Origin of the sequence: Bradyrhizobium sp. C-145 (assembly GCF_023375135.1) — a bacterium.
GTDB lineage: Bacteria > Pseudomonadota > Alphaproteobacteria > Rhizobiales > Xanthobacteraceae > Bradyrhizobium > Bradyrhizobium zhanjiangense.
The window spans coordinates 935,786-992,329 of record NZ_CP088150.1 but is presented as its reverse complement, the minus strand read 5'-3'; the positions used below and the strand labels follow the sequence as shown (position 1 = coordinate 992,329).

Here is a 56,544-nt window from a genome sequence, read left to right as displayed (position 1 = left end):
CTTCCTCTACGCCTGGAACGATTTCTTCTTCGCCCTGATCCTCACCCGGACCAATGCACGCACCGCGCCGGTCGCCGTCGTCAATTTCATGAACTACGAGGGCTGGGAATGGGGCAAGATCGCCGCCGGCGGCTCGCTGGTGATGGCGCCGGTGCTGATCTTCTCGCTCGCGGTGCGCCGTTATCTCGTCTCCGGGCTGACCGCCGGCGCGGTCAAGGGATGATGCCATGAAGCTTCCGACCGGCGCCTCGCGCGTCGTCTTCATCTTCGCCCATCCCGCCGGCCATGTCGGTGCGCCCAGATACTACACGCCTTATTTCGAGGAGCAGGGCCTCGACTGGCACATGGTGCCGATGGATGTGCACCCGGACGATCTCGCCAGGACAATCCGCACGCTGGCGAAATCGCCGAGCACCGCCGGCTTCAACCTGACCATGCCGCACAAGCCGGCGGCGTTCGAACTCTGCGACCATGTGGGACCTGCCGCGACATTCGAGGGTGTGGTCAACACGATCCGGATCGAAGCGGACGGAAAGCTGGTCGGGGAGTCCTTTGATGGCGGCGGCTTTCTGAACGCCGCACGCGAGGCCAACATTTTCGATCCCGCGCGCCGCACTGTCGTGATCGGCGCGGGCGGCGCCGGCCGCGCGATCTGCCACGCACTCGCCGCAGCGGGCTTGAAGCGCCTGCGCATCCTCAACGAGATGCCCGCTCCGGCCGAGTTGCTCGCAGCAAAGCTGCGCGGGCAATTCCCCGATCTCGATATCAGCCTCGAGGAGCGCTTCGACGACGCCGGCCTCTGCGTCAACGCCACGTCGCTCGGGCTGCGCGCGAGCGACGCGCTGCCGATGGATCCGTCCAATCTGCCGGGGGATTGCGCGGTATTCGACATCATCGCCGCCCGCCGCACCGAATTCATGGAAGCCTGTGCGAGCCGCGGCCTGAAGGTCGTCGACGGCGTCACGATGATCAAGCATCAGCTCCCGCTGCAGACGGCGTTCTGGCGGCTTGGACGGTAAGTCAGCTGCGGATCCCGACGCGACCGAGGCCTGAAGCGGCAAACGCTCTCATGATGATCCGCCCGGATCGCGCCGGTAGCGGAAATCGCAATGAGGTGCGCCTTGCATGATGGTTTGCGTGCGCGTGAGCCTGATGTCGCGGCCGAACCCTTCCGCGGTGGCAAAGTCGGCGGTGCAGACCAGGAGGAAGCCGAGCTCGGGCTCGCCCAGCGCCTTGTAGAACTCGGCATAAGCGCATCGCTTCACGTCGAATGCGAAGACGTCCTTCGACTGCTCGATGACGTCATAGGCGAGCGCGTCGTCGCGGGCATAGGTCTTGAAGGCGGACGCGACCGCCTGGCCGAGGTCTGCCTCGTTCTCGTTCAGGTTCTTGGCTTTCCAGAATTCCTCGCCGAAGCCGCGATAGAGATCGCCGAGCGCCTTGCGCACCAGCGCGTTGGCGCGCGCCTCGCCGAGCTCAGCCTGCAGCGCCTTAACCAGCGGCACCAGCACCTGCGCCTGAATTTTTGCCTGTTCGATGACGGATATGCTCATGGCAAACTCACGTCGCGGATCACGCGGATCAAGGGGAGCGTAGATCCTATGGGTGACGGGCGGCGACCACCAACTCACCCAGAGGATCTACGGACTGCGGCAAGCATAGCCGCAACAGCGACGATTGGCTAACTTTGCGCAGGATAAACCAAGCGGCCGTCAGCCATGACGCGCGCCGCCGGATTCATCTCGGCCTGTTTGATCTGCCCTAATCCCAGAATGTGAAACACGGTCTCGCCGGCGGCGAGCAGATAATCGGTGATGATGCGGCGGTGACATCGCCACCACAATGTTTCCGCGCACATGATGGCGCAGCGCTGCGTCTGCCCGAGATCGCGCAAATGAGCGAGACCTTCGTGAAAGGCCGCGCTCATCGCGTGGTCGGCATAATTGTGGAAGCTGCCATTCTGCCAGAATGCATTGGTCTCGCGCGGCACCTCGCGCTTGCGGCTGCGCAGGCCGCCGAGCGAGGCGATATGCTCGTAGCCGATCGAAACGACCGCGAGCGCCTGCGGCAGCGTATCGCGATTATACTGCGGGTTGGTGCGCGAGCGGGGCACGGTGCGAACGTCGGCCAGATATGTGATCGAGCTGCCCTGCAACAACTCGATGAATTCTTCGATCGAACGCGTGGCATGGCCGATGGTGAAGAAGGGATGAGCCATGGGATGCCTTGCTCACCTCATGTTCAACTCCGCAACAATCGCAACGCCTTTCCCTTATGCAGGGCGACGTGGTCGGTCTTGTCGCTCTTGATCTCGTATTGCGGGTCGTCCGGCGTGGCGTGGTGGACGTAGCCCTTGTAGTCGACGTCCTCGGTGTGCACGCGCAGGATATGGCCGCGCACCCGGCCGGCCTCGGAATTCCAGCTGACGTGGTCGCCGCGCTTGAAGATTTTTGGCATGGCGGAACAATGCCGGAGCCGGCGGGGTGTTCCCGAAGACCGAGCAAGCCGTGCCAGTCCCGTCTACGCTCTGCGAGCTACGCCGGACATGTTTCGCGTTGCTTTAATCGTGGGTTGCCGAGCCGTAGCTCGCGGCGGCAGCCCGCCTGCGCCCGTTGGGCTTCGGCGCGGCATCCTTCTCTCGCTTCGCGAGCGAAGGATGGTGGGCACGACAGGGATCGAACCTGTGACCCCTACCATGTCAAGGAAGGTGTCGCCGGCGTATCTCGTTGATTTCAAAGCGTTTCCGTTTGGCCCTGTGCTACCTCGTTCAGGGCCGTTTTCCGGCGTTTTGGGCCCAACGTGGAAAGTTCGTGGAAGGCGCCCGGCGTCCCTGGAGGTGCTCGCATGAGCAGGGTGCCCTCCCGTCCGACTGGACGCCTGCTTGACCGGCTGCCTCCTGAACCCCGCCAGCGCTTGCTGCAGCTCGGCAGTGAGGGGCGCGGGGTGTTCGGAGTGGCCTGCTTCCAGAGCATTTTCGAGGCCCATTTCAGCCTGTTCGAGTACCTCGCGACAGCCGGAGCCACCGCGGTCATGATCGGGCAGCTGCTGGCGGAGGCCGGCATCACCCGCGAGGACGGCACGCCGCTGCCCGCCGGCACCGTGTCCAGCGCGCTCAGCCGAGCCCGCGAACGCGCCGCCCGTGCGCCCGCCATACGGCAGCCCCCGGCCGGCGGCAGGTTTCACCCCGTAGGCTCCAGGAGCGGGTCGCCTATCTCGTGCGTCGGCGGCAGTTGATCAGAGTCGAAGCAGCGACCTTCGCGCTCGATTTCTACCGTCGTCACCGCCGGCTTCCGCCGGGATACGTGACGGTCCTCCTGTCCATGGCGACCGTCCGACGTATCCGGGTCCAAGGTCCAAGGCGAACTCGAACACCTCCTCGGACTTCCGGCTCTCAACAAGTTTTCCCGGGTCTTGTGGACCCGGGTCATTGACCGTTGCCGGGGCACGAAAGACGTTGGATCGCATGGCGTTGGTCCCTAAGGCAATCAATCGAGCCAGTGCTATACCAATGATCGATCTCGACACCTGCAGCGACTACATGCTGCTCTCGACGCTGGACGTGGCGGAGGCCCTCAAGATCAGCCCCGGCGCTGTCAGAAAGGCAGCCAAGGAGGGGCGGCTCCGCGCGATCGCTGGATTCCGCGTCTTGTATTTCCCCGCGATTGCGGTGCGGGCCTTCGCGCGCGGCAATGCCGACGCGCCCGCGAGCAACAACCTCAAGCAGCCCGACGCCAATGCAGAGGCCTGCGGCGAGGTCGGGACCGAGGCATAGCTCCGCATGGCGTACGTTCAGTTGACCAAAATCGGGGAATTCGGCGTGGTTCAAGACAAGGGCACGCCGAACCTCTACGTGTCCGCGTATGTCCGCGAGAAGGGGATCACAGCAAATGGCGCTCGACCTTCTTTCCGTTCAGATACGGCCGATAGATCGCTACGTACGTTCACCCACTCACCCTAAATCCACCACGCACTCGGCAGCATCGATAACGTACGCCGCGTGACGAAAATCCCTGATGGTGGCGAGCTTGTCGTCGGACCACTTCAGCAGCATGAAATATTTCGGCCGCCCGTTCGGCTCATTCGGATCGAACACCAGGATTGCGGGACGTCCGTCGACCTGCCCCGTCACCAGGTGCCAGTCGCTGATCTTCGAATAGTTGCCGAAATAGTGCGTCACCTCGGCCTTGCCTTTCAGCCTGGTGCGGTTGACGAGCTCAAGCCTGACGTCATCGGCGATCATGGCGCGGATGGCGTCGAAGTCGCGGGCATTGAAATGGCCGACATAGGCGTTGAGCCTCGTGCGATCGGCTTCCGAGAGGCCCGGCTGCGGCACATCGTCCGGCTCCTCGGCGAACTCACGCAGCTGCGTGCGCCCTCGATGCAGCGCGGCCTTCACCGCCGGCAGGCTGAAATCCATGATGTCGCAGACCTCGGCAAGCGAGCAGCCGAGCACGTCCATCAGGATCACGCTGGACCGCTGCGCCACTGGCAGCCGCATGAAGGTACGCAGGCTGGTCGCAGCGATCTGGCGGCTTTCCACATCATCGAGCTGGTCGGCAATCATCTCCACCTCCTCAGCCGAATGCAGCGCCTCCTGCCGGTTGCGGCGGCGCAGGAAATCCAGCGCGGTGTTGTGCGCGATGCGGAACAGCCAGCCCTCCGGATTGACGACTGGCGTGACCGATTGCAGCGCTTCCATCGCCTTGATCAGCGCATCCTGCAGCACATCCTCACCGTCGATGACCGAGCCGACCATGCGCGCGCAGTAGCGATGCAGCTTCGGTCGCATCGCTGCCAGCAGGGCCTCGATATCGATGGTGGCCAGTGGGGCTGGCGCCATTGCTCCTCCGCCTCGCCTGTTCAGGACTCGTCCAGCATACGGTAGTTGCCGACGATGCTCACATCACGAACCAGCGGCGGCTCGGCGCAGCGGTCGCGGATGCCGTCCTGGAACGCCTGAAACGCCTTGAGCTTCGGAATTGGGCTCGAGCCGTCCTCGGCCGCGGTCTCGACGAAATGGATGAAGGTGTCGTCCTCCAGCCGTAGCGTCAGATAGCGTACGCCGTCCGGCCTGGCCGCCTTCAATTCCGCAAACACCGCCGAAACCAGCTCGGCGTTCCTGTCGGCCAGCTCCGGCTTGGCCTTGTACCTGATCAAGGTCCTTCTCATCGCGCGCTCCTTGTTCATGTCGCGACCTAGGCCGCGTTGCAACGCTCCATCTTGCTATTTCCCGAAAGATCGGTGCCCCACTCTTCCGGATCAAGCTTCGAGTAGATGGCCGCGTCAGCCCCTAGGACGTTTGCCGGCCGCCGAAGGATGCGGCCCGCAATAAATTATTTCCGGGGGCGCATCCTTTGTCCCTCCGGCGTCGTCTAGCCCGCAGAACGCGCCGCGACAGAGGCGGCGCGACACACGGAGAGAGGGCGATGCAGACCCCGACCAATCGCGCCGAGCAGAACTGGGTGCTTGGCGTCACTGCGCTGGCATCCTTCATGATGGCGCTGGACGCCATGATCATTACGACGGCATTCGCGGCCATCCGCTCCGAATTCGGCAGCCCGGTCGAGACGCTGCAATGGACCGTCAACGCCTTTAACCTGACGTTCGCTCTGCTGCTCCTGACCGGCGCCGCGCTCGGTGACCGCTTCGGGCGCCGCCGCATGTTCGCAGCCGGGATCGCCCTGTTCGTCGTTGCATCGGCGGCCTGCGCGCTCGCAGGCAACGCCACCGCACTGATCGCCGCCCGCGCGCTGCAGGGCGCCGGCGCCGCGCTGGTGATGCCGCTCGCGATGGCGATCCTGAGCGGCACGTTCGGCCGAGAGGAGCGCGCCCGCGCGCTCGGCATTTTCAGCAGCCTCACCGGATGCGCGCTGATCATAGGCCCCGCCATCGGCGGCTTTATCACCGAACACCTCGGCTGGCGCTGGGTCTTCTGGATCAACCTGCCGATCGGCCTGATCGCGATCGGGCTGGTGCTGGTGCGGTTGCGCGAAAGCTTCGGACCGGCCGCCGCATTGGACATCCCCGGACTGTCGCTCGTCGCCCTCGCGGCGCTGGCGCTGGTCTGGAGCCTGTTGCGCGGCAACGCTGTGGGGTGGGCGAGCGCCGAGGTAACGGGCGCGCTGATGTCGGGCCTGGTGTTCGCAGCCGGCTTCGTATTCTGGGAATTGCGCGCGGCCGCGCCGATGGTGCCGATGCGGCTGTTTGCATCGCGCGCCCTCGCCTCCGGCATGTCCGCAAGCGTCCTGTTTTACGCCGCGATGTATGGCGTATTGTTCCTGCTGCCGCAGTTCCTGCAGATCACGCTGGGCTTCGACGCCTTCGGCGCCGGACTTCGCCTGCTGCCCTGGACCGCGACGCTGTTCGTCACCGCCCCGGTGGCCGGCGCGGTCGTCAACAGATTCGGCGAGCGGCCGCTGGTGGTGACGGGATTGCTGATGCAGGCGATCGGCCTTGGCTGGATCGCTGAGATCGTGAATCCCGCGGTTCCCTACTCTGCTCTGGTCGCGCCGCTGGTGCTGGCCGGCGTTGGCGTCTCGATGGCGATGCCAGCAGCGCAAAACGCCATCCTGAGCTCGGTCGCGGTGGCCGAAATGGGCAAGGCGTCCGGCGTCTTCAACATGGGCCGCTTCCTCGGCGGCATGTTCGGCATCGCCGCGCTGGTGGCGACTTTCTCGGCCAACGGTGCGGTCAATTCGGCCGCGCATTTCGAGAGCGGATTTGCTGCGGCGATGAGCCTCGCCGCAACGCTGTCGTTGGCCGGCGCGATTGCGGGGTTTTTCCTGCCGGCACGGCGACGCATCGCCGGCGCAGCCGCGCCGCAAGATGCGTGACGCTCACAACGATAGAGTTTCGCCATCGCTACACCGCTAGACCCACTATTTCTGAAGCCCTGTTTTCTTACCGGAGAGCAGCCTAACTCGGAACGTCGTATCTCGATAGTCCGCCCAATCCTTCGCCAAAGAATGTTGGAGGGTAGGTTCAAATCGAGGAGGCGCAACCACCGATACCGACATTCAGTTCAGGTCGCGATCTAACCGAGGGCTTTTCGTCCCCTTCGCGTCCGAGGTCGAGCGGCTTCAGCTTCGCGCGCAACGTCTTTGGTGCGAAATCCTTCTCCGGGAGCCCACGTTCTAATGCCCCGCGTTGCCTGGCGACTAGGTGAAACATCACGGAACTGGCTGCAACAGCCGCTGTCGGGCGATTCATTGGTTCATTGCCACAGCGAACAGCCAGACACAGTGGAGAGGCAGTGCGGCGGAGAGAGTGTCAGTCAATCCATATTGAGAGATAAGGAATTTTCGACATCTATAGACCGAAACCCATTGTTGGAGCTACGGTGCGAAATGGGATTTCGCCGCGGCAGAAGCCTGTTCGGCCAATGGTCCGCCCTCGACGGCAATGATATCAAGCGGCTGGCGAAGGTGGAGGGTCGTCGCGCACGGCAAACACCGATTTCATCCATGAGCGCACGCTCACGGCCCATCGATCAGCCGGTCTAACGTACACAGTCGCGTCGGATGAGGTCGGATTTGCCATGGAGCGATGCCAAAATCCGTGATGCGGAATCTGCCCACTACGGGCATCCCGCCCGCTGACGCGAGCCAGTGTCCAAGCAACTTCGCTCAGATTGAGTTTGGCGGGCTGGTAGGAGAGGAACTGAATTCTCCGCAAATTGTTGGCCACACGAATCCGGCGGCAACTCTTGCATCTGCAACCGGCTGCGATTCAAGAGGCGGGAGCAAGCGCTTGAGAGCCAAAAACTGCGGCAATCCGCAGAGCAACGGAGTTTTTTTGATGTGTGACTACAGTCTGCATGCGGTCCGATCGCGTCCCGCACGGGCGGGAGATATGCTAATCACCAGCGAATTTCCGGATACCGCGACGCGCGGGTTCTCAGCGGTCGGTGAGCCGGGAACGGCCGTGTGCCTCTTGCCAGGCACCGAGCTCGCCTTTAGCGAGGATGCTGCCTGCAATCATCCGTTTGCGAAACTATTTCCGGGGATGCGGTTCGGTAGCGTCGGGGCGCGACTGGCGCGTTTTCGAAAGATCAATCGGCAGGTGACGGACACGCACCACGACGCACTCGAGTTTGCGAACGGCAAGGTCGTGCCGCTTACTAAGCTGCGCGTCGGCCAAAAGGCGGTAGTGCTGCAGCTTCCTGCGAAGGACGGCGCCGGTCGAAAGGCGTTAGAGGTGGAGCAGGACCCGGCACTCTGAGGCGCGGCGCGGCGAATTACCTGCGGCGCGGCGCGGCGAATTACTTGCCCGGTGATATCAGCCACCCTGCTACGTCGGATGCAACTTCGTTCCGTCGAGCCTTCCTAAGCAGGCTGTTGCGTTTGTGACCAGGTGGGTAGGACTCGGCTTCATCGCGCAACTGCCGGGCTTCTACGGCAAGCTGAGCCCTCAGCGAGGACTTCCGTTTGAACCGGAGGCGCTTCATGATCAATTTCCATTCGTGACCCTGCCTCACCGATAGAAACTCGCAACGGCGGACAAAGGTTCGAAGGAAAACCCCCCACCGACTGCACGATCGGCTGTCCGCAGCAAAGAAAGCCCAAGCCGGGGCCAGCGTTGCGGCTAGGGACGCGCCCGACGACTAGGCGCGTCCCAAGTCGCCTCAAGCTCACGTATTCGTTTGTCCGATCCTACGATACTGGATCACACTCCCGATTTGAGAGCGCATTCTCTCGATGACAACCATCGAAACGGCGGTTAGGTGGCCTAGCTGAAAGAGTTCCCCGTTCGCCCAACTATCTGCTAACCTATTGATCCGCCGGATCTCACGGGGAAGACCATGCCCTTCACTGCATCGCAGCGAGAAGCCGGGATCGTCCGCGTTCTGCGGCGCTTGCATCACGAGCCAACTGCCGCATACGGCGCCTCGATAATGGCGGTCGGGGTGGCCACATTGGCCCGCGTTGCGCTTGAGGGCCATGTCGTAGCGGGCGTGGCATTCATCACGTTCTATCCAGCGATCATTCTGGCGACCTTCCTGTGTGGGCTTGGCCCCGGTCTTCTGGCAATCGTTCTGTCAGCCGTGGCGGCGTGGTCACTATTCCTGCCGCCTGATCACGCGATCACAGGAACAGCCGCAGTTTCACTGGTGGTCTTCCTTGTCGTCAGCGGGTTCATGGTTGCGCTCATCGTCTTCCTGAACGACGCCCTCGAACGTGTCCTGGCCCGTGAGGAAGAAGTCCGCACCCTGATCGAGGCATCTCCAAATGGCGTCATAGTGGTTGACGATCAAGGAAAGATCAGACTGCTGAATGCGAGTGCCGAGAAGCTGTTTGGGTACCAGCGAAACGAACTCCTTGGGCAAAGCGTGGAGGTACTTGTTCCCGATCGCCTCGCCAGTGCGCACAAGGCACTCCGTAGTGTCTACATGAAGACGCCCGAGGCACGTCCGATGGGTGCCAACCTCGACCTCAACGCCCGGCGCAAGGATGGCACCGAGGTTCCGGTTGAGGTCGGGCTGAGCCCGCTCCGCAGAGACGGAAAGCGGGTCGTGATCGCTTCCCTGGCGGACCTGTCGGAACGGAAGAAGGCCGCTGAGGAGCAGCGCGTTCTCATGAGCGAGATGCGGCACCGAACACAGAACTTGTTCTCCGTCATCTCGGCCATCGTGAGGAACAGCCTCAGTGCGAATCGGCCCACGACTGAAGTGCGGGACCTCCTACTTAGTCGCCTGCAGTCGTTGGCGCGTGCTCATTCGATGCTCGCTGATGCAGCGTGGCAAGGCGCTCCCCTGAATGAGATCGTTCGCCGCGAGCTAAAGCCCTTCACCGACCGTGCCGAGATCAAAGGCTGTGACATCGCAGTTGGATCATCGGCCGCCCAGAACTTCGCACTGATCGTCCACGAGCTCGCCACCAATGCGACAAAGCACGGGGCGCTGAGCGTCCCAGGTGGGCGCGTCGCCATCGAAGGGAAGATTGAGCGATCGGACCTCGAAGAGGATGTGTTTTCGTTTCGATGGCGGGAGAGCGGCGGGCCACCCGTTGCGATGCCGGCGCGCCACGGGTTCGGCAGCACCGTCCTGCTGGAGGTAGCGAAAGGGCTCGGGAAGCCCGCTCTCGACTACAAACCCGAGGGCTTGAGTTACGAGCTGCTCGTTTCCCTCAGCGCCATTCGGGGGACCACCCCAGCCTCACAAGCAGACCCATCCTGTCCTGAAGACAGGATGTGAGATGGTGCGCATGAACGTCCAGCCGTTCCCTAATTAACGGACCCCACGGCTATCGGGTTCAACCGCAATCTGCGCGACCTGAACCAACGGCCTCTGCTGCAAAGTCCACCAGGAGCCTGAGCGGCTCAGCTACAGCGGCTCAACCAGGACCGATTTGATATTGCAGAACTCGCGAATTCCGAAGTCGGAAAGTTCTCGCCCGTAGTCGCTGTCCTTGACCCCGCCGAACGCCAACCGTGGGTCCGAACGGACATTCTCGTTCACAAACGCGGCGCCCGCGTCGAGCTCTTCTGCCGCGATTCGTTCTCCTCGAGCGGTGTCGCCGGTAATCACCGCCGCTCCGAGGCCAAAGTGACTGGCGTTGACGATACGGATCGCGTCCCCCTCGTCCTTGGCCGAAATGACAGCGGCGACCGGCCCGAATACCTCATCATCATGCGCGGGCTGCCCGGGTAGCACATTTGACAGAACCGTGGCCGGATACCATGCCCCCGGTTGCTTCGGCACTTCGCCACCCAGAAGAATTTTGGCGCCCTTCTTCACGCTCTGGCTAACCTGGCGCACGATCTGATCGCGCGAGTGCACGCTTTCCATCGGTCCCAGTCTGGTCTTCGGATCGTTCGGATCTCCCATCACGTACTGTCGCATCTCTTCGATCAGCGCGCGCTCAAACGCTTCCCGTATGCGCTCGACCACGACGAACCGCTTGGCCGCAATGCAGCTCTGGCCGCCATTGACCATCCTTCCCCGCGCACAGATCTTGGCGGCGGCAACGGGATCGGCGTCTTCCAGAACGATGTAGCCGTCCGATCCCCCAAGCTCGAACACGCCCTTCTTCATGACAGCGCCCGCGGTTGCAGCGACAGACTTGCCGGCCGCGACGCTGCCCGTCAACGTGACGGCGGCAATATGCGGATCTTCAATCAACGGCTTGAGGTCCTTGGATGACAGAAGCACTGTTCGAAAGATATTGGTCGGAAATCCCGCCTCTTGGAAGATCTCCTCAACTGCGAGTGCACAGCCCGGCACATTGGAAGCATGCTTGAGAACGCCGGCATTGCCAGCCATCAGATGGGGCGCAGCAAATCGCATCACCTGCCAGAACGGAAAATTCCAGGGCATCACCGCTAGGATGACGCCGAGCGGATTGAATGTCACGAAAGCGCGAGGCGGAGGCTTCGGCCCGGCATGGTTGGCGCTCATTTCCTGAGGGATCGGCCTCAGAAATTCTTCGGCATGTTCCGCAAAGAATTGGCAACACCAGGCGCACTTCTCAAGCTCGGCCAAACCATCGGTAACGGTCTTGCCCATCTCGTCGGTCATCAATCTGGCATAACGTTCGCGATTGTTTCGGATGGATCGCGCCGCGTTCTTCATCAGATCCGAACGAACACTGAAGGGGGTCCGCCGCCAATCACGTTGTTTCCGATGCACGTCCGCCGCGATCGATATGGCTTGATCCACCGTGTGTCCCTGATAGGCACGGCCGTTTTCGCCAGTCGCCGGATTGATGGTCTGAAATGAATGAGCTGCTGCCAGCGTCTTGGTCTTGGCCATGTCACGCTCCTATCTCTTTGCACTACCTCGATTAGCCGGCGTCTACCTCATGCAAATCTCGTTCAAGGCTGCGGATAGCGCGATGCAGATCGGTACGTTGCCGGAGGACCGGCCGCAGCAGGTCACCCTTTGCTTTCAGTCGTCTGAAGATTGTCTTGATCGTAAATCGTTGCGGGCGCAGACCTCTCTTCACTTCGCTCCACTCGAGTGGCGTCGAAACCGTTGCACCCAGCGACGGCCGCAGCGAATAAGGTGCTGCGGCGGTCTGGCCGATCGCGTTGCGCATATAGTCGAGATAGATCTTTCCCCGGCGTTTTCCGATCCGATGCTGCGTCGTAGCCAAAGCGGGCACGTCGGCGGCGACGCGCTCTGCCAAGAGCTTCCCGAAGAGCCGGACTTGGTCAAAAGTGTATTTGCCGCCGAGCGGAACCAGCACATGGATTCCGGTCTTGCCGGAGGTCTTGCAGTAGCTCTTCACGCGCAAGCCATCCAGAACGTGGTGCGTCGCCCGAGCAACATCAACGACACTATCGAAATCGTCGCTTTTGCTCGGATCGAGATCGAGCGTCATGAAATCCGGCTTGTCCGGATGACCAATGCGCGAAGACCAGGGATTGATTTCGATGCAGCCGAGATTGGCGAGATAGAGAAGCGTATCCTTGTTGTTGCACACCACGTAGTCGACGGTCTTTCCTGCACTCCTGGCGCGCAGGGACACATGCTTGACGAATCGAGGCAGTTGCTCGGGATCGACGTCCTTCTGGTAAAAGTGCTTGCCGTTGATCCCGTTGGGGAAGCGGTTGAGGACTTCGGCCCGGTTCTTGAGGTAGGGAAGCAGGTAAGGCGCGATCTTCTCATAGTAGGCGATCACGTCACCCTTGGTGTATCGCTCCTTCGGCCAGAATGTCTTGTCGAGGTGGGTAAGCTTCACGGTCATGCGCGCTCCCGTCTGACTTGCCGCGCGGGCTTGTCGCTGCGCATGCCGAGAAACACCGGATGGCGCATCTCCCCCTCGCGGGTCCATTCGGTGAACTTGACCTGGCACACGAGCCGCGGCCTGATCCACGTGGTCTGGTCCTCGTGCGGAACGTCCGAAAACGGCTTCTTGTCTGCCCTCAACTTCATCATGCGCGCGTGCAGCGTCGCGAGCGTCTCTCGGGAGAATCCCCCACCGCTGTGACCAACATAGACAGGCTTGCCCTTGTCGTACACGCCAAGCACCAGCGAGCCAAAGTGCTGGCGGCTCCCGCGCGGCTCGGTGAAGCCGACGACAACGGCTTCCTGTTCTTGGTCGGCCTTGATCTTGAGCCAATCTTTCGTGCGCCTGCCCGAGTGGTAGAGACTTGCGGCACGCTTCGCGATGATGCCCTCCTCCCCCGCTCGTCGCGCTTTGTTGAACGCCGCCTTGCCATGCCGCTTTCTGTGTCCGCTGTAGTGGACGAGTGGGTGCCGGGTAAGGATGGCGTGCAAACGGCCCTTGCGCTCAAGCAACGGCTTGCCACGCAAGTCGCGGCCATCGAGGAAGAGCAGATCGAACACATAATAGCGGAGACGCGCCTTGCCTTTCAGCGCATTCTGCAGCAGTTGGAATCGGGATCGACCCTCCGCGTCGAGCGCCACTAGCTCGCCGTCAATCACGGCATTGCGCTTGATGATATCGAGCGCTTCGGCGACTGGGGCATAACGCTTGGTCACGTCGTTGCCATTGCGCGAGTAGAGGGAGCCATTTCTGCCTCCGGTTTTTGCGACAAGCCGGAAGCCGTCCCATTTCGTCTCGAAGATCCACTCCTTGTCATCGAATGGCGCGTCGACGAGGGTCGCCAGCATTGGCCTGAGGTCACTTTTTCGCATGCGTCTTGATCAACAGCCATTGCGTCGGGCTCTTCAGGCGCACGAGCGAATATGCCCCGCGAAACTTGCTTCCCTTGAGAACGAAGCTCATGCGTCCTCGCCGCAAGCCTGCTCGCATGGTTCGCTCGCTCTCTGCTGCGCTGGTCGCGCCCTCGGCTTCGTAAGTGCCGCCGTCCCATTTTTCAACGAGCCCTGCGCGTCGAAAACTCGCGTCAGTGCCGTCGGTTCCAAGGCGAATCGGCGGCCGGTCTTGGCGCTGTTGGAAATCAGCGGCGCGACGGCAGTTGATAGAGCCAGGGCATTTGCATTGTCAGGCTTGGCACCGGAACCGATGGCCAAGACACGCGTCGCCAACGCACATCTCGATCACCGTCGTGTCGCGCCTGAAGGCCCGTTCCGACGACCGCGGCTCTACGTGGTTGGCGAGGCACCCGGCGCAGAGGAAGCTGCGCAGGGCAGGCCTTTTGTCGGTCCGGCCGGCAGGGCGTTGCGCGAGATGCTGGATGAAGCTGGGATCGATCCCCAACAGGTGCGTTTGGCAAACGCCATTCCTTTCCGGCCAATCGCGCATTCCAAAGATCGGAAGCCACGTAATCGCAGCCCAACAATCGAGGAAGTCGATCGCTTTGGCGCAGCAGTGCTGATCGACATTCGGCGTTCCAGGCCAGGCGTGATCGTTGCTCTTGGCAGCACAGCGGCTCGCCTGTTCGGCGAGTCGCAATCGATCCGCGTGACGCGCAAGGCAAAGCTCCAATTTGAAGGCCACCCGCTCCGCATCACTTTCCACCCAGCTTACGTCCGCCGCTTCGGCGGACGGAACGGCGACGCTTGGCGTCACGCGGTCGCCGATCTACGCCGGGCCTGGAACGACTCGGCGGTTCATTTGGATCCAAATCGTGGTTGAGGATCTTGACGAGGGTACCGTCGACGAGTCGAGCCCTCGGCCGATCGCGACGTCACCTCAACCTTATCTTCCTCCTCCCTTTGGTTTCCGGAGTCTTGGCTGAAAAAACGGCTCGGTTCAGTTCACGTTCGTGAACACATGCGGCATGCCGGCGATGGAAGCAAAACGCGCGTCGGCCAACTGCTCGTGCGAGCCCACCACCAGAAATCCATTCGGGACAAGCCGCTCGGCGAACGCTGTTAGAACCTTCTGCTGCAGCGACGATGCGAAATACGTGAATGCGAGATACCGACAGAGAATGAGGTCGAATGGGCCGCGCGGCGCTTCCGACCGCAGATCCTGTTTCAGGAAGATCACGCCGTCGCGATGCTGCTTCTGGATGCAGAACCGTGATCCGGCGTGCTCGAATGCACGCGCAATCAGCTCCGGCGGGACCTCACGCAAGCTGGTGCGACCGTAGCAGCCCTTACGAGCACGCGCGAGAAGCGCGTCGTCGATATCGGTTGCAACGATCGACATTTCCGTGTTGGGACCCGCGCGGCTCAATCCGATATCCCAGAGCATCCTGATCGAATATGGCTCCTCGCCAGAGGCGCAGCCAGCCGACCAGCAACGTGCAGGACGCCGTTCCGACTGCGCGCGATCGGCAACGGTCGGCAGTATGCTGGTCCGCAAGCAGTCGAAAACGCCCCGATCCCGGAAAAATCGCGACATCGTAATGTGGCAGAACTGGTCGAGGACTTGCCATTCCTGCGAGTCACGCTCCAGGCGTTCGCGGTATGCGGCGAATCCACTCAGGCCGAGGGCGGTGATGCGGTGTCTCACTCTCTTGCAGACCTGATGCCGAACCTTCCGGAAGCCCGCCCAACGCATGTCGAGCTGCGGCAAGGCCCATTGCAGAAATGCAGTACAATCAGCATCGCCCATGAGCGGGATTGACACTCCCAAACCCTCGTGCTGCGCCCGCGCAACGAACGTTGCGGCCATCCAGAACCAATCGGAGGCCGTCGCGAGCAACACGCGCCTCGACGCCGCGCTCAACCCCCAATCGACGGACGACTTGACCGATCCGCCGTGGATCACCGTTCACGATCCCGCTGCCGCAGTGGGTGAAGAAGGAGATTCCAACCCGCTCGGCCTTGCACCAGTCGAGCTGAATTCGGATTGAGGTGTGCCCGATCGCGGCTTGGCCACGCCGTCGGATGATGGGTCGGTTGATCGCGGCGCCGTCGCCCACGTACAGATTCAGGCCCTCCAGCGCCCGACGCCTGTTGCGGATTGCGACCACGTCGGGAACATAGAACAACCTGCTGCGGCCGACAGAAATGCGATAACCAACGGCTGGGGCGCGCAGGGAGTGCGCAACTGGAAAGGCTTCAAAGGTGATGCCGCCGATCGCGATCGGCTTTCGCAGGGGCATCACGCGTCGGTCGCAAAGCGGCCAGGCTGACAACAATCTCCAGGTCGTTCTCGTAGCATAGATCGGACAGGGCGCGCCGCCAGTGAGCCCGGCAGCGTGGTCGGGATGGGCATGAGTCAAGAGTATCGCAGTGGGTGAAAGACGCATCAGATGGCCCAACCAGTCTGCTCCACAATCGATCATGACCCGGGCGCCACCGCGCTCGATCATCACGGAGCTGTGCCGCAGGTGCTGGCGTGAGCGAGCATCAATCTCGCCGCGCGTGCCCAGGAAGATGATTGCGAGTTGCTGCGTAGCACTCATGTCTCGCCCATCCTGAACGACCTTTCGTGCTGTCAATCCGACAGATTCTGAATTCGACCCCAGGTGCTCTTGGTGCCCCAGATGCCCGCGCGCAGCGCCTCAAGTTGCACGATCTGACTGTGGTCAACGAACAGATTGACCTCGTTTCCATAGTTCTTGACATACCATTCGAAGACCTGCGGGTCGGCGCCTTCGAACATGACCTTTTCGAGCCCGAGCTGATTGATGATGCGGGCGACCACATCGGTGCGCCAAGTGCTGACGTTTTCGGTGATGCCTTCGCTTTCGATCATGATGATGTCGGCCCCGGCATCGAGCGCACGCTCAGCTTGCGCGATGAGCCAGCCGACATCCTTGGTGCCCTCGGCGGCGAGCTCCTCGGTCGACGTGCTGCCGCCGGCTCCGAACTGAATTCCGAGTTCGGGCTTTGCCTTTAGCCCCGCTTTTTTCACCTTCTGCACCAGCCGCAGCAGGCTATCAGTCGGCAAGCTGATGAAGCCCGTGGAAATCTCGATCACATCAAAGCCAAGCGCCTTCGTCTCCTCAATGTAGCGATCGACCGCCTCCGCGCCGAAGCGCACAACGTTTTCGATCCAGCCGCCGGTCGAGACGTAGACATCATGATCGTGCGCCAGCTTGTTGATTGACCTGACCGCCTCGGCCGGCATCAGCGCAAACGAGCCGCCGGCATATTTGATACCGTCGACCCAGGTGCCGACCGTTTCCAGGATATCGGCAAGATGGCGGACGCCATAGGCGCTGTAATAGGGACCTCGGATCTCGGTGATTCCGATCCGGCGCGGCTTGGCGGAACGCGCCGCCCGAGGAATGAAGGAAAACGTGGTTTCTGTCATGGCTTCGTCCTCCTCAGAAATTCGTTCGAACCTCCATCAGCGGGATTGAGATGTCGCCGAGCAGCGACGTGAGGGCGGTAACCGGGCGCTCCTCCAACGTTGCAATCACCTCGGCGAGCGCGTCGCGTTCGGAAGGGCTTGTGAAGGCGGACGTGACGCGATCGAACTTGCGGCGCGCCGTGGCCCAATCGAACGGCCTGGTATGGAAGCCGTGGTAATCGTCGCGCCGCGCGCGAAACACAGTCCCGTCCTTCTGTTCGATTTCGAGATCGGCAGGGAGCCGCTGTGGGAACTGCGCCGACAAGCCGGGATCAGGCGTGACCGTCACCTTCCGCAGCAACATCTGGACATCTTCGGCCGAAATTCGTTCGGGTGCGTATTGCTCCGGCTGCACCTCACCGTCGATCGACGCGACCGCCAGCATATAGGGCAGGCTGTGGTCGGCCTCCTCCTTGGTTCGCACAATTCGCTTGTCACCCTCCTCCCCGCCGCCAATGATCCGATGGGCTACCGCAAACGTCTTGAGCCGTATTGCCGAGACGGCGGCCGCCTCGAAGCCCGGGCGAGCGCGAATGTCCAGCGCCGCGTCGAGTGCCGATTGGGCGTGGATCTCGGCATTGTGCCGCTTCACGATCGTTCGGCGCACGCCTTCTAGATCCTCTTGTCGCCAGTCAATTTCGAAGGGGCCGCTGATTACCTCTTTGAATCCCTTGATGCCCTCGAACACAGCTTCAGGCCCGGTGATGCCGTGGCTCGCGAGCAGCGCGGCGTGGGTCGCCGACATCGCCGTATTTGGAAAGGCGAGTCCCTTCCAGTGAGACAGCGCGCCCGTGCGGGTGACACGCAGCGCATTGTTGGCAGTGCCGCTGATGGCGATCGCATGTGCGATCTGAGCGGACGGCAAAGCAAGCGCCTTGGCGGCACCCGCAGCGGCCGCGTATGCTCCTTGTGTGGTGTGATCAAAACCCCTGTCGCGGACCGGAGCGACATCGCTTAATCGGGTGTGGACCTGATAGGCGACAGCGAGCGCGGTGAGCAGATCGGCCCCGCTCGCCTCCCGCATCTCGGCTGTCGCCAGGACTGCGCCGAGATTGTCGGATGGATGGCACGTCTCACCGGCAGCGATGTAGCTGTCCATGAAATCGAGGTACCGGCTGAGAGCGCCATTGTAGAACGCAGCGCGGTCCGGCGCGGTGCGGCCACCGCCGATGAGCGTGGAGCACGGACGACCGCCAAGTTCGGTAACGAGGCCGCGGATCGCTGCGACAGGCGGCGCATTCAGCGCCGCTATGGCTACGCCGATCGTGTCCAGCACGCGAATTTTCAGCTGGTCCAGCGCCCGCTCGCTCAAGTCTTCCATCCGGGCACGTTCCACAAACTTCGCGAGTTCCTGTACCTCTGTCATGACCGCGGGCTCCTCGTCTCGATCCGCCCCCTGGTCCGCTCCTCGCAATCGTCGGCGGCGCAGGCTGATTCCGGCGCCGGTTAGTCAGCGCGTCGCAAATGGGTATTCGCCACGCGATCGATCGAAATGATGTCTCGGTCGGCGAAGCGCGTGGCTTCAGCTTGCCTGCCTGCGGTGCAGGGTCAACGCAACAGCATTAAGACGGTTGCAACGTGGTAACGGGGACGGCTACTCAGCGCGCTCAATGCAGACGATATCCTGCGGTGCGAAGTCCTCGCAGCAACCAACTCATGGAGCCAGCGTTTCCGAAAGAGCCTTCCTATCCGGACGCCGGCATTGGATGGACTCAAGGCGATGCCTGTCCACAATACCAAGATCGCCAGAATGTTTGATCGCATCGCGGCTTTGCTGATCCAGGGCGATAGTGCGCGCTTATTGGAGGGCCGCGCGGGTGCGATCGTCGTGTTAGCCGTCTAGGCCGCTTGCGTGTGCTGGCCGCCGGGCCGCGAAATTTGCTGCAATGAGGCCGCGGTTGCGTCGCTTTCGTGGCTTCGCGCGATATCCCCCAAGGAAAGGATGCCCACCAGCCGCAGGCGATCCCCAACTGCGGGATGATTGAAACTGCTTGAACGCACGAAGGTGTCGATGAAAGATCAAGACACCCCTGACCAGGGGTGATTGATGAGAGCGCCGATAGGCGCTCTTTTCGTTTCGGGGCGGTTCAATAGCTGCTTTTCTGGCCTATGCCAGCGCCCAACGCGTGCAACGGAGCGCCATCCAGCTCGCTCATTGCCTCTTTGGCAGTGTCAACCAACCTCGCGCTCGTTGATGCTCTCTATCTCTACGCCTCCGGTCCGAACAGAATAACGCGCTGCCGCATCTCTGGCCGCATCGCCCCTATCAATTTCCCGACGTCCTCCTGCCAGATCGAGGCGAAGACGAGGACCAAATCATAAAGGGCTGTACCGGCGAGGATGTTGCGCAAGAACTCCCTTCGCTTCCTCGTGAACGACGCAGCCGTCCCGCCGAGCGATCGATCGTCCATAGCGACGATGCGCCGGTCCTGCGAAAGAAGGATAACCACAACGGGATTCGTCTGGGAATCGAAGTACGGCCAATGCTCCATATCCTGAAACGTGGCAAGCACCGCATGGGACCGCTTGAGAACCCCTCGCGCCTCAAGCACCGCCAACGCCCGCTTCTCCAGCGGTTCTTCTGGATTTGAAATGCGCTGGCGCTTACCAGCAGCCCTGATGCTCTTCTTGAGAAGCTCCCTGAGTTCAACGATGGTAAGCCTGCCCTCGGCAACATCCTTGAGCAGTTGCTGCCGTTTCTCGGGTTGGCGGGCCGCGATGCGAGCGACGCGCTCGACGGCAGCCACAGGCATCCGAGCTTCAGACGGCAGCTCAGTGATGCCCTCGGCCTCCAGGTACTGGGCAGCCGAGATAAAACGCCGCAGCGTGTTGTCGCTCAGCTTCACCCGCTTCGACAGCTTGGCGATGTAGTCGCGGCGATCGCCCCGGCCCAGCGCCTCGTAGGGTCGGACGTGGGGCCGAATGTAAGCGAGCCACTCGCTGGCTATTCTTCCTGGAGAGGGGGACATGCGCTGAGGAGCCGAATCGAGAGGCGAAGGGCCCATCAGTCTAGGCCAGTGCACTGGCTTAAACACGAGAAACGCGCTGTTGACGAAAGAGGCGCTTCGCGTGGCACTGTTCAGGCGCGCTGTCTCCAGTCGATACGATCCAGCGCGCTCGATGCGAGATTGAGAAGTGATGGCTACGGCCGAAGCGATGATCGAGATAGAGCACGCAGCCTTCTGCGTTACCTTCGGAGTAACGTGGGGGAAGCGAGGCTATGCTTCGGCATCCCTCTCCAGGGGTCTGGAAACCGAGCGCCCGCATTTGGGCAGCCGGCCTCATCTGGACGGGACAGCCCGCGCCGAAATGGGCCTTCGTGGAAATTTCGTGGAAACCACCCCTTCAGGCCTCAGGCGCGGGGCGCCTAAGTCATTGAAGAAGATGGTGGGCACGACAGGGATCGAACCTGTGACCCCTACCATGTCAAGGTAGTGCTCTCCCGCTGAGCTACGTGCCCTAGAGGTCGTCTAGATCGGGTGGGGTCCCTATAACGGCTCAGGGGAGCCGGCGCAAGGACGGAAGGGGGCCGATTCAGGCCGCCAGCATCTTGTTCACTTCGCTGACCAATTCGCGCAGATGGACGGGCTTGGACAGCACCTTGGCGTTCTTGGGGGCGTCCGAATCCGAGTTCAGGGCCACCGCGGCGAAGCCGGTGATGAACATGATCTTGATGTCGGGGTCGAGTTCCGAGGCGCGGCGGGCGAGCTCGATACCGTCCATCTCCGGCATCACGATGTCGGTCAGCAGCATCTCGAACGGCTCTTCCCGCAACCGCTGATAGGCGGCCATGCCGTTGTCATGGGACGAGACCTGAAAACCGGCGTTTTCCAGCGCCTTGACCAGGAAGCGGCGCATGTCGTTGTCGTCTTCGGCGAGCAGGATCTTTGGCATGGCAGGAAACGTCGAATCCCCAGAGGATATCAGCAGAGGTCACTAAGCCCGACAGAGGGTAAATTTGGGGTGAAAATCTTAACCCTGAGACGGCTGCTGCTGCCGGCCCTTTGTGAACCTGAATGCAGCTCGAATCAATCGAGCCGCGCGCGGAGATCCCCACCCCGCGGCCCGCAGGGTTAAGACGTGTTCCAGTGCCCATCACATCTTTTCGCTTGGCAGAATGGTTGCGATTCCGGACAATGACGTCACATAAGAGCCGCTCGATCGGCCGAATCAATGCGATCTGGACCATGCCAGATCCCGGCGCGAAGGGACGAAGCCTGAGAAGATGACCCGGTTTGACGGCGAAACGTCGCCAGCCTTCGAGATCGTGGAGCCCGCGCAATGGCGTGCCCCGGTCATCTTCAACTCGCCCCATTCCGGCTCGACCTATCCGGACGAATTCCTCATCGCATCCAGGATCGACCTGCCGACGCTGCGGCGGTCCGAAGATTCGTTCATGGACGAGCTGATCGGCCATTTGAGCGATCGCGGCTTTCCGACTGTGCGGGTCAACTTTCCCCGCTCCTATGTCGACGTCAACCGCGAGCCCTATGAGCTCGATCCCCGCATGTTCACCGGCCGCCTGCCGAGCTTTGCCAATACCCGCTCGATGCGGGTCGCCGGCGGTCTCGGCACCATTCCGCGCGTGGTCGGTGACGGACAGGAAATCTACCGCGACCGCATCCTGGTCGACGACGCGCTGGGACGGATCGAGACGCTGTACAAGCCCTACCACCGCGCGCTGCGTCGGCTGATCAACAAGGTGCACCAGTTGTTCGGCACCGTGGTGCTGGTCGACTGCCACTCGATGCCCTCGGTCGGCGTCAGCAGAGACGAGCCGCGCCGGCCCGATATCGTCATCGGCGATCGCTACGGCACGAGCTGCACGCCGCTGCTTCCCGACCGCGTCGAGGAAACCATGACGGGCCTCGGCTATTCGATCGGCCGCAACAAGCCCTATGCCGGCGGCTTCATCACCGAGCATTACGGCAATCCCGCGAGCGGCCTACACGCTGTGCAGCTCGAGCTCAATCGCGCGATCTATATGGACGAACGGCGGCGCGAGCGCAGTCCGCGCTTTGCGCAAGTCGCAAGCGACTTCGGCATCCTCGCCGACGTGCTGGCGACCACGATCCCGTTCGGCGATCTCGGCTCGTTCCAGGCCGCAGCGGAATAGTCGCCTCTTACTCTCGGACGAGAGTGCCGCGAGCCAACGGCGCGAACGCGTTTTCGCTTCGCAAGTTTGCGCGCTCTGAAATGAAAACAGAGGCCCAAAGAAAAAAGGGCCGCTTCTGATGAAGAAGCGGCCCAAGTCTAGGGAGGAAACGCCCAAGGAGGGCAGCGGTAACGCCAAGCGCTACCGCACCGCAACAATATGCGACCGCGCCGCACAAAGTGCAAGGGCTTTTCAGTCGTTTCCCATGCAATAGGACATGGCTCAGTTGCTTCCATGGAAACCCAGATTCAGTTTCTTTGATAAGGAAATTCAATGGGTTGATAAGTGTTTGCATACAAACGAGGCATGGTCGGAACTAAGTTTTCAACACTGTGATCGATATTTGGCCAGGAGATGACTGAGATGAGGCAGCCAGTTGCGGCATTCAAAATACCAGGGAGCAAATCAAGACAGCGCTGCAAGATTCTGCGGATTTGAGCTAGGCAGAAGCGAGCTTCATCCGACTTTCGCTTTTGAGGACACGCCGTGACGGTGATCGACTTCTCCGCCTTCATCGGTCGGCTCGCCACCGCCTCCGGCGAAACCATCCTGCCATTCTTCCGCACCTCGCTGTCGGTCGACGACAAGAGCAAGACCAAGGATTTCGATCCCGTGACGGAGGCCGACCGCGCCGCGGAGGCCGTGATGCGGCGGCTGATCAAGGCCAGCTTCCCCCAGCACGGCATCGTCGGCGAGGAGTTCGGCAATGAGCGCGACGACGCTGACTATGTCTGGGTGCTTGATCCCATCGACGGCACGAAATCCTTCATCGGCGGGTTTCCGATCTGGGGCACGCTGATCGCGCTGCTGCACAAAGGCGCGCCGGTGTTCGGCATGATGCACCAGCCCTTCATCGGCGAACGCTTCTCCGGCGACAACGGCTCGGCCAATTACAAGGGCCCCTCCGGCGAACGCCGGCTCCAGGTCCGGCGCTGCGCCTCGCTGTCGGAAGCCACGACCTACACCACCAGCCCGCTGTTGATGAACGAGAGCGACCGCGCCATCTTCGGTCGCATCGAGCAGGGCGCGCGGCTGTCGCGCTATGGCGGCGACTGCTACTCCTATTGCATGCTCGCCGCCGGCCATGTCGACCTCGTGGTCGAGACCGAGCTGAAACCCTACGATATCGCGGCGCTGATCCCGATCGTGACCGGCGCTGGCGGCGTCGTCACCACCTGGGAAGGCAAGCCGGCCCAGGGGGGCGGCCGCATCATCGCGGCCGGCGACCCCAGGGTCCACGAAGAAGCACTCAAGCTTTTGAACCAATAACAACGCGAGCGGAGGGCTTGCATGACCGTCTCACGCAGGCTGCTCGTTGAATTGTTCTTGGGATTGTTCCTGCTGCTGCCGTCATTGGCATCGGCGCAGAATTTCCCGGCCAAGCCGATCAAGATGATCGTACCGTTCCCGGCCGGCGGGCCCAACGACATCATCGCGCGGGTGATCGGCCAGCGCATGTCCGAGCTGTCAGGACAGCCGGTGGTGATCGACAATCGCGGCGGCCAGGGCGGCGTGCTCGGCACGGATGCCGTCTCCAAGGCCGCGCCCGACGGCTACACCATCGCGATCTCCTCAGCCGGCGCGCTCGCGATCAGCCCGAGCATGGAGAAGGTAGCCTATGACACACTGACCGACCTCACGCCGGTGACGCTGGTTGCGACCGTGCCGGAAATGCTCGTGGTCGCGACCAATGTCCCCGTCAAGGACATCGGCGAGCTGATTGCGCTCGCCAAGGCGCAGCCGGGAAATCTCAACTTCGCCTCCTCCGGCCCCGGCAGCCTGCCGCATCTCGCCGGCGAATTGTTCAAGCTGACGGCGAAGATCGACATCGTGCACGTGCCCTATCGCGGTGCTGCGCCCGCGGTGAATGATCTGTTGGGCCAGCAGGTCCAGATGACGTTCCTCGATCTGCCGGTGCTGCTGCCGCAGGTCAAGGCCGGCGCGTTGCGGCCGATCGCGGTCGGCTCGGCCGAGCGTGCACCGACCGCGCCGGAGGTGCCGACCACGGCGGAAGCGGGGTTTCCGCAGCTGCGCATCGAGAACTGGTACGGCATGGTCGCGCCGAAGGGCACGCCGAAGGAGATCATCGCCGCGCTGCATGGCCTGGCAACGAAGGCGATAGCAGATCCGGCGGTGAAGGAGAAGCTCGCCGCCCAAGGCGCGACGCTGATCGGCGATGAGCCCGAACATTTTCGCAGCTTCATCGCCGACGAGACCAAGAAGTGGGCGAAGGTGATCAAAGACGCCGGGATCGAGACGGCGAAGTAGCGCCGGTTTCTACCTCTCCCGCTTGCGGGAGAGGTCGGCGCGAAGCGCCGGGTGAGGGCTCTCTCCTCTCGGGGAATCTCCCTGGCGGAGACACCCTCTCCCCACCCCTCTCCCGCAAGCGGGAGAGGGAGCGCACCATCGCTGCGGAGCACCTTAAGTGCCCCTTCACACCGCCGCCGCCCTTAAATGTTCCACGAGCATCTTGGCCGGCCTTGGCAGCGTCTTGAAGCTGCGCGCGCAGATCACGAGCTTCCGGTTGGCGAAAGCATCGCGCAGGCGGACCATGGCGAGCGGCATGGTCTTGGCGCAGCGGCGGGCGGCGGCTTCGGGCACGAGCGCCACGCCGACATCGGCGGCGACCATCTGGCAGATCGCGTCGAAATCGCGCAGGCGCGCGCGGAAATGTGGGCGCATGCCGAGCCGCGCCGCATGTTTCGAGATGTGCATTTGAAGCGCGGTGGCGCTGGTCAGGCCGACGAAGTCGCAGGCCCCCGCCTCCTGGAAGTCGATCTGGCGACGGCCGGCGAACGGGCCGCGGCGCGACGTCACCAGCGTCAACCGATCCTCGCTAAAGCGGAAGCGCTCGATATGCTCGGGCAGCGCGTGCTCGGCGGCAAAGCCGAGATCGGCAGCGCCCGCGGTGATCGCCGCCGCGATGTCGGTGCTCTCGCGCTCCTCAATGTCGATGGCGACGTCGCGATGCTCGCGCAGAAAGCCGGCCAGTGCCTTCGGCAGGTGTTCCGAGAGCCCTGAGGTGTTGGCGAGGAAATGCACGCTGGCGCGCACGCCGCTGGCGAAGCCGGCGAGATCGCCGCGCATGGCGTCGATCTGGTGGATGACGAGGCGCGCGTGATCGAGCAGGCTCTCGCCGGCCGCGGTCAACTCGACGCCGCGGCGGCCGCGCTTGAGCAGTGCGACACCAAGCGCGTCCTCAAGCCCCTTGATGCGCGCGCTGGCCGAGGCCAGCGCTAGGTGCGAGCGCTCCGCGCCGCGGGTGATGCTGCGCTGGTCGGCGACCGCGATGAAGAGCTGGAGGTCGACGAGATCGAAGCGCATGACGGGTTTCTCTCAACCTTATTGTTTGAGCATGATCTTGTCGGAAAACCGCTGCGCACTTTGCGCTAACGCGGCCTCCGGGTCCGGATCGCTCTAGCCTTCGTTCAAAACGAAGGCTGTCTCCGTAACCTCCAGATTGTGCCGGCTCGCGGCTTCGGTCAATGTGCAGATATGATCGACCCGCTCCTCATTGTCATCGCCGTCGTCTTCCTAGTCGCCGGGTTCGTCAAGGGCGTGGTCGGGCTCGGCCTGCCGACCGTGTCCATCGGCCTGCTCGCGGTGAGCATGGCGCCCAGCCGCGCGATCGCCATCGTGATCGTGCCCGCCATCGTCACCAACATCTGGCAGACCTTCGTCGGCCCTCACTTGCGCGACATCCTGAGGCGGCTGTGGCCGCTGATGATCGGCACCGTGATCGGATGCTGGCTCAATGCCGGCGCGCTGACCGGCCCTCATGCGCGCTACGGCACGATCGTGCTCGGCGCACTGCTTGTCATCTACGCCGTGATCGGCCTGAACAAATTCCACTTCCGCGTCGCGCCTGAAAACGAGAAATGGGTCGGCGGCGTGGTCGGTGTCGTCACCGGCGTGATCTCGGCCTCGACAGGCGTGCAGGTGATCCCCTCGATGCCCTTCATGCAGGCGATCGGCATGGAGAAGGACGAGCTGGTGCAGGCGCTCGGCGTGTTCTTCACGACGGCGACGCTGGCGCTCGCCTTCAACCTGACCGCCGGCGGATTGCTGACGCCGGCCAATGCCGTGCCGGGCGCCGTCGGCCTCGCCATGGCCTTTGCCGGCATGTTCATCGGCCAGTCGGTGCGGGCGCGGATGCCGGCAGAAGCGTTTCGCCGCTGGTTCCTGATCGCGATGATTTTGCTCGGTCTTTATCTGGCCGGCAGCGCGCTGCTGAAGGAATTCGCCTGAGAGCGAACGAAATCGATATAGGCTGTGACGCTCGTGCACCTCTCCCGTAGGGAGAGGTGCGCTCACCGCGTCTCCAGCATGGCGACGCGGATGCCGAGATAGATGAAGAGGCCGCCGAGCGCGCGGTTGACCCAGGCGATCACGCCCTCGGAGCGCCGCAAGCGATGGGCGGCCCTGGCCGCGAACGCGGCCAGCACCAGGCACCACAGCGTGCCCGTGCAGATGAAGATCAGGCCGAGCGTCAGGAAGGCGAGCGGCTTGTGGGCTGAATCGGCTGCGACGAATTGCGGCAGGAAGGCCAGGAAGAACAGGGCGACCTTGGGATTGAGCGCATTGGTGAAGACGCCCTGGAGGAAGACCCTCCGCAGCGAGCTCCGCACGGGTTCGTCGATGGCCGAGGCCAGCGCCGGGCGCGACCACAGCATCTGAAGTCCTGTGACGACGAGATAGGCCGCGCCGACCAGCTTCAGGATCGAAAACGCGGTCGATGAGGCCATCAGCAGGGCCGAAAGGCCGATCGCCGCGGCCGTGACGTGGAAAAAGCAGCCGCAACTGATGCCGAGCGCAGCGGCGGCCCCGCCCCGCCAGCCCATCTGCATGCTGCGTCCGATCACATAGACGGTATCAGGGCCCGGCGTGATGTTGAGCAGCACGCCCGACAGGATGAAAAGCCAGATTTCGTGAATGCCCAGCATGTGAGGTCCCCGCGTCGGCCTTGAGGCGGCATATTCGGTTCGCCCTTCCCCGTCCACTGCCGCAAATGCGTGGGATTTACCTCGAATTTGCAATGCGGATCATACTTTCGCGCCGCCTTATCTGCTCTATAAAGGCAGGGTTCTTGAAACGCGGGATTCGAGGCGACGGCCACGCCGTGGCCGGTCGCAGATCCGTTGGAGCTCCTGGGATATGGAAAGACGTCTGGCTGCCATCGTCTGCGCCGATGTCGCCGGCTATTCGCGCATGATGGGCAGCGACGAGGCCGGCACCCATGCCGCCTTCAAGGCCCATCGCAGCGCGATCCACCCCATCATCCTCAATCACGGCGGCCGCGTCGTGAAGAACACCGGCGACGGCTTCCTGCTCGAGTTTGCCTCGATCGTCGGCGCCACCGAAGCCGCGATGGCGATGCAGACGCTGATGGCGGAGCGCAACCGGCATCTGCCGGCGGACCGCGCCATGCAGTTCCGGCTCGGCATCCACATGGGCGACGTCATCGCCGACGAGGACGAAGTGTTCGGTGACGATGTCAACATCGCCGTGCGCCTGGAATCGGTGGCGAGCCCCGGCGGCTTCGCCATCTCGGCGAAGGCCTATCGCGAGGCGAGCAAGCATCTCACCGTGCCGCTCACCGATGCCGGCAACCATCGCTTCAAGAACATCAAGGACGCGGTCGGGGTCTGGACCTGGACGCCCGAGGGCGCGCCGGCGCTTGCGCCCGAGCTGAGAGAGGCGTCCGCCCTCTCGCAGCAGTACCGCACCGCGATCGTCGGCGTGCTGCCCTTCGCCAATCTCAGCGATGCCCAGGACGAATATTTCTCCGACGGCCTCACCGAGGATTTGATCCACGCGCTGTCGCTGCAATCCTTCTATCGCGTGCTGAGCCGCAACTCGACCTTCGCTTTCAAGGGCAGGAACATCAGCACGCGGCTGATCGCGCGCGAGATCGACGCCACCTATCTGATCCAGGGCTCGGTGCGGCGCGCCGGCGCCAAGATCCGCGTCACCGCCGAGCTGATCGCGCCGGAGACCGGCGAGCAGCTCTGGACCGGCCGCTACGACCGCGACATCGGCGACCTGTTCGCGATGCAGGACGAGATCACCACCAACCTGTCCGCCGCCATTGCCACCGAGATCGTACGGGCCGAGGCCTCAGCGCCGGCGCGGCTCTCGACCGACGTGAGCGCCTGGGACCGCTTCCTCAAGGGACTGTCGCACTACTACCGGCAGACCAAGGAGGATTTGGCCACCGCCGTCGACCTGTTCCGCGAGGCCATCCGGCTCGATCCCAAGCTGTCGATCGCGCACGCCTATCTCGCCACGATCCAGATCCAGAGCATTCAGTTCGGCTGGGTCAAGGGCACGCGGGAGATGTGGGCCGAGGCGATGAACCTCGCCGAGACCAGCGTCAGGCTCGACCCGCGTTCCTCCTTCGCGTTCTCGATCCTGTCCTGGGCCCATGCGATGGAAGGGCATTACGAGGCCGCGATGGACGCCGCCAAGCGTGCAGTCGCGCTCAACCCCTATGACAACGGCGCACGCGGCGTGCTCGGCATCTGCCATTTCGTCATCGGCGAGCACCGCGAGGCGATCGAGCTGTTCTCGATGGCGGCGCAGCGCGACAACAGCGACCCGCGTTACCAATGGGCGGCGCTGAACGCCTTCAGTCACTACCTGTTGCGCCAATATGACGCGACCCTGTCATGGGCGCGCGAGCAGCTCTACATCAACCCGAACCACATGCAGGCGCTGGCGATCCGCGCGGCGGCATTGGCCCAAATGGGACGGAGCGGCGAGGCGAGCGAAGCCGCCAGCGTGCTGATGGGAAACTATCCAACTCTGAATGTCGACAGGCACTTGCGCAACTTCCATTGGAAGCGGCCCGAGGACATCGCCCATTACCGCGAGGGTCTGCTGAAGGCCGGCGTGCCGCTCGGCAAGCTGACCCTGGTGCAGAGCGACGTCAAACGCGCCGCCGAGTCCTGACGGGCCTGCCGCGGTCCCGCCCTTCGCGAAAAGCTGCTCGCGCCCGCTGTTGTTGACAGGACAGTGAAATCAGCCACACTTCATCACACGCTGAAGTAGTATGGTCTGCTGTCGGTTTGTTAGGACTTTCCGCGCTTGATCGGCGCGTCTTTTTTTGCGATTCGCTGCTTTCAGGATTTGGGCCATGCATGACCGCGCTTCGAAGCCGCCCTTCGACCCCTCGATTCAGGTCTCGCCGAACAATCCCTGTCCATTCCTGCGCGGCCTCGTCGGCGAAGGCTTCGTCGATGGCGGGACCGTCCCGCTCCGGACGCTGTCACAGACCATCGCGAATGCAAGCGGCGAGACGGGGGTGAAGAAGATTTCGGCCCGCATCCAGGTCCGCGGCGTCGCGCTGATCGCCAACGGCGCCTGTCACATCCTGCAAAGCATCTTTTGGGGCGCGCAGCTCAATATGTTGCGCGGCGGCCCGCTCGACAAGCTCGGTGCCGGCTCGCGCATCCTCGGCGTCGACGGTCGCGTCAACGAGGACGAGATCGCGCGGCTCGCCAGTTTCGGCGGCACCTATACCGATCCCGATGGCGGCGGCACCGAGACCGGGCTCAACGCCTCGCAAATCCACACCTTCATGAAGGACAACCTCAAGCGCGCCGTCAATCAATCGCGCTGGTACTACCCGATCCTGATGAAGTTCGAATGGCCGATCCTGCTCAAGATCATGGGCAAGGGTCAGGGTGACGACCGCTATCTCAGCGTGGCCGAGGTGAGGACATTGTTCAACGAGCGCAAATTCCCTGACAGGATCACCCAGCGAGTTGTCAGCCAGCCCGTCACGCCGCCCTCGCTGATCTTGCGCGCTGCCGGCGGACTCGTCGCCGCGCTTCTCGTCTTTGGCATCGTGGCGCTGCGCTTTCCGGATCAATTCCAGCCCATGCTGCCTGGCATTCTCGGGGACCTGGTGGCGCCGCCATTGCCCGAGCACGTCGAACCGCGGGCCGCGTACTGGCTCGAGCAGAACTGGGCGCTGGAGGACCGGCACTGGTTTCATCACGCCAGCCAGGGCACCGCGACCTTCCCGGTGCCCTACCGCTGGTTCATGGCGCTCGAGCAGCCGCGGCTTCATTTCTTCGCAAAGCCCGGCATGCTGCATGACAGCGACCATCTGCAGCGCTTCGGCTTCATCCCGAGCCCGCAGACGATCAACACCGACGACGCCACGCTGCGCCAATTCGGCTATGCCAATGTCTACGACAAGACGAAGCCCGTGCCGGCGCGGCTCTGGGATCCGCCGGTGAACTGGGGTGCCCAGGCCGAAAACGTCGACGGCCTGCCCGTCGGCTTCGCACGCATGACCGGCGTCCCCGATCCTGCGACCGGGCAGATCGGCGAGGACCGGATCGGCCTGACCTGCGCTGCCTGCCACACCGGCCAGATCCGCTACAAGGGCATCGACATCCGTTTCGACGGCGGCCCCGCGATGACCGACCTGAGAAGGCTCGAGGTCACGACCGGCCTGTCGATCGCCTATACGCTGTTCGTGCCAGGCCGCTTTACGCGCTTCGCCGACCGTGTGCTCGGCGCCTCCGCCAGCGATGCGGACCGCGATGCGCTGAAACAGAAGCTGCGTGCGATCAGCACATTCCTGATCGACTGGGAGAAGACCTACGCGAAGACCATCGACGGCAAGACGAGGTTCAACGAGAAGACGAAGCGGCAAGAGCCACAGCAGGACACCGAGGAAGGATACGGCCGCCTCGACGCGCTCAACCGCATCGGCAATCAGGTGTTCGCCCAGGACATGACGCTCAGCGGCCTCAGCGGCTTCGAGAAGAATCTGCATGCCAAGGATGCGCCGGTCAGCTTCCCGCCGATCTGGACCGTGCCCTGGCTCAAATTCGCGCAATATGATGCGTCCATCGAGCAGCCGCTGATCCGCAACGCCGGCGAAGCGCTGGGCGTGACCGCGCTGCTGAATCTGTCCGACACTACGCCCAAAGACAGGCTGTTCCGCTCGTCGATGGACATCAAGAATCTGAACTGGATCGAGGATCTGCTGAAGGGGTCGGCGCCCTATCCGAAAAAGCAGCTCTCCGGACTGACATCACCGAAATGGCCGTCGGACATCTTCGGCGATGATGCCTGGAGGATCGATGGCGACCGCGTCAAACGTGGCCGCAAGCTCTACGCGGAGATCTGCGTCGAATGCCATCTCGGGCCGGTCAACGATCCCGTGTTCGACACCGAATTTCCGGCCCAGAGCATCTGGTCCTCGTCGCGGTGGGAAACCATCGGCGATGACAAATTCCTGAACGAGGTTCAGAAGAGCGCCAAAGGCATGGGGACCGACACGGCTCAGGCCAGCGTGCTGGCGACGCGCACGGTTCAGGTGCCGGGTTTCCTACAGCTCGACCCCACTCAGAAGCTCAATGCCTGGTGGAGCTGCAATCTGCCGGATATTTCTCCGACCGACATGCCATACTCGCTCGGCCTGATGGTGCTCGTGGACATCGTCGCCCGCAAGGCGATGGATGATGCCAAGATCGAGCCGAAGGTTCAGCAAGCCTGGTGGGGTAAGCGCAAGAACTGCCCCAATCCCGGTCCGCAGCCGCCCGATAAAGAGGAGCGGGGGCCCTGGTATCGCGCGCGCCCGCTCAACGGCGTCTGGGCCACCGCGCCTTACCTGCACAACGGATCGGTGCCCTCGCTCTACTGGATGCTGAGCCCCGCGGCCGAGCGCCCGAAATCGTTCTGCATGGGTGGTGGTCGCGACTACGATCCGAAGCAGGTCGGCTTCGCGGTCGCCGACGGCGAGAGCTGCAAGACCGGGCAGTCGCGCTTCTCGACGCGGGCGTCTGACGGCACCGAGTTGTTCGGCAACAGCAATGCCGGCCACTCGTTCGACGGCACGCCAGGGCCGGGCAAGGACGGCACCATCGGCCGCGTGCTCAAGGAGCAAGAGCGCTACGATTTGATCGAGTATTTGAAGACGCTGTGAGCACCGTCATTGCGAGCGAAGCGAAGCAATCCAGACTGTCTCCGCGCAGGCAGCCTGGATTGCTTCGTCGCATCAGCGCAAAATTGCTACGCAATTTTGTCGCGAGCTCCTCGCAATGACGGAGAATGAAGAACTCTCCGCGAACTCAACTCTCATCATCCTTGCGGAGACTCCCCCTCACCCCAACCCTCCCCCCGCAAGCGGGGCGAGGGGGTGCTTACTTGAACAGCGGCGTGCCCGGCACGAAGGCGTCGAAGGCGGCCCAGAACTGGGAGCGGTAGCGGTCCTGCTCTTGAAGTATCTCATGCTTCGAGCCCGCGATGACGAGATGCGAGCCGGCGCGCAAATGATAGGCGAACTCCTCGATCGCAGCGGTCGAGACCACGGTGTCGCTGGAGGCCGCCAGCATCAGGATCGGCTGGCGGATCTCTGACGGATATTTCAGGCGCTTGAAGGTTTGCATCGCGCTGAAGGCAGCGTCGGCCCAGGCCACCGTCGGTGACGCCAGCCCCAGCGTCGGATCCTCCTCCAGGATCGCGGCGTTGCGCGCATAGCGCACGGGATCGCTGGTGAGGGGATTGTTGATGAAGGGGTCGAGCCCGGTGATGCGGCTGCTGCCGCCGGGGACATAACGGCCGCCCTGCCCGAACAGGCGCATCGTCTTGAGCAGCGCGCGGGCCGGAAACGACGTGGTGCGGCCAGGCAGGTCGATCATCGGCGCCGACAGCACCATGCGGTCGAACCAGCGCTTGCCCGCATGCGCGACTCGCAGCAGCACCGTGCCGCCCATCGAATGGGCGAGCGCGAAGAACGGCGGCGGACAATCCGGCAGCACCACCTGCTGCACGAAGGTCTCGACGTCGATCTCGAAATCGGCGAAGTCGCGCACATAGCCCTTGCGCGGATCGCGCAGGCGACGCGAGGAATGGCCCTGCCCGCGCCAATCGATCATCGCCACCGCAAAGCCGCGGTCGCGCAGGTCGCGCACGGTCTCGAAATATTTCTCGATCTGCTCGCTGCGCCCGGTGAAGACGCAGACCGTACCCTTGCGGCCCGCCGGCGGCGCCCAGCGCGCAAAGCGCAGCTCAGCGCCATCGGGGGTCTTGATGGTGCCGCTGACGACGTTTTCGGGGACGGGATTGGACGGGATCGAGACCAGCGTCATAGGCGGCAAGTACTGCAAATCAAGGGGCTAAAGCGCCGAAAAGGCGCAAATGCCGCCCTCTTGAACGCCGTCTCGTTCCACCCATATCATTTTCGTGCAGGCCGCTACCAGTGTTTCGGAACCGGAACATCAGGCTGCACACAGACGAAAGCCCGGCCCGATTGGCGGGCGGGTTACCCAAACAGTCGCTCAATGGAGGACTTGACCATGCGTAGCTATGATCTCACCCCGTTCTATCGTTCCACCGTCGGCTTCGACCGCCTCTTCAGCCTGCTCGACCAGGCCGGCTCGGACGGCAGCCCCGGTTATCCCCCCTACAACATCGAGCGCACCGGCGAGAATGCCTACCGCATCACCGTTGCGGTCTCCGGCTTCGCCAAGGACGAGCTCTCCATCGTCGCGAAGGAAAACACGCTGACGATCAAGGGCGAGAAAGTCGCCAACGAGAACTCGAAGTCCGAAGTGCTCTATCGCGGCATCGCCGCGCGCGCCTTCGAGCGTGCCTTCCAGCTTGCCGATTTCGTGCAGGTGAAGGACGCTTCGCTCGAGAACGGCCTGCTTCACGTCGACCTCGTACGCGAGATTCCCGAGGCCAAGAAGCCGCGCCAGATCGCGATCAACACCAGCGCCCCGAAGGCGCAGGTGATCGAGAACTCGGCGCAAGCCGCCTAACGCACACACGCCACTTCCGAGTTGCGAAAACGCCCCGGTGCCCCGGGGCGTTTTTTTCGTTTTGCTAAACTCTCCGATGTCGTCCCGGCGCAGGCCGGTATGGGTCCCGGCCTTCGCCGGGACGACACCGGGAGTTGAGGAGCCTAGTCCAAACCCTGCGCCGCCGGCATCTCCTGCGTCGGCAGGATCGTTGCCGCCGGCTTGGCCTGGACGGTTGAAGCAGTAGCTTCGGCGGGCTTGGCCTGGATGGCCGCGGTTTGCTGCGCGGGCTGCGGCTGTGCCTGCGGCGCCTGAGCCTGCTGCGGCGCGGGTTCGGCCGGCTTCGCCGCTGCCATCGGCACAGCCCCGCGCGGCGGGGCGGCCTTGGGCAGCGGCACGGTGCGGCTTGCCACATGCGGGATCGAAGCCGGCGGGCGCGGCGGACCGCTGCGAATCACGGTCGGCGGCGGCAGCGCGCTTTGCGGGCCGTAAGGCGCGACCGCGCGCTCGTCATAGGCGGGATAGGCGGGCGCCATGCCGTAGGCGTCAGCGGCGGGCATGAAGCGGATGATCCGCCCGTCGCGGGCGTCGATCACCAGCCGGCCATCGTCGCCACGATGGTCGATCACCGCGATGGTGTAGACGGTGCCGCGCAGGCGCGGGATGCCGAGCGGCGAGAAGCCGTTTTCGCGCAGCACCGCGTAGACCTCGGTCGACGGCAGCAGCCCCGGGGCCGCACCGCGCTCCTCGTAGCCATAGCCGTAACGCGGCGGCGGGAGCGGCGCGGCCTCCGGCGGCGCGTAGGGCCCGTCGAAATCCGACACTGCGATAACGGCCCCTCTCGCGATACCGTTCGCGGGAACCTGCGCGTGCGCCGCGCTTGCGGCCAGCGCCAGCGCGGCGGCGGCCACACATCCTGTGAAAAACTTCATGGTCGAGACGCTCCTGTCAGGCCCCCCGATGGCCGCCCTCTTTCGCTTCTCGCGGCGTGGCGCGCCTTCCGAAGGGTTGATCCGAAGCTTCATTGGGGATTTCGGCGCCCGCGGGGCCGGATCAGGGCGCGTTTGCTTCAAAACCGGGGCTGCGCAACTTTTGGAAAGCGATTGATTGACAGATCGGGAATCGGGACTTCCGCGCGCTTGTGTGCTAGACAAAAATTTGGCAAGGTGATGGTTAGGACAGGAAGACTGTCTCAATTTTGCTTGCGGTTCCGGCACAGGGATTGCAGCGAGAACTGGTGCTCTCGAGCGCCGGGAAGGTACCAGGCAAAGCCGTTCTCGGGGACGAAGAACGCCTAGGCCTGAATTTAAGAAAATGCGGCTCGCAGCGGACGAGCGGTGACCCAGAGGCGGGTGCCGCGGAACGCCCAAGGTGCGCCGAAGATGGCGGTGAGGCACCTTGCCGCATGGAGAGGACAGGACAATGAACGGGTCGCAATTCGAGCGCGCAAACATCGTGGCAGAACAGCTGTCGGCGACGGTCGCCTCGAAAACGACCGATCCGATTCAGGAGCACAATTCGCGCCCCAAAGCCGAAGGCCTTTACGATCCCGCCCTCGAGAAGGATTCCTGCGGCGTCGGCTTCATCGCCAACATCAAAGGCAAGAAGTCGCGCGAGATCGTCTCGGACGCGCTCAGCATCCTCTGCAATCTCGAGCATCGCGGTGCGGTCGGCGCCGACCCGCGCGCTGGTGACGGTGCCGGCATCTTGGTGCAGATCCCGCACGCCTTCTTCAGCCGCAAGGCCGGCGAGCTCGGCTTCAAGCTGCCGGCGCCCGGCGAATACGCCGTCGGCGCGCTGTTCATGCCGCGCGACACCGCCTGGCGCAACGTCATCAAGAGCATCATCGCCGACCAGATCAAGGAAGAGGGCCTGACCCTGCTGGGCTGGCGCGACGTGCCGACCGACAACTCCTCTCTCGGCGTCACCGTGAAGCCGACCGAGCCCGCCTGCATGCAGGTGTTCATCGGCCGCAACGGCACCGCCAAGACCGAGGACGAGTTCGAGCGCCGGCTCTACATCCTGCGCAAGTCAATCTCGCAGGCGATCTACCTGCGCCGCGACCGCGGCCTTGCGGGCTACTATCCGTGCTCGATGTCCTGCCGCACCGTGATCTACAAGGGCATGTTCCTGGCCGACCAGCTCGGCAAGTACTATCCGGACCTGCACGAAAAGGACTTTGAGAGCGCGCTCGCACTCGTTCACCAGCGCTTCTCGACCAACACCTTCCCGGCCTGGTCGCTGGCGCATCCCTATCGCATGATCGCGCATAACGGCGAGATCAACACGCTGCGCGGTAACACCAACTGGATGGCGGCGCGCCAGGCTTCGGTGAGCTCCGAGCTCTACGGCAAGGACATCAACCGGCTCTGGCCGATCTCCTACGAGGGACAGTCGGACACCGCCTGCTTCGACAACGCGCTCGAATTTCTGGTGCAGGGCGGCTACTCGCTGCCGCACGCCGTCATGATGATGATTCCGGAGGCGTGGGCCGGCAATCCCTTGATGGACGAGAAGCGCCGCGCCTTCTACGAGTATCATGCCGCGCTGATGGAGCCGTGGGACGGTCCCGCCGCGATCGCCTTTACCGACGGCCGTCAGATTGGCGCCACGCTCGACCGCAATGGCCTGCGGCCCGCGCGCTATCTCGTCACCAAGGACGACCGCATCGTGATGGCGTCCGAGATGGGCGTGCTGACGATCCCTGAGGACCAGATCATCACCAAGTGGCGCTTGCAGCCCGGCAAGATGCTGCTGGTCGATCTCGAGCAGGGCCGCCTGATCCCGGACGACGAGATCAAGGCCGAGCTCGCCAAGAGCCATCCCTACAAGGAATGGCTGGAGCGGACCCAGATCGTGCTGGAAGAGCTGCCGAAGGTGCCGACCACCGGCGTGCGCTCCAACCTGTCCCTGCTCGATCGCCAGCAGGCGTTCGGCTACAGCCAGGAAGACATCACCATCCTGATGACGCCGATGGCGGCCACGGGCGAGGAAGCCGCGGGCTCGATGGGCAACGACACGCCGATCTCGGCGCTGTCGCACAAGGCCAAGCCGCTGTTCACCTACTTCAAGCAGAACTTCGCGCAGGTCACCAACCCGCCGATCGATCCGATCCGCGAGGAGCTGGTGATGAGCCTGGTCTCGATCATCGGGCCGCGACCGAACCTGTTCGATCTGCAAGGAATGGCCACGACCAAGCGCCTCGAAGTGCGCCAGCCGATCCTGACGGACGCGGATCTGGAAAAGATCCGCTCGATCTCGGAGGTGGCCGACACGCACTTTAAATCGCGCACGCTCGACACCACCTTCCACGCCGGTCTCGGCGCGGCCGGCATGGACCAGGTGCTCGACGAACTCTGCGCGCGCGCCGAAAGCGCAGTGCGCGAGGGCGTCAACATCATCATCCTGTCTGACCGCATGGTCGGCACCGACCGGGTGCCGATCCCGTCGCTGCTGGCCTGCGCCGCCGTGCATCATCACCTGATCCGCACCGGCCTGCGCACCTCGGTCGGCCTCGTCGTCGAATCCGGCGAGCCGCGCGAAGTGCATCACTTCGCCTGCCTTGCCGGCTACGGTGCTGAAGCGATCAATCCCTACCTCGCGTTCGAGACCATCATCGCGATGAAGGACCGGCTGCCCGGCTCGCTCGACGATTACGAGATCGTCAAGCGCTACATCAAGTCGATCGGCAAGGGCCTGCTCAAGGTGATGTCCAAGATGGGCATCTCGACCTACCAATCCTATTGCGGCGCGCAGATCTTTGACGCGGTCGGCCTCAAAGCGGATTTCGTCGCAAAGTTCTTCGCCGGCACGCACACCCGCGTCGAGGGCGTCGGTCTTGCCGAGATCGCGGAAGAGGCGGTACGCCGTCATGCCGACGCATTCGGCGAGGCTCAGGTCTACAAGAGCGCGCTCGACGTCGGCGGCGAATATGCCTATCGCAGCCGCGGCGAGGACCATGCCTGGACCGCCGAGTCGGTGTCGCTGCTCCAGCACGCCGCGCGCGGCAATTCGCAGGAGCGCTACCGCGCCTTCGCAAAAATCCTCAACGAGCAGTCGGAGCGCCTGCTGACGCTGCGCGGCCTGTTCCGGATCAAGAACGCGGAGGAGGAGAAGCGCAAGCCGATCCCGCTCGACCAGGTCGAGCCGGCCAAGGAGATCGTCAAGCGCTTCGCCACAGGTGCGATGAGCTTCGGCTCGATCTCGCGCGAGGCGCACACCACGCTCGCGATCGCCATGAACCGGATCGGCGGCAAGTCGAATACCGGCGAAGGCGGCGAGGAAGCCGACCGCTTCAAGCCGATGCCGAGCGGCGATTCCATGCGCTCGGCGATCAAGCAGGTCGCCTCGGGCCGCTTCGGCGTCACCACGGAGTATCTCGTCAACTCCGACATGATGCAGATCAAGATGGCGCAGGGCGCCAAGCCCGGCGAAGGCGGCCAGCTGCCCGGCCACAAGGTCGACGCGACCATCGCAAAGGTCCGGCACTCGACGCCGGGCGTCGGCCTGATCTCGCCGCCGCCGCACCACGACATCTACTCGATCGAGGATCTGGCGCAGCTCATCTACGACCTCAAGAACGTCAACCCGACGGGCGACGTCTCGGTCAAGCTCGTCTCCGAGATCGGCGTCGGCACCGTGGCTGCGGGCGTCGCCAAGGCGCGCGCCGACCATGTCACCATCGCGGGCTTCGAGGGCGGCACCGGCGCTTCGCCGCTGACCTCGATCAAGCATGCCGGTTCACCCTGGGAGATCGGCCTCGCCGAGACTCACCAGACCTTGGTGCGCGAGCGGCTGCGCAGCCGCATCGTGGTCCAGGTCGACGGCGGCTTCCGCACCGGCCGTGACGTCGTGATCGGCGCGCTGCTGGGTGCCGACGAGTTCGGCTTCGCCACCGCGCCCTTGATCGCGGCCGGCTGCATCATGATGCGCAAGTGCCATCTCAACACCTGCCCGGTCGGCGTCGCGACGCAGGATCCGGTGCTGCGCAAGCGCTTCACCGGCCAGCCCGAGCACGTGATCAACTACTTCTTCTTCGTCGCGGAGGAAGTCCGCGAGATCATGGCTTCGCTCGGCTTCCGCACCTTCAACGACATGGTCGGCCAGGTGCAGCTGCTCGACCAAACCAGGCTGGTCGCGCATTGGAAGGCCAAGGGCCTCGACTTCTCAAAGCTGTTCGTCAAGCAGAAGGAAGAGAAGGGCCAGAAGATCTATCACTCCGAGCGTCAGAACCATCATCTGGAGGCGGTACTCGACCGCACGCTGATCGAGAAGGCGACGCCTGCGCTCGACCGCGGCGCGCCGGTCAAAATCGAAGCTGCGATCAACAGCACCAACCGTTCCGCCGGCGCCATGCTGTCGGGTGCGGTCGCCAAGATCTACGGCCATGCCGGTCTGCCGCACGACACCATCCATGTCAGCCTCAAGGGCACCGCCGGCCAGGCGTTCGGCGCCTGGCTCGCCCACGGCGTCACCTTCGAGCTCGAGGGTGAAGGCAACGACTATGTCGGCAAGGGCCTCTCGGGTGGCAAGATCATCGTCAAGCCGCCGAAGAACTCTGCGATCGTGCCGGAGGAAAGCATCATCGTCGGCAACACCGTGATGTACGGTGCGATCGAGGGCGAGTGCTACTTCCGCGGCATCGCCGGCGAGCGCTTCGCCGTGCGTAACTCGGGAGCCGTGGCGGTGGTCGAGGGCGCGGGTGATCATTGCTGCGAATACATGACCGGCGGCATCGTGGTCGTGCTCGGCAAGACCGGGCGCAACTTCGCGGCCGGCATGTCCGGCGGCATCGCCTATGTGCTGGACGAGGCCGGCGATTTCGACCGGCTGTGCAACCTGTCGATGGTCGAGCTCGAGCCGGTGTTGTCGGAAGAGATGATCGCCCAGAGCGCCTACAACCAGTTCGGTGACCTCGAGGCGCACGGCCGGGTCGACGTGTTCAAGAACCTGCTCGCCTCCGACGTCGAGCGGCTGCACGTGCTGATCTCGCGCCATGCCAAGGCGACCGGCTCCAAGCGCGCCGCCGACATCCTGGCCAATTGGAAGGACTGGCTGCCCAAATTCCGCAAGGTGATGCCGGTCGAGTACCGGCGCGCGCTGCGCGAAATGGCCGCCAACGCGGACGCCGAGCCGAAGATCGCGATCGGGGCGTAAGGCATCACACCCCGTCATTGCGAGCGAAGCGAAGCAATCCAGACTTTCTTCCTTGATGCAGACTGGATTGCTTCGTCGCTTCGCTCCTCGCAATGACGGTTGAGGAAACAACAGACGAATTAGCCGGCAGGGACTACGGGTTTAATGGGCAAGATCACGGGTTTTCTCGAAATCGAACGGCATGACCGCAAGTACACCCCGGTCGCCGAGCGCGTGAAGCATTACAAGGAGTTCGTCGTTCCCCTTTCCGAGAGGGAGGTGCGCGACCAGGCCGCGCGCTGCATGAACTGCGGCATTCCCTATTGCCACGGTACCGGCTCGGTCGCGCCCGGCACGCCCGGCTGCCCGGTCAACAACCAGATCCCGGACTGGAACGATCTCGTCTATCAGGACAACTGGCAAGAAGCCTCGCGCAACCTGCACTCGACCAACAATTTCCCGGAGTTCACGGGACGCATCTGCCCGGCGCCGTGCGAAGCGTCCTGCACGCTCAACATCGACGACAACCCCGTCACCATCAAGACCATCGAATGCGCGATCGTCGACCGCGCCTGGGACAATGGCTGGCTGAAGCCGGAAGTGCCGACTGAAAAGACCGGCAAGAAGGTCGCCGTGATCGGCTCGGGTCCGGCCGGCATGGCCTGCGCGCAGCAGCTCGCGCGCGCCGGCCACGACGTGCATTTGTTCGAGAAGTACGCCAAGGCCGGTGGCCTGCTGCGCTACGGCATCCCCGACTTCAAGATGGAGAAGGGCATCATCGATCGCCGCGTCAAGCAGATGGAAGCCGAGGGCGTCACCTTCCACTACAACAGCCATGTCGGCGCTGACGGCAATGTCGATCCGCGCGAGATGCTGAACGAGTACGACGCCGTCGCCCTGACCGGCGGCGCGGAAGCTCCGCGCGACCTGCCGATCCCCGGCCGCGACCTCCAAGGCATTCACTACGCCATGGATTTCCTGCCGCAGCAGAACCGCCGCGTCTCCGAGGAGCCGCTCGGCGGCGTGCAGGAGATCTTGGCCGGCGGCAAGCATGTCGTCGTCATCGGCGGCGGCGACACCGGATCTGACTGCATCGGCACCTCGCTGCGCCAGGGCGCGCTGTCGGTGACCCAGCTCGAGATCATGCCCGCCCCGCCCGAGCGCGAGAACAAGGGCCTGACCTGGCCGAACTGGCCGCTCAAGATGCGGACGTCCTCCAGCCAGGCCGAAGGCGCGATCCGCGAATACGCCGTGCTGACGCAGAAATTTTCCGGCGAGAACGGCAAGGTCAAGAAGCTGCACTGCGTGCGCGTCGACGACAAGTTCAAGCCGATTGCCGGCACCGAGTTCGAGCTCGGCGCCGAGCTCGTCCTGCTCGCCATGGGCTTCGTCCACCCCGTGCACGAAGGCCTCTTGAAGATGCTCGCGGTCGACCTCGACCCGCGCGGCAACGTCAAGGCCAACACGCTCGATTACCAGACCTCGCGCCCGAACGTGTTCTCCGCCGGCGACATGCGCCGCGGCCAGTCGCTGGTGGTGTGGGCCATCCGCGAGGGGCGGCTGTGCGCGCGGTCGATCGATACGTTCTTGATGGGGAAGACGGATTTGCCGCGGTAGCAGCTGTCGTCCTGGCGAAAGCCAGGACCCATACCGCGGAATCTATCCAGGGCAGACGGTACTCATCCCGAACGACCAGTCGTCGCCAAACCACTCCTTGGGGTAATGGGTCCTGGCTTTCGCCAGGACGACGACTGAGAGCTTGGCAGCGCCGATGACCCACCGGGCCACGCGCAGCTAATTCTGCAACCTCACCCCCAGCATCACCACCGTCCCCGACGAGCTCGCCCCCGCGACGTTCGAATCCAGGATGTCGTGGCGCAGCGTGCCCTTGATCCAGATGTTGCGGTTGAGCTTGTAGATCAGATTGCTCTCGAGCGAGTAGGTCTTGTCGTTGCGATTCTGGTTCTGGTAGTCGAGCGTGCCGTAGGTGAACTTGCCGACGGCGGTGAGCCAGCGGCGGAAGTCGTGGTCGACTTCGGCCGAATAGGTGCGCACCAGAACGCCGGAAGAACCGGGAATCGTGGTCTCGGCGATCTGCGTGTCGGTGAAGAACTTCACCGTGGTGAGGCCGCTCGCATTCCAGATCAGCGAGCCCGTGGTGAGGAAGCCAGAGAGCTGGCTGAGACGCGGGTCGACATAATTGCGCGCGGAATAGCCGACCGAGATTTCGCCGGTGAGGATGCGCGAGAACTCGAAGGACGAGCCGACCTTGGCATAGCCGCCGTTTGAATCGCGGAAGTAGCCGTTGCGGTCGGCGGCCTGGTCGTGCACGCGGGTGTCGCCCTGGATTTCCACGAACGGCTTGAGGCCCGGCTTCAGGTCGTAGGAGAACCGCCCCACGCCGCCATACTGATTGAAGTCGCGATCGGTATTGGCAGAGGTCGAGCCGTCGGTGAGCTTTGAATCGGTGTAGGCGGTGCGATCGACGGTGGCGCCGGCCGCGACCTGGAAGCGATTGAAAGTCTGGTCGAAGCCGACGGTGGCGCCGTAGGCGGCGTAGACAGGGTATTTCTGCAGGCCGGCCTGCACGTTCGGGCTGCCGGGATTGTCGGTGGCGAGCCGCAGGCGGAGTTGCGAGGTCAGCTTGAAATCGCGGGTGACGTCAACGCGGCCGTCGACATGGCCGGTGAAATCGGGGCGGTCGACCTCGACCGGCGACGGCGAAGGGAAGCCGTTGATCGTCGCCGGCATGTTATTGGTGTAGCCCGAGAACGAGCCGCGCAGATCAGCAACCAGCGCGTGGCGCTCCCAGTCGGACACCACGAGGAGATCAGGCGCGACCACATAGGCCGGCGACCCGACCGGCTTGTTCAGGCGTGCTGGATTGGTGTCGTAGCCGGTCGAGAGCTCGAGTCCGCCCTTGATCAGGAAGCTGCCGGCATAGTCGCCGACCGCGCCGAACGGATCCTCATCCAGCTTGAGGCGGCGGCGCAGTGGCTGGCCGGGCACGTTGCCCGCCATCGCGGGCGGCACCGGCGTCCTGTGCGCGGTCTCGGACGGCGGCGGCGCGATGCGCGGGGGGGCGAGCGTCCGCTCCGGCGTTGCCGGCGCTACCTTTGAGCCGGGGCCGACCGGGCGCTTCGGCTTCGGCTGTCCGGGATAGAGCTTCGGCTGCTGCCGTTTGCGGTTGAGCGAGTCGTAGCCGGAGCCGCTCGCGCCGTTGGCGGCGGGCAGGCCGTAGGTCGGGACCGGATTGGTCGAGCCTTGGCCGGCGCGCGGAGCTGCCGGCGGCTGCTGGCGCCTGCGCGGATCGTTGGGATCGGGCAGCGTCGGCAGCGCATCCGACGGCGCCTGCGGCACGCCGGCGGTGCGGCGCGTCGGCAGCGTCTCGGGCGAGGCGAAGCCGCCGCGGTTGGGATTGAACAGGTCAGGCGTGAGGCTCTGGGCGCCCACCGGCGCGCTCTCGAAGGCCGTCAGCATGAGGCACGGCAAAGCGGCGCGCAGGAAATGCGCGCGTTTGCTCCGGCCGATGCCTGGAGACGACCCCACGATGGAAGAACTCCAACGAAATCAAACACTTTCACGACGGCCTCCCATCGGTTGGCGGGAACCATCGTTAATGGAGTTAAAACAATTATGGTTAATGACCCGTTGAGGGGGTTCGGGGGCCGCGTCGCCTCCACGGCCGCGGCGTGCTAAGCAGGCGCCAACGGGCGAACGCCCCTCCTCCCTGGATCTGAACATGCCGAGTTCGAAACCGCTGATGACCACATCATCCGGCACCATCCCTGATAGCGTCGAATCCGCGCTCCGCACGCTGGAGACGGAGAGCGGCGGCATCAACGCGCTTGCCGCCGCCCTGCGCGGCCCGCTGGGTGCGGCATTTGCTAGAGCGGTCGACCTGATCCGCAACGCCAAGGGCCGCGTCATCGTCACCGGGCTCGGCAAGTCAGGCCATATGGGCCGCAAGATCGCGGCGACGCTGGCCTCGACCGGCACGCCCGCCTTCTTCGTGCACACGGCCGAAGCCGGCCATGGCGATCTCGGCATGATCACGCCCGACGATGTCATCATGGCGCTGTCCTGGTCCGGCGAGCAGCCGGAGATGAAGAACCTCGTGAATTATTCGGCGCGGTTCGCGATTCCCATGATCGCGGTGACCTCGAACGCGGCGTCCTCGCTGGGACAAGCCGCCGATCTCGTGATCGAGCTGCCGAAGGCGCGCGAAGCCTGCCCGCACAATCTGGCGCCCACCACCTCGACGCTGATGCAGGCCGCGATCGGCGACGCCATCGCGATCGCGCTGCTCGAAGGCCGCGGCTTCACTGCGCTGGAGTTCGCGCATTTCCATCCCGGCGGCAAGCTCGGGGCGATGCTGAAATTCGTCCGCGACTACATGCGCACGGGCGCGGAAATTCCGGTCAAGCCGCTCGGCACCAAGATGTCGGACGCCGTGGTCGAGATGTCGGCCAAGGGGCTGGGCTGCGTCTGCATCATCGACGACGCCGGCGCCATCGCAGGCATCATCACCGACGGCGACCTGCGCCGCCACATGCGCCCCGACCTGCTGACCGCGACGGTCGACGAGATCATGACGAGGGAGCCGAAGACGGTGCCGCCCTCGATGCTCGCGACCGAGATGATCGAGGTGCTGAACACCCGCAAGATCACCACGCTGGTCGTCACCGAGGCCGACAAGGTGGTCGGCATCGTGCATCTGCACGATCTGTTGCGGGCGGGCGTGGCGTAGGGCCGCTGCCTCCACATCGTCATTCCGGGGCGCGCCCGCTTGGGCGCGAGCCCGGAATCCATTCCACTCCGAGTCGCTGCCCAATGGATTCCGGGCTCGCGACTACGTCGCGCCCCGGAATGACAGTGAGAGTGTCGTGCTCCTCTCTCTCCTCCGTCATTGCGAGCGCAGCGAAGCAATCCAGACTGCCACTGCGGAAAGACTCTGGATTGCTTCGCTGCGCTCGCAATGACGGCGGTTAGAGCGGTGCCGGAAACCGCGCCGCGCTCTCCTCCAACGGCAGCCTCAAGCCGTTCGCCAGATACGACACCGTGCGGTAGAAGCCGCACAACAGCATGATCTCCAGGATCTGCGCCTCATCGTAATGCGCGGACAGCGCGGCAAACTCGGCGTCACTCAACATCGCACGGTGATGCAGCGCGTCGACGGCCGCGATCAGCGCCTGCTCGGCCACCGACCAGCACGGCGACGTCGCATCGCCGAACACGGTCGCGCGTAATTCATCCTCGGTGAGCTTTGCCGGCCCCGCAAAGATCGCAACATGCACGCCCCATTCGTACTCGCATTGGTTCAGCGCGCAGGTGCGGTCGATGACGATCTCGCGTTGGCGCAGCGAGAGCGGGCCGGGATCGAGCAGGCCGCCGGCGCGAAACTTGTCCCAGGCGCGAGCGCAGCCCGCCATCACCCGGAACAGCAGCAGCGGGGGCGCGCCGCGCATGATGCGATCGAACTGCGCCTGGATCTCCGGGGGATAAGGCGGATCGAGCGGCGCGATACGCGGCATCGGCTGGGACATGGGCCGTCTCCTTTGCTACAATTATTGTAGCGATAAGCTACATTATCTGTAGCATGACGCAAGAGGCGACGATGTCGAAGCAGGCCACTACCAGATCGCGCAGCGTGCGCGGCTCGCGCACCGGGCGGCCGATCATGGCGCTGCTCGACCTCCTGGGGCGGCGCTGGAGCCTGCGGATCCTGTGGGAGTTGCGCGGCGAGCCCCTCACCTCCCGCGGCTTGCGCTCCGCCTGCGACGAAGCTTCGCCGACGGTGCTGCAGGCGCGGCTAACGGAGCTGCGCGAGGCAGGATTCGTGGAGCTGGGCGAGGCCGGAGGCTACGGGCTGACGCCGCTAGGGCGAGAATTGTGCGAGACGTTCATGCCGCTGCACCGGTTTGCGGAGAGGTGGAAAGGCTCTTCTCCCTCTCCCCGCTTGCGGGGAGAGGGTCGGGGTGAGGGGGAGCCTCCGCGCGGACGGAAGCAGTGAAGACTCGCGGAGGCTCCCCCTCACCCGGATTGCATCTGCGATGCAATCCGGCCTCTCCCCGCAAGCGGGGAGAGGCGAAGAATCTCACGCCGCTGCCACCGTCAAATTCGCGCCGTCCACCTGCACCACCTTCACCCTTGTCCCCGCCGGTGTATCCGGGCCGGCAACACGCCACACCGTGTCACCGATACGCACGGTGCCGCTGCCGTCGATGATCGGCTTCTCCAGCGTGAACTCGCGCCCTAACAGCGCCTCGGTGCGCTTGTTCAGGAACGGGCTCGTGCTTGCGTCCGGCTTCGGCCGGGCGAGGCGGCGCCACAACGGTACGGCGGCGACAGCGAAGACCGCGAACATCACGAGCTGGATCTGCCAGGACACGGCGACAGCGAATGAGATCAGGCCGACCAGCAGCGCGGCGAGGCCAAGCCAAAACAGAAACACGCCGGGCGCCAGCACCTCCAGTGCCATCAGGATGAAGCCGAAGATCAGCCAATTCCAGGTGCCGAGCGATGCGAACATGTTGGTCATGACACGACCTCTTTATTTTGGCGCATGCCCTTGTCGGAAAACCGGTGTCCACTTTTCCGAGGCATGCGCTTTACCCCTGCCGCGGGGGCACCGCCGGCGGCGTGCCGCCGGTCGGCGGCACTGAGCCGGGACGGCGAGCGGCGGCGGCGGACGCGGCACTCTCGCCGAACGTCGCCTTGGCGATCTCGCCGATGCCGGCGAGCGAGCCCAGCATGCTGGTGGCTTCCACCGGCAGCATGATGATCTTCTGGTTCGGCGCCTCCGCGAACTGGCCGAACGCCTTGATATATTTGTCGGCGATGAAATAGTTCAACGCGGCAACGTCGCCCTTGGAGATGGCTTCCGACACCGCCTGCGTCGCCTTGGCCTCGGCTTCGGCCAGACGCTCGCGCGCCTCGGCATCGCGGAAGGCGGCCTCGCGCCGGCCTTCGGCCTGCAGGATCTGGCCCTGCTTGGCACCCTCGGCGCGCAGGATTTCCGATTGGCGCTGGCCTTCGGCGGCGAGGATGTCAGCGCGCTTGACGCGCTCGGCCTTCATCTGCCGGCCCATGGCTTCGACGAGATCGGCCGGCGGCACGATGTCCTTGATCTCGATGCGGTTGACCTTGACGCCCCAGGGCGAGACCGCGGCGTCGACGACGCGGAGCAGGCGCTCGTTGATCTCGTCGCGATGCGATAGCACCTGGTCGAGATCCATCGAGCCCATCACCGAGCGGATGTTGGTCATGGTCAGGACCGTGATCGCCTGGTTGAGGTTGGCGACTTCGTAGCTCGCCTTGGCGGCATCGAACACCTGGTAGAAGGCGACGCCGTCCACCGTCACGGTGGCGTTGTCCTTGGTGATCACCTCCTGCTCGGGAATGTCGATCACCTGCTCCATCATGTTGATCTTGCGCCCGACGCGGTCGAAATAGGGCACGATCAGATTGAGCCCGGGGCTCAAGGTCTGGGTGTATTTGCCGAACCGCTCGATGGTCCAGTCATAGCCCTGCGGCACCGTCTTCACGCCGGCCACCAGCGTGACGATGACGAGCAAAACCAGAACAATCGCGAAAATGTCGAAACCGCTCATATGTCCTCCAAGGCAGGAAAAAGTCCTTTCCCGCGCTGTCATTGGTCGGGATCAAGACCCTAGCGGTTCAGCGGTCGCAAGTAACGTCGGCATCAGCGCGATTCTGCACAAGACACGCGGAGAGGGAATGCTCACGATATGTATTTGCGGAAGGCTCTTGAAAGCGAGCGGCGCAGACCTACCGACAAATATTAACACATCCGGCCATGCCATCCGCCGCGGACGGCTTCACTCGATGACGTCGTCCGCGATTGCGAGCAGGCCGGCCGGAAGCGTGACGCCAAGCGCTTTGGCAGTCTTCAGATTGATCGTCAGCTCGAACTTGGTGGGATTCTGGACCGGCAGATCGGCCGCCGGCGCTCCCTTGAGGATACGATCGATATAGGAAGCCGCGCGGCGCAGCTGCTCGGCGCTGTCGGTGCTGTAGGACATCAGCCCGCCCTCCTCGACGAAGGTGCGGCTCCAGAACACCGCGGGCACGCGCGCCTCCGCGATCGCCGCAAGCAGATCTGCGCGGTTGGCCATGGTGAAGAAGTCCGGCAGGACCAAGAGGCCGCCGTCCTTCCGCGAGGCCAGTGCGGCGATCGAGCCGGCGTCGTTCACCGGCGCGGGCTCGATGGTCACGTGAAGCGTCCGCGCCGCCTCTTCGATGGTGCGCAGCATCAGGGGCGCGAACGGCGCGGTGGCGGGATTGTAGACGACGAAGACGCGGCGGACGGGCGGCGTGACCTGCGTCAGCATCTCCAGCCATTTGCCGGCGAGCGGGCCGTCATAATCGGTGAAGCCGGTGACGTTGCCGCCGGGATGCGCGAGGTTTTTGACAAAACCCTGACTGACGGGATCGGTGACGACGGCGAACACGATCGGGATCGTCGCGGTGCGCTGGCGCAGCTCCTCCACCGAGGGCGTGCCGACCGCGAGCAGGATGTCGGGCTTGAGTGCGACCAGTTCGTCCGCAAGGCGCGCAATCCGCGCCCGGTCGCCGCCGCCGCTGCGCCAGTCGATCCGCAGATTATCGCGCTCCTTCCAGCCATGGCCGGCGAGTGCCTCGACCAGGATGGTGCTGCGCGCCTGCCCGATCGCATCCTCGGCGGCGGTGACCGAGAGCACGCCGAGCCGGCGCGTCGCATCCGGCTGCTGCGCCTGCACTGAGGCCGGCAGTGCCGCGATCATCCCAAGAAGCGCCAGACATTCGCGGCGATTCATGGGGCACACCATCAAATCCAGCCCTGAAGCTCGCGCAGCACGAGAGCGCGGATCACGTCCATGCCAGGCTCGCTATCGTTGAGGCAGGGGATCGCGGAAAACTGCTCACCGCCATTGTGCTTGAAGATCTCGGCGTTCTCCTGCGCGATCTCCTCCAGCGTCTCCAGGCAGTCGGCGGAAAAGCCCGGCGTCACCACCGCGATGCGGCGCACGCCGTCTTTCGCCAGACGCTCCATCGTCTTATCGGTATACGGCTGGAGCCACTCGTCATTGCCGAAACGCGACTGGAAGGTCAGCAGCAGCTTTGTCTCGTCCATGCCGAGCCGGCGGCGCAGCGCCTCCGTCGTGGCGATACAGTGCTGCTGATAGGGATCGCCCTTGTCGACATAGGATTTCGGCATGCCGTGGAAGGAGGCGACGATCAACTCCGGCTTGAACGGCAGGCTCGCCAGATGCGTCTCGATCGAGGTCGCGAGCGCCTCGATATAGGTCGCATCCTCGTAATAAGGCGGCGTCACCCGCAAAGTCGGCTGGTTGCGTAGGCGGGCGAGCACGCGGAACACCTCGTCGCAGACGGTCGCCGAGGTCGAGGCGGAATATTGCGGATAGAGCGGCACGGCGAGGATGCGCTCGCAGCCCTTCGCGATCAGCGCATCGATGCCCGCTTTGATCGAGGGATTGCCGTAGCGCATCGCCCAGTCCACGACCACATGACCGCGATCCGACAGCGCGACCGCGAGCTTGTCGGCTTGCGAGCGCGTGATGGTCTTCAGCGGCGACTCGTTGCGCTCATTGTTCCAGATCTTGCGGTAGTCCAGCGCCTTGGTGCGGGGACGGCTGCGCAGGATGATCCCGTTCAGCACCAGCTTCCAGACCAGGCCCTGGTCCTCGATGACGCGGGCATCCGAGAGGAACTCCTTCAGATAGACCCGCACGCCGGGCGCATCGGCCGTGTCGGGCGTGCCGAGATTGATCAGGAGTACGCCGACGCGCGGCAGGGCGGATTGGGCGGCCGGTTTCGCGCTTTCGACGGGGACGACGCTGGTCATGGCTCTGTGCCTCGCGCGTTGGTCTGAACTTGTCAAGATGAGGCCGGTTTCGCTAGGGTCGCTACCCACGGGAGGGAAGATGACACTCGCGGAATGGTGCGTCCTGGGAGCGCTGCTGCTTTATCTCTCGACGATCGCCTCGATCAAATTGATCAGGTTTCGCACGTTCGACAATTCCCGGCCGCGCGACCCCGCCTTCTATGCGGATGCCATCGCGCAGCGTGCGCTCGGTGCGCACCAGAACGGCATCGAGACCTTTCCGTTCTTCGCCTTCGCGGTGCTGCTCGCCGAATACAGGGACTCGCCGCAGCGGCTGATCGATGAGCTCGCGGCGCTGTTCCTGATCGTGCGGATCGCCTATGTGCTGACCTATCTCGGCAACCGGCCGACGCTGCGCTCGATCCTCTGGAGCATCGGCTTTGCGATCAATCTCGGGATCTTCTTCATGCCGGTCTTGAAGCGGTTTCTGCCGATGTGACTTTCTTCCTTCTCCCCTTGCGGGAGAAGGTGGCGCGAAGCGCCGGATGAGGGGTTCTATCCCATTCGCAAGACTGCTCGTGAGGAGACAGCCCCCTCACCCGTCTCGCCGCTACGCGGCGAGCCACCCTCTCCCGCAAGGGGAGAGGGGGAAAAAGCTCAAAAGCACGTCGTCCGTTCGGCGGCGATGTAGCCGAACAGCAGGCCGACACCGAACAGCAATACCAGGCCGGCGGCGCCGAATTCGATGCCGCGCATGAACAGCGCGCCACTGCCGTCGCGCGCTCCGCTCAGGCGGGCGGCGATGTCCTTGGCGGAGACGGCAACGATTGCGATCGCGGCGACCGTGATCGCGGTGCCCAATCCCATCAGGAAGGTCGCGGCGATGCCGGCCCAGAACAGGCCCTGCGCCAGCGCGAACACCAGCACCAGGATCGCTCCCGAGCAGGGGCGGATGCCGACGGTCAGGATCGCGGCGAACCCGCGCCGCCAGCCGCCGGGGCCGGCGAGCTCGCTCGGGGTGGGACCATGGGAATGGCCGCAATGCTCGTCATGGACGTGGTCGTGCCCATGGTGATGGGCGTGACCGTGATCGTGGTGGTGATGAGCGTGGCCATGATGGTCGTGGGCATCATGATGATGGTGATGATCGTGATCATGGTGGTCGTGCGGCATGCCGGCGATCGCTGGCACCGGGTGGGCGGCCTGGAGCGCGCGGATGAACGCACCGCCCTTGACCCAGACCAGCCTCAGCCCGAACAGTCCAATCAGGCCATAGCTCGCGATCTCGATCGCGCCTTCCGCCTTGCACATGGTCTTGGCCGTCGCATTCAGCAGCCAGGCCGACACGCCGACGATCAGGATCGCCACCAGCGACTGCATCAGCGCCGAAGCGAACGACAGCACAATGCCGCGCCGCGCGGTTTCGCGGTTGGCAACGAGATAGGAGGCGATCACCGCCTTGCCATGGCCGGGGCCAGCGGCGTGGAAGATGCCATAGGCAAAGGAGATGAACAGCAGCGTCCACACCGCCGATCCGTCCGACTTGGCGGCGCGGATGGTCGCCGACATCTGGCGATAGAATTCCGACTGTTTACTCAGCAGCCAGCCGATGAGGCCGCTGGCCTCCGGTTCGGCGGCCTGCGCCGGCCGCGGCGCGCCGAACGGGTTTTGCGCGAGAAGATCGTGGAGCGCGGCGTCGGCCACGGACACGACCAGCAGAGCGGCAACGCAGGTGAGAAGCCCGCGCGCGAACCGGGAGAGTTGCGGTTTCAAGGGCAATCCACCGTGATCTTGTTGGCGAACATCATGCCGAAATTCGAATTTTCGCCATTCAGGAAGGTCTGCTCATTGAGCTTCTGCGCGCTCGCGGTGCCGTCGTTCGGCCGCTCGAGCTTCATCTGGCAGCCCGCGGGAGCGCCGACCAGCTTCACCGGATTGTCCTTGGCCATCTGGAAGTCGATGAAGAAGGAGCGGTCGAACACTTCGAGCACCAGCTGCTTGGGCTTGACCGGGGCCTTCAGCGGCAGCGTGAAGTGGAGGGTCAGCACCGTATCCTTGTAATCAAGGAAGTAGTCGACCGGCTCCTGGAAACGCTCCTTCTTGCCGTCGGCCCGCGCAAAGGTGAAGTAGGCGTATTCCCTAAGCGACTCGACATTGGTCTGCGCTAGCGACCCGAGCTCCTCGCGCGTATAGGCGCCCTTGGTCTTGCTCTCGAGCCCCTGCACCGCATAGGCCGAGAACATGTCGTCGAACGTCCAGGCGTGGCGCACGCCGGTGATGCTGCCGTCGGCGGCATAGAGCAGCTCGCTGGTCGCGGTGATCCAGACATGCGGATGCGCGCTCGCCGCGCCCGCCACGAGCGTCATCGCGGCGGCGAGCAGGAAGCCGAACAGCCCGCGCATGCTCATCAGGCCGCCTTGGCGTCGTCGAGCAGGCCGCGGCGGCGCAGCAGCGCGTCGGGCTCCGGCGGGCGGCCGCGGAAGGCCTCATAGGCGGCCTCCGGATCGACCGATCCGCCCGAGGCGTAGATGTCGTCGTGCAGGCGCTTGGCGACCGCAGGATCGAAGATGTCGCCGGCCTCCTCGAACGCGCCGAAGGCGTCGGCGTCCATCACCTCCGACCACATGTAGCTGTAGTAGCCGGCAGCATAATGATCGCCGGTGAAGATGTGGCCGAATTGCGTGGGACGGTGACGTAGCGAGATTTCCTCGGGCATGCCGATCTTCTCCAGCTCTTGTCTCTCGAAGGCGCGCACGTCCTGCGCGGCGGAAGCCGGCTGGGTGTGGAATTCGAGATCGACCAGCGCCGAGGAGACGAACTCGACCGTGGCAAAACCCTGGTTGAATTTTCGCGCGGCAAGGAAGCGCTGCAGGAGGTCGTCCGGCAGCGGCTCGCCGGTCTGGTAGTGGCGGGCGAACTTTTGCAGCACCTCGGGCCGCTCCTGCCAGTGCTCGTAGAGCTGGGACGGCAGCTCGACGAAGTCGGTGAACACGGACGTGCCCGACAGCGAGGGATAGGTGACGTCGGAGAGCATGCCGTGCAGGCCGTGGCCGAACTCGTGGAACAGGGTGCGGGCGTCGTCGGGCGACAGCAGCGAAGGCTCGCCCCCGGCTCCCTTGGCAAAATTGCAGATATTGAGAACCAGCGGCGCGACGTCGCCGTCGAGCTTCTGCTGGTCGCGCAGCGAGGTCATCCAGGCGCCGGAGCGCTTCGAGGGCCGGGCGAAGTAGTCGCCATAGAACAGCGCCTTGTGCTTGCCGTCCCCGCCCTTCACCTCCCAGACCCGGACGTCCGGGTGCCAGACCGGAACGTCCTTGCGCTCCTCGAAAGTGATGCCGAACAGGCGCGTGGCGCAGTCGAAGGCGGCGGCGATCATGTGGTCGAGCGAAAGATACGGCTTGATCGCCGCGTCGTCGAAATTGGCGCGCTGAAGGCGCAGCTTCTCGGCGTAGAAGCGCCAATCCCATGGGGCGAGCTTGAAATTGCCGCCCTCTTCCGCGATCAGCGCCTGCATGTCGTCGCGGTCGGCGAGCGCGCGCGCCCTCGCCGGCTTCCAGACCCGTTCCAGAAGGCCACGCACCGCTTCCGGCGTCTTGGCCATGGAATCTTCGAGCCGGTAGGCGGCGAAGGTCGGGTAGCCCAGGAGCTTGGCGCTTTCCTCCCGCAGCTTCAAGATCTCGACGATGGTTGCGTTGTTGTCATTGGCGTTGCCGTTGTCGCCCCGCGCGGTGAAGGCCTTGTAGACCTTCTCGCGCAGGTCGCGCCGCGCCGAGCTCTTCAGGAACTGTTCGACCGAGGAGCGCGACAGCGTGACGATGGCCTTACCTTCCATGCCGCGCTCTTCTGCCGCAGCCTTGGCACCGGCGACGAAGCTCTCCGGCAGGCCCTGGCGGTCGGCCTCCCCGAGCTCCAGGACCCAGTCCTGCTCGTCGCCGAGCAGGTGATGGCTGAAGCTGGTGCCGAGTTGGGCGAGCCTCTCGTTGATCTCTGCCATCCGCGTCTTGGCCTCGTCGGAGAGGCCGGCACCGGAACGGTGGAAGCGGGTGTAGGTGCGCTCCAACAGGCGCAGCTGCTCGGGCGTGAGACCGAGATTGGCGCGGTTCTCGTGCAGCTGGGCGATGCGGCCAAACAGCAGGGCGTTCATCATGATCGGATTCCAGTGCCGTGCCATCCGCAAGGAGACCTCCTTGTCGATCTCCAGGATGGCCGGGTTGGAATGCGCCGAGACGAGGTCGTAGAAGACCGCCGCGACCTTGCTCAAGAGCTTGCCCGAGCGCTCCAGCGCCGTGATGGTGTTGGCGAAGTCGGGCGCGGCCGGATCGTTGGTGATCGCCGCGATCTCGGCGGAGTGATCGGCGAAGGCCTGCTCGTAGGCCGGGAGGAAGTGCTCCGGCTTGATCTCGTCGAAAGGCGGGGTCGCGAACGGCGTCACCCAGGCCCTCAGCAGCGGGTTGGTCTCGGCGTCCGTAGTTTGGCGCAGTTCTGACATCACAAGTCCCGATTTTTGAGCCGATTTGTTGCAGCCAGCTATAGCACGCGATGGGGCTTTTTTGGGCCGTTTGCCCTTGCTCCCGGCCGCCTTTTCGGGGAGATTGCGGCCCTCGAAGACACGGGATCCCTGAGCTCATGAACGCGCCTGCCTCCTCTTCCCGCCAGATCGCCTGGCCGAGCGTCATCACCGTCATCAGCGCCGCCATCCTGATTGGCGCCGAGGTGTTCGGCGCGGCGTTTGCCGGCGGCTGGGCGCTCGCGATCCTGTTCGGGCTCGGCGATCAGGGCGCGCACATCCTTCAGGCCGTGCTGTTCACACTCGGCGTGCTGGTGATGACCGCGTTCATCCGCGGAGCTCAGCGCGTCGAGCCGTTCACGAAGCGCCGCTGACGCGTCGTCGCGCGCGAGACACGCGCGCTGCGCAGAAAACTTAACGCGCGTTCATCTTCCGCGTCGCTCGCGCAACACTGCGCAAGCAGGTGTTAGGCAATTCTGTTCTCAGCCTAAAAAAATTCTTGCGAAGCAGAGTCAAAACGCTTATGTGCGGATTTGCCCAATTTCGCACGTGCCTGTGGTCGTGTGTCAGTCGGTAGGTATCCGGACAAGAGGCCGGACAGCCGCCAAGGGGTGAAGAAGCCGAGGGGCTCTTCGGAAGAGCGGAAGTCAAAGGACCGAAGGTCGCAAGACCTGAGGGTCCGAAGATGAAGCAAACCCGGAGCGTCCAGCATCTCTCTCAAGAGATGCCATGTCGAAGGTGACTTCACTTTTTGCAACCGTGACTGGCAGCCGGAGGCGAACCGGCGCACCCCGCTCTCAACGGGGGACGCGACTTAAAGCAACGACGGATCGGGCTTTTTTGGTCTCTACCGGCAGTCCAACGCCGGCGCGGGCTACTGAAAAGGCTTGTCCTTCATTGCCAGGTGATCGGGCGGGAATCTCTCCCAACCAATCCACGGCAGCACAGTCTGGTTTGAGTCGTTTGGCCTCAACGCGCCTCCATCGCGCGATGTGGCCGAAGCACTCTCATCAGACGTCACGTTGATACGGCTCCCGTCGCTGGGACCGTTGGAGAGTGCTATGACCGAACGTATCCAGGAATTCCTGCGCAATCGCCGCAAGGATGGCCTCGACACCGAGCCGTGCCTCGTCGTCGACCTCGAGGTCGTGCGCGACAATTACCAGAGCTTTGCCAAGGCACTGCCCGACAGCCGCGTGTTCTACGCCGTCAAGGCGAACCCGGCGCCGGAAGTGCTGGCCCTGCTCGCCTCCATGGGCTCCTGCTTCGACACCGCGACCGTCGCCGAGATCGAGATGGCGCTGGCCGCGGGTGCGACGCCGGATCGCATCTCCTTCGGCAACACGATCAAGAAGGAGCGCGACATCGCGCGCGCCTTCGCGCTCGGCATTCGGCTGTTCGCGGTTGATTGCGCCGCCGAGGTCGAGAAGGTCGCCCGTGCCGCCCCCGGCGCAAAGGTGTTTTGCCGCATCCTCTATGACTGCGCCGGCGCCGAATGGCCGCTGTCGCGCAAGTTCGGCTGCGATCCGGAGATGGCGGTCGAGGTGCTCGACCTCGCCAAGCGCCTTCGCTTGGAGCCGTACGGCATCTCCTTCCATGTCGGCTCGCAGCAGCGCAAGGTGAAGGCGTGGGACCGTGCGCTGGCGATGGCCTCGCAGGTGTTCCGCGACTGCGCTGAGCGCGGCATCAACCTGTCCATGGTCAACATGGGCGGCGGCTTCCCGACCAAGTACCTGAAGGACGTGCCGCCGGTCGTCACCTACGGCCGGTCGATCTTCCGCGCGCTGCGCAAGCACTTCGGCAACCAGATCCCGGAGACCATCATCGAGCCGGGCCGCGGCATGGTGGGCAACGCCGGCATCATCGAATCCGAGGTCGTGCTCATCTCGAAGAAGAGCGACGAGGACGAAGTGCGCTGGGTATACCTGGACATCGGCAAGTTCGGCGGCCTCGCCGAGACCATGGACGAGTCGATCCGGTACGCCATCCGCACCTGTCACGACGGCGCGGACATGACG

General features: G+C 63.9%; 51 protein-coding genes and 1 tRNA gene (2 of these 52 only partly in view). 23 read left to right on the top strand and 29 right to left on the bottom strand.

The genetic code is table 11. The annotated features are described in order from the left end of the window. A protein-coding gene (locus LRP30_RS04655; RefSeq protein WP_249759496.1) for a carbohydrate ABC transporter permease crosses the window boundary here: on the top strand, positions 1–223 show its final stretch. It extends 605 nt beyond the left edge of the window; 223 of the gene's 828 nt are visible here — the last part of the coding sequence; its start codon lies beyond the left edge, outside the window; it ends in the stop codon at positions 221–223. A gap of 4 nt (positions 224–227) precedes the next feature. Continuing rightward, positions 228–1,019 (top strand): shikimate dehydrogenase, encoded by a 792-nt coding sequence (locus LRP30_RS04650; RefSeq protein WP_249759495.1) that lies wholly within the window; start codon positions 228–230, stop codon positions 1,017–1,019. A 48-nt stretch (positions 1,020–1,067) separates the two neighbouring features. Here LRP30_RS04650 and LRP30_RS04645 read toward each other — a convergent pair whose 3' ends face one another. From LRP30_RS04645 to LRP30_RS04635, 3 genes are all read right to left on the bottom strand, one after another. Then, positions 1,068–1,553, bottom strand: a complete 486-nt coding sequence (locus tag LRP30_RS04645; protein ID WP_128947622.1) for an L-2-amino-thiazoline-4-carboxylic acid hydrolase — start codon at positions 1,551–1,553, stop codon at positions 1,068–1,070. 128 nt (positions 1,554–1,681) lie between these two features. Next, on the bottom strand, positions 1,682–2,218 hold the full coding sequence (locus LRP30_RS04640) for a DUF488 domain-containing protein (protein ID WP_249759494.1): 537 nt from the start codon (positions 2,216–2,218) through the stop codon (positions 1,682–1,684). A gap of 23 nt (positions 2,219–2,241) precedes the next feature. Next, a complete protein-coding gene (locus LRP30_RS04635) occupies positions 2,242–2,457 on the bottom strand; it encodes a DUF2945 domain-containing protein (protein ID WP_128931306.1) in 216 nt (71 codons plus the stop codon). A 387-nt stretch (positions 2,458–2,844) separates the two neighbouring features. Between LRP30_RS04635 and LRP30_RS04630 the strand changes: the two genes are divergently transcribed. Then, positions 2,845–3,234, top strand: a complete 390-nt coding sequence (locus LRP30_RS04630) for a hypothetical protein (protein ID WP_249759493.1) — start codon at positions 2,845–2,847, stop codon at positions 3,232–3,234. Between the two features lie 274 nt (positions 3,235–3,508). Further along, entirely contained in the window at positions 3,509–3,772 is a 264-nt protein-coding gene (locus tag LRP30_RS04625; RefSeq protein ID WP_249759492.1) for a helix-turn-helix domain-containing protein, read from the top strand. Between the two features lie 177 nt (positions 3,773–3,949). Here LRP30_RS04625 and LRP30_RS04620 read toward each other — a convergent pair whose 3' ends face one another. Next, positions 3,950–4,840: a sigma-70 family RNA polymerase sigma factor gene (locus LRP30_RS04620; protein ID WP_249759491.1), complete on the bottom strand. Its 891-nt coding sequence runs from the start codon at positions 4,838–4,840 to the stop codon at positions 3,950–3,952. 20 nt (positions 4,841–4,860) lie between these two features. Beyond that, positions 4,861–5,169: a hypothetical protein gene (locus LRP30_RS04615; protein ID WP_249759490.1), complete on the bottom strand. Its 309-nt coding sequence runs from the start codon at positions 5,167–5,169 to the stop codon at positions 4,861–4,863. A gap of 257 nt (positions 5,170–5,426) precedes the next feature. Here LRP30_RS04615 and LRP30_RS04610 point away from each other — a divergent pair, with 257 nt between their 5' ends. From LRP30_RS04610 to LRP30_RS04600, 3 genes are all read left to right on the top strand, one after another. Then, on the top strand, positions 5,427–6,833 hold the full coding sequence (locus LRP30_RS04610; RefSeq protein ID WP_249759489.1) for a DHA2 family efflux MFS transporter permease subunit: 1,407 nt from the start codon (positions 5,427–5,429) through the stop codon (positions 6,831–6,833). Positions 6,834–7,749: 916 nt separating this feature from the next. Beyond that, a complete protein-coding gene (locus LRP30_RS04605) occupies positions 7,750–8,220 on the top strand; it encodes a hypothetical protein (RefSeq protein ID WP_249759488.1) in 471 nt (156 codons plus the stop codon). Between the two features lie 580 nt (positions 8,221–8,800). Then, positions 8,801–10,192 (top strand): PAS domain S-box protein, encoded by a 1,392-nt coding sequence (locus LRP30_RS04600; protein ID WP_128939906.1) that lies wholly within the window; start codon positions 8,801–8,803, stop codon positions 10,190–10,192. Positions 10,193–10,321: 129 nt separating this feature from the next. Here the strand turns inward: LRP30_RS04600 and LRP30_RS04595 are convergent, their stop codons facing one another. The 3 genes from LRP30_RS04595 to ligD (LRP30_RS04585) form a co-directional block, all read right to left on the bottom strand. Then, a complete protein-coding gene (locus LRP30_RS04595) occupies positions 10,322–11,749 on the bottom strand; it encodes an NAD-dependent succinate-semialdehyde dehydrogenase (RefSeq protein ID WP_249759487.1) in 1,428 nt (475 codons plus the stop codon). A gap of 31 nt (positions 11,750–11,780) precedes the next feature. After that, a complete protein-coding gene (gene ligD / locus LRP30_RS04590) occupies positions 11,781–12,620 on the bottom strand; it encodes a non-homologous end-joining DNA ligase (protein WP_249759486.1) in 840 nt (279 codons plus the stop codon). Between the two features lie 62 nt (positions 12,621–12,682). Continuing rightward, the gene (ligD, locus tag LRP30_RS04585; RefSeq protein ID WP_249759485.1) at positions 12,683–13,576 is read right to left on the bottom strand and encodes a non-homologous end-joining DNA ligase; all 894 of its coding nucleotides are present in this window, start codon (positions 13,574–13,576) and stop codon (positions 12,683–12,685) included. 274 nt (positions 13,577–13,850) lie between these two features. On the opposite strand from ligD (LRP30_RS04585), the gene LRP30_RS04580 reads away from it, so the two are divergent. Next, the gene (locus LRP30_RS04580; RefSeq protein WP_249759484.1) at positions 13,851–14,504 is read left to right on the top strand and encodes a uracil-DNA glycosylase; all 654 of its coding nucleotides are present in this window, start codon (positions 13,851–13,853) and stop codon (positions 14,502–14,504) included. Between the two features lie 117 nt (positions 14,505–14,621). Here the strand turns inward: LRP30_RS04580 and LRP30_RS04575 are convergent, their stop codons facing one another. Genes LRP30_RS04575 through LRP30_RS04560 form a run of 4 tightly spaced genes read right to left on the bottom strand, consistent with a single transcriptional unit; the run spans position 14,622 to position 18,441 of the window. Beyond that, positions 14,622–15,431 (bottom strand): CheR family methyltransferase, encoded by an 810-nt coding sequence (locus tag LRP30_RS04575; protein WP_249759483.1) that lies wholly within the window; start codon positions 15,429–15,431, stop codon positions 14,622–14,624. Beyond that, complete coding sequence (locus LRP30_RS04570) at positions 15,418–16,227, bottom strand: MBL fold metallo-hydrolase (RefSeq protein WP_249759482.1); 810 nt, start codon at positions 16,225–16,227, stop codon at positions 15,418–15,420. Before LRP30_RS04570 ends, LRP30_RS04575 begins: the two co-directional genes overlap by 14 nt. Before the next feature lie 32 nt (positions 16,228–16,259). After that, positions 16,260–17,081: a phosphosulfolactate synthase gene (locus LRP30_RS04565; protein WP_249759481.1), complete on the bottom strand. Its 822-nt coding sequence runs from the start codon at positions 17,079–17,081 to the stop codon at positions 16,260–16,262. Positions 17,082–17,094: 13 nt separating this feature from the next. Then, on the bottom strand, positions 17,095–18,441 hold the full coding sequence (locus tag LRP30_RS04560) for an MmgE/PrpD family protein (protein WP_249761694.1): 1,347 nt from the start codon (positions 18,439–18,441) through the stop codon (positions 17,095–17,097). Positions 18,442–18,822: 381 nt separating this feature from the next. On the opposite strand from LRP30_RS04560, the gene LRP30_RS04555 reads away from it, so the two are divergent. Further along, positions 18,823–18,963 (top strand): hypothetical protein, encoded by a 141-nt coding sequence (locus LRP30_RS04555; RefSeq protein ID WP_249759480.1) that lies wholly within the window; start codon positions 18,823–18,825, stop codon positions 18,961–18,963. 364 nt (positions 18,964–19,327) lie between these two features. On the opposite strand, the gene LRP30_RS04545 is transcribed toward LRP30_RS04555, so the two are convergent. The 3 genes from LRP30_RS04545 to LRP30_RS04535 all read right to left on the bottom strand — a co-directional run bounded on the left by LRP30_RS04545 (position 19,328) and on the right by LRP30_RS04535 (position 21,014). Next, positions 19,328–20,089, bottom strand: coding sequence for a hypothetical protein (locus LRP30_RS04545; RefSeq protein WP_249759479.1), 762 nt, complete (start codon positions 20,087–20,089; stop codon positions 19,328–19,330). Between the two features lie 416 nt (positions 20,090–20,505). After that, positions 20,506–20,580: transfer RNA gene (locus LRP30_RS04540), tRNA-Val, on the bottom strand. A gap of 74 nt (positions 20,581–20,654) precedes the next feature. Then, on the bottom strand, positions 20,655–21,014 hold the full coding sequence (locus tag LRP30_RS04535) for a response regulator (protein ID WP_007597092.1): 360 nt from the start codon (positions 21,012–21,014) through the stop codon (positions 20,655–20,657). 331 nt (positions 21,015–21,345) lie between these two features. On the opposite strand from LRP30_RS04535, the gene LRP30_RS04530 reads away from it, so the two are divergent. Beyond that, positions 21,346–22,236 (top strand): N-formylglutamate amidohydrolase, encoded by an 891-nt coding sequence (locus tag LRP30_RS04530; RefSeq protein WP_128931305.1) that lies wholly within the window; start codon positions 21,346–21,348, stop codon positions 22,234–22,236. A gap of 287 nt (positions 22,237–22,523) precedes the next feature. Here the strand turns inward: LRP30_RS04530 and LRP30_RS04525 are convergent, their stop codons facing one another. Continuing rightward, entirely contained in the window at positions 22,524–22,790 is a 267-nt protein-coding gene (locus tag LRP30_RS04525; protein WP_128939917.1) for a hypothetical protein, read from the bottom strand. On the opposite strand from LRP30_RS04525, the gene hisN reads away from it, so the two are divergent. Continuing rightward, complete coding sequence (gene hisN / locus LRP30_RS04520) at positions 22,762–23,544, top strand: histidinol-phosphatase (protein WP_128931303.1); 783 nt, start codon at positions 22,762–22,764, stop codon at positions 23,542–23,544. The genes LRP30_RS04525 and hisN overlap by 29 nt on opposite strands. Positions 23,545–23,565: 21 nt before the next feature. Further along, the gene (locus LRP30_RS04515; protein WP_249759478.1) at positions 23,566–24,543 is read left to right on the top strand and encodes a tripartite tricarboxylate transporter substrate binding protein; all 978 of its coding nucleotides are present in this window, start codon (positions 23,566–23,568) and stop codon (positions 24,541–24,543) included. Positions 24,544–24,708: 165 nt separating this feature from the next. Here the strand turns inward: LRP30_RS04515 and LRP30_RS04510 are convergent, their stop codons facing one another. Next, positions 24,709–25,599, bottom strand: coding sequence for a LysR substrate-binding domain-containing protein (locus LRP30_RS04510; RefSeq protein WP_091892078.1), 891 nt, complete (start codon positions 25,597–25,599; stop codon positions 24,709–24,711). Positions 25,600–25,770: 171 nt separating this feature from the next. Here LRP30_RS04510 and LRP30_RS04505 point away from each other — a divergent pair, with 171 nt between their 5' ends. Further along, complete coding sequence (locus tag LRP30_RS04505) at positions 25,771–26,523, top strand: sulfite exporter TauE/SafE family protein (RefSeq protein WP_128944478.1); 753 nt, start codon at positions 25,771–25,773, stop codon at positions 26,521–26,523. A 62-nt stretch (positions 26,524–26,585) separates the two neighbouring features. Here the strand turns inward: LRP30_RS04505 and LRP30_RS04500 are convergent, their stop codons facing one another. Further along, positions 26,586–27,218 carry a LysE family translocator gene (locus LRP30_RS04500; protein WP_128939922.1) on the bottom strand — a complete coding sequence of 211 codons (633 nt, stop codon included), beginning with the start codon at positions 27,216–27,218 and terminating at the stop codon, positions 26,586–26,588. A gap of 211 nt (positions 27,219–27,429) precedes the next feature. Between LRP30_RS04500 and LRP30_RS04495 the strand changes: the two genes are divergently transcribed. After that, complete coding sequence (locus LRP30_RS04495) at positions 27,430–29,226, top strand: tetratricopeptide repeat protein (RefSeq protein ID WP_164940098.1); 1,797 nt, start codon at positions 27,430–27,432, stop codon at positions 29,224–29,226. A 184-nt stretch (positions 29,227–29,410) separates the two neighbouring features. After that, positions 29,411–32,221: a di-heme-cytochrome C peroxidase gene (locus tag LRP30_RS04490; RefSeq protein ID WP_249759477.1), complete on the top strand. Its 2,811-nt coding sequence runs from the start codon at positions 29,411–29,413 to the stop codon at positions 32,219–32,221. Positions 32,222–32,438: 217 nt separating this feature from the next. On the opposite strand, the gene LRP30_RS04485 is transcribed toward LRP30_RS04490, so the two are convergent. Continuing rightward, a complete protein-coding gene (locus LRP30_RS04485; RefSeq protein WP_128937129.1) occupies positions 32,439–33,386 on the bottom strand; it encodes an alpha/beta hydrolase in 948 nt (315 codons plus the stop codon). 207 nt (positions 33,387–33,593) lie between these two features. On the opposite strand from LRP30_RS04485, the gene LRP30_RS04480 reads away from it, so the two are divergent. Next, the gene (locus LRP30_RS04480; protein ID WP_164934697.1) at positions 33,594–34,058 is read left to right on the top strand and encodes an Hsp20 family protein; all 465 of its coding nucleotides are present in this window, start codon (positions 33,594–33,596) and stop codon (positions 34,056–34,058) included. Positions 34,059–34,201: 143 nt separating this feature from the next. On the opposite strand, the gene LRP30_RS04475 is transcribed toward LRP30_RS04480, so the two are convergent. After that, on the bottom strand, positions 34,202–34,969 hold the full coding sequence (locus tag LRP30_RS04475) for a hypothetical protein (protein ID WP_164934698.1): 768 nt from the start codon (positions 34,967–34,969) through the stop codon (positions 34,202–34,204). A gap of 490 nt (positions 34,970–35,459) precedes the next feature. On the opposite strand from LRP30_RS04475, the gene gltB reads away from it, so the two are divergent. Together gltB and LRP30_RS04465 are read left to right on the top strand one after the other, a co-directional pair. Continuing rightward, positions 35,460–40,193 (top strand): glutamate synthase large subunit, encoded by a 4,734-nt coding sequence (gltB, locus tag LRP30_RS04470; protein ID WP_249759476.1) that lies wholly within the window; start codon positions 35,460–35,462, stop codon positions 40,191–40,193. 144 nt (positions 40,194–40,337) lie between these two features. Further along, the gene (locus LRP30_RS04465) at positions 40,338–41,789 is read left to right on the top strand and encodes a glutamate synthase subunit beta (protein ID WP_128931293.1); all 1,452 of its coding nucleotides are present in this window, start codon (positions 40,338–40,340) and stop codon (positions 41,787–41,789) included. A 177-nt stretch (positions 41,790–41,966) separates the two neighbouring features. Here LRP30_RS04465 and LRP30_RS04460 read toward each other — a convergent pair whose 3' ends face one another. Continuing rightward, positions 41,967–43,721, bottom strand: coding sequence for an outer membrane beta-barrel protein (locus tag LRP30_RS04460; protein WP_249759475.1), 1,755 nt, complete (start codon positions 43,719–43,721; stop codon positions 41,967–41,969). A 193-nt stretch (positions 43,722–43,914) separates the two neighbouring features. Here LRP30_RS04460 and LRP30_RS04455 point away from each other — a divergent pair, with 193 nt between their 5' ends. Continuing rightward, complete coding sequence (locus tag LRP30_RS04455; protein ID WP_249759474.1) at positions 43,915–44,922, top strand: KpsF/GutQ family sugar-phosphate isomerase; 1,008 nt, start codon at positions 43,915–43,917, stop codon at positions 44,920–44,922. Positions 44,923–45,160: 238 nt separating this feature from the next. Here LRP30_RS04455 and LRP30_RS04450 read toward each other — a convergent pair whose 3' ends face one another. After that, the gene (locus LRP30_RS04450; protein ID WP_128939930.1) at positions 45,161–45,718 is read right to left on the bottom strand and encodes a carboxymuconolactone decarboxylase family protein; all 558 of its coding nucleotides are present in this window, start codon (positions 45,716–45,718) and stop codon (positions 45,161–45,163) included. A gap of 71 nt (positions 45,719–45,789) precedes the next feature. Here LRP30_RS04450 and LRP30_RS04445 point away from each other — a divergent pair, with 71 nt between their 5' ends. Further along, positions 45,790–46,185 carry a helix-turn-helix domain-containing protein gene (locus LRP30_RS04445; RefSeq protein WP_128931289.1) on the top strand — a complete coding sequence of 132 codons (396 nt, stop codon included), beginning with the start codon at positions 45,790–45,792 and terminating at the stop codon, positions 46,183–46,185. Between the two features lie 84 nt (positions 46,186–46,269). Here LRP30_RS04445 and LRP30_RS04440 read toward each other — a convergent pair whose 3' ends face one another. The 4 genes from LRP30_RS04440 to hemH all read right to left on the bottom strand — a co-directional run bounded on the left by LRP30_RS04440 (position 46,270) and on the right by hemH (position 50,040). Then, a complete protein-coding gene (locus LRP30_RS04440) occupies positions 46,270–46,713 on the bottom strand; it encodes an NfeD family protein (protein WP_249759473.1) in 444 nt (147 codons plus the stop codon). Positions 46,714–46,783: 70 nt separating this feature from the next. After that, positions 46,784–47,785: an SPFH domain-containing protein gene (locus LRP30_RS04435; RefSeq protein WP_128931287.1), complete on the bottom strand. Its 1,002-nt coding sequence runs from the start codon at positions 47,783–47,785 to the stop codon at positions 46,784–46,786. A gap of 228 nt (positions 47,786–48,013) precedes the next feature. Beyond that, positions 48,014–48,991, bottom strand: a complete 978-nt coding sequence (locus LRP30_RS04430) for an ABC transporter substrate-binding protein (RefSeq protein ID WP_249759472.1) — start codon at positions 48,989–48,991, stop codon at positions 48,014–48,016. 11 nt (positions 48,992–49,002) lie between these two features. Next, a complete protein-coding gene (hemH, locus tag LRP30_RS04425; protein WP_249759471.1) occupies positions 49,003–50,040 on the bottom strand; it encodes a ferrochelatase in 1,038 nt (345 codons plus the stop codon). 79 nt (positions 50,041–50,119) lie between these two features. Here hemH and LRP30_RS04420 point away from each other — a divergent pair, with 79 nt between their 5' ends. Beyond that, a complete protein-coding gene (locus LRP30_RS04420) occupies positions 50,120–50,518 on the top strand; it encodes an MAPEG family protein (RefSeq protein ID WP_249759470.1) in 399 nt (132 codons plus the stop codon). A gap of 158 nt (positions 50,519–50,676) precedes the next feature. Here LRP30_RS04420 and LRP30_RS04415 read toward each other — a convergent pair whose 3' ends face one another. The 3 genes from LRP30_RS04415 to LRP30_RS04405 are packed head-to-tail and all read right to left on the bottom strand — an operon-like array spanning position 50,677 to position 54,508. Beyond that, positions 50,677–51,792, bottom strand: a complete 1,116-nt coding sequence (locus LRP30_RS04415) for a nickel/cobalt transporter (RefSeq protein WP_249759469.1) — start codon at positions 51,790–51,792, stop codon at positions 50,677–50,679. Then, positions 51,789–52,427, bottom strand: a complete 639-nt coding sequence (locus LRP30_RS04410) for a DUF1007 family protein (protein WP_249759468.1) — start codon at positions 52,425–52,427, stop codon at positions 51,789–51,791. Before LRP30_RS04410 ends, LRP30_RS04415 begins: the two co-directional genes overlap by 4 nt. Further along, positions 52,427–54,508: a M3 family metallopeptidase gene (locus tag LRP30_RS04405; RefSeq protein WP_249759467.1), complete on the bottom strand. Its 2,082-nt coding sequence runs from the start codon at positions 54,506–54,508 to the stop codon at positions 52,427–52,429. Before LRP30_RS04405 ends, LRP30_RS04410 begins: the two co-directional genes overlap by 1 nt. Positions 54,509–54,645: 137 nt before the next feature. Between LRP30_RS04405 and LRP30_RS04400 the strand changes: the two genes are divergently transcribed. Both LRP30_RS04400 and LRP30_RS04395 read left to right on the top strand, forming a co-directional pair. After that, a complete protein-coding gene (locus LRP30_RS04400) occupies positions 54,646–54,900 on the top strand; it encodes a hypothetical protein (protein ID WP_091892120.1) in 255 nt (84 codons plus the stop codon). A 687-nt stretch (positions 54,901–55,587) separates the two neighbouring features. Further along, positions 55,588–56,544, top strand: the 5' portion of a protein-coding gene (locus tag LRP30_RS04395) for a type III PLP-dependent enzyme (protein WP_249759466.1). It continues 186 nt past the right edge of the window; 957 of the gene's 1,143 nt are visible here — the first part of the coding sequence; it begins with the start codon at positions 55,588–55,590; its stop codon lies off the right edge, out of view.

Excerpts from the sequence above, each read along its gene's own strand:
- LRP30_RS04650 (WP_249759495.1), top strand. The coding sequence starts at position 228 with ATGAAGCTTCCGACCGGCGCCTCGCGCGTCGTCTTCATCTTCGCCCAT.
- LRP30_RS04645 (WP_128947622.1), bottom strand. The coding sequence starts at position 1,553 with ATGAGCATATCCGTCATCGAACAGGCAAAAATTCAGGCGCAGGTGCTG.
- LRP30_RS04640 (WP_249759494.1), bottom strand. The coding sequence starts at position 2,218 with ATGGCTCATCCCTTCTTCACCATCGGCCATGCCACGCGTTCGATCGAA.
- LRP30_RS04635 (WP_128931306.1), bottom strand. The coding sequence starts at position 2,457 with ATGCCAAAAATCTTCAAGCGCGGCGACCACGTCAGCTGGAATTCCGAG.
- LRP30_RS04630 (WP_249759493.1), top strand. The coding sequence starts at position 2,845 with ATGAGCAGGGTGCCCTCCCGTCCGACTGGACGCCTGCTTGACCGGCTG.
- LRP30_RS04625 (WP_249759492.1), top strand. The coding sequence starts at position 3,509 with ATGATCGATCTCGACACCTGCAGCGACTACATGCTGCTCTCGACGCTG.
- LRP30_RS04620 (WP_249759491.1), bottom strand. The coding sequence starts at position 4,840 with ATGGCGCCAGCCCCACTGGCCACCATCGATATCGAGGCCCTGCTGGCA.
- LRP30_RS04615 (WP_249759490.1), bottom strand. The coding sequence starts at position 5,169 with ATGAGAAGGACCTTGATCAGGTACAAGGCCAAGCCGGAGCTGGCCGAC.
- LRP30_RS04610 (WP_249759489.1), top strand. The coding sequence starts at position 5,427 with ATGCAGACCCCGACCAATCGCGCCGAGCAGAACTGGGTGCTTGGCGTC.
- LRP30_RS04600 (WP_128939906.1), top strand. The coding sequence starts at position 8,801 with ATGCCCTTCACTGCATCGCAGCGAGAAGCCGGGATCGTCCGCGTTCTG.
- LRP30_RS04595 (WP_249759487.1), bottom strand. The coding sequence starts at position 11,749 with ATGGCCAAGACCAAGACGCTGGCAGCAGCTCATTCATTTCAGACCATC.
- ligD (WP_249759485.1), bottom strand. The coding sequence starts at position 13,576 with ATGCTGGCGACCCTCGTCGACGCGCCATTCGATGACAAGGAGTGGATC.
- LRP30_RS04575 (WP_249759483.1), bottom strand. The coding sequence starts at position 15,431 with ATGGGCGATGCTGATTGTACTGCATTTCTGCAATGGGCCTTGCCGCAG.
- LRP30_RS04570 (WP_249759482.1), bottom strand. The coding sequence starts at position 16,227 with ATGAGTGCTACGCAGCAACTCGCAATCATCTTCCTGGGCACGCGCGGC.
- LRP30_RS04565 (WP_249759481.1), bottom strand. The coding sequence starts at position 17,081 with ATGACAGAAACCACGTTTTCCTTCATTCCTCGGGCGGCGCGTTCCGCC.
- LRP30_RS04560 (WP_249761694.1), bottom strand. The coding sequence starts at position 18,441 with ATGGAAGACTTGAGCGAGCGGGCGCTGGACCAGCTGAAAATTCGCGTG.
- LRP30_RS04545 (WP_249759479.1), bottom strand. The coding sequence starts at position 20,089 with ATGTCCCCCTCTCCAGGAAGAATAGCCAGCGAGTGGCTCGCTTACATT.
- LRP30_RS04535 (WP_007597092.1), bottom strand. The coding sequence starts at position 21,014 with ATGCCAAAGATCCTGCTCGCCGAAGACGACAACGACATGCGCCGCTTC.
- LRP30_RS04530 (WP_128931305.1), top strand. The coding sequence starts at position 21,346 with ATGACCCGGTTTGACGGCGAAACGTCGCCAGCCTTCGAGATCGTGGAG.
- LRP30_RS04525 (WP_128939917.1), bottom strand. The coding sequence starts at position 22,790 with ATGAAGGCGGAGAAGTCGATCACCGTCACGGCGTGTCCTCAAAAGCGA.
- LRP30_RS04515 (WP_249759478.1), top strand. The coding sequence starts at position 23,566 with ATGACCGTCTCACGCAGGCTGCTCGTTGAATTGTTCTTGGGATTGTTC.
- LRP30_RS04510 (WP_091892078.1), bottom strand. The coding sequence starts at position 25,599 with ATGCGCTTCGATCTCGTCGACCTCCAGCTCTTCATCGCGGTCGCCGAC.
- LRP30_RS04505 (WP_128944478.1), top strand. The coding sequence starts at position 25,771 with ATGATCGACCCGCTCCTCATTGTCATCGCCGTCGTCTTCCTAGTCGCC.
- LRP30_RS04500 (WP_128939922.1), bottom strand. The coding sequence starts at position 27,218 with ATGCTGGGCATTCACGAAATCTGGCTTTTCATCCTGTCGGGCGTGCTG.
- LRP30_RS04495 (WP_164940098.1), top strand. The coding sequence starts at position 27,430 with ATGGAAAGACGTCTGGCTGCCATCGTCTGCGCCGATGTCGCCGGCTAT.
- LRP30_RS04490 (WP_249759477.1), top strand. The coding sequence starts at position 29,411 with ATGCATGACCGCGCTTCGAAGCCGCCCTTCGACCCCTCGATTCAGGTC.
- LRP30_RS04485 (WP_128937129.1), bottom strand. The coding sequence starts at position 33,386 with ATGACGCTGGTCTCGATCCCGTCCAATCCCGTCCCCGAAAACGTCGTC.
- LRP30_RS04480 (WP_164934697.1), top strand. The coding sequence starts at position 33,594 with ATGCGTAGCTATGATCTCACCCCGTTCTATCGTTCCACCGTCGGCTTC.
- LRP30_RS04475 (WP_164934698.1), bottom strand. The coding sequence starts at position 34,969 with ATGAAGTTTTTCACAGGATGTGTGGCCGCCGCCGCGCTGGCGCTGGCC.
- gltB (WP_249759476.1), top strand. The coding sequence starts at position 35,460 with ATGAACGGGTCGCAATTCGAGCGCGCAAACATCGTGGCAGAACAGCTG.
- LRP30_RS04465 (WP_128931293.1), top strand. The coding sequence starts at position 40,338 with ATGGGCAAGATCACGGGTTTTCTCGAAATCGAACGGCATGACCGCAAG.
- LRP30_RS04455 (WP_249759474.1), top strand. The coding sequence starts at position 43,915 with ATGCCGAGTTCGAAACCGCTGATGACCACATCATCCGGCACCATCCCT.
- LRP30_RS04450 (WP_128939930.1), bottom strand. The coding sequence starts at position 45,718 with ATGTCCCAGCCGATGCCGCGTATCGCGCCGCTCGATCCGCCTTATCCC.
- LRP30_RS04445 (WP_128931289.1), top strand. The coding sequence starts at position 45,790 with ATGTCGAAGCAGGCCACTACCAGATCGCGCAGCGTGCGCGGCTCGCGC.
- LRP30_RS04440 (WP_249759473.1), bottom strand. The coding sequence starts at position 46,713 with ATGACCAACATGTTCGCATCGCTCGGCACCTGGAATTGGCTGATCTTC.
- LRP30_RS04435 (WP_128931287.1), bottom strand. The coding sequence starts at position 47,785 with ATGAGCGGTTTCGACATTTTCGCGATTGTTCTGGTTTTGCTCGTCATC.
- LRP30_RS04430 (WP_249759472.1), bottom strand. The coding sequence starts at position 48,991 with ATGAATCGCCGCGAATGTCTGGCGCTTCTTGGGATGATCGCGGCACTG.
- hemH (WP_249759471.1), bottom strand. The coding sequence starts at position 50,040 with ATGACCAGCGTCGTCCCCGTCGAAAGCGCGAAACCGGCCGCCCAATCC.
- LRP30_RS04420 (WP_249759470.1), top strand. The coding sequence starts at position 50,120 with ATGACACTCGCGGAATGGTGCGTCCTGGGAGCGCTGCTGCTTTATCTC.
- LRP30_RS04410 (WP_249759468.1), bottom strand. The coding sequence starts at position 52,427 with ATGAGCATGCGCGGGCTGTTCGGCTTCCTGCTCGCCGCCGCGATGACG.
- LRP30_RS04405 (WP_249759467.1), bottom strand. The coding sequence starts at position 54,508 with ATGTCAGAACTGCGCCAAACTACGGACGCCGAGACCAACCCGCTGCTG.
- LRP30_RS04400 (WP_091892120.1), top strand. The coding sequence starts at position 54,646 with ATGAACGCGCCTGCCTCCTCTTCCCGCCAGATCGCCTGGCCGAGCGTC.